Raw genomic sequence first — 55315 nt, 5'->3', positions numbered from 1 at the left:
AACCGACAGACGATCTCAAGACAATCAAGACCGCCTATCGTCGACTCGCCCGTAAATACCATCCTGATGTCAGCAAAGAGACTGACGCTGAGGCCCGGTTTAAAGAGGTTGCTGAAGCCTGGGAAGTCCTGAGTGATGAACAGCGACGTGCCGAGTACGACCAACTGTGGCAGCATCGCAACGACCCTCAGTTCAGCCGTCAATTCCAGCAAGGAGAGGGGCAAAGCTACAGCGCCGAAGATTTCGACGATATCTTCTCATCCATTTTTGGTCAGCGTGCGCACCAGTCGCGCCAGCGCCCTGCCAGCCGCGGGCATGACATCGAAATAGAAGTTGCCGTCTTCCTCGAAGAAACGCTTACTGAGCATAGCCGCACTATCAGTTACAACCTGCCAGTCTACAATGCGTTTGGCATGGTAGAACGAGAAATTCCTAAAACACTGAACGTGAAAATTCCGGCTGGCGTCGGTAACGGTCAGCGTATCCGCCTGAAAGGTCAGGGCACGCCCGGCGAAAACGGTGGGCCGAACGGTGATTTGTGGCTGGTGATTCATATTGCGCCGCATCCGCTGTTCGATATCGTTAATCAGGATCTGGAAGTTGTCGTTCCTCTGGCACCGTGGGAAGCTGCGCTAGGTGCGAAAGTAACCGTTCCGACGCTGAAAGAGAGCATCCTGCTGACCATACCTGCAGGCAGCCAGGCCGGTCAGCGGCTACGCATTAAAGGCAAGGGTCTGGTAAGTAAAAAACATACCGGCGATTTGTATGCGGTGATCAAGATCGTCATGCCACCGAAACCTGACGACACCAGTGCCGCCCTGTGGCAACAACTGGCAGATGCACAAAAGACCTTTGATCCGCGCAAAGAGTGGGGGAAAGCATAATGGCTAACGTTACCGTCACTTTTACCATTACCGAATTTTGTCTGTACACCGGTGTGTCAGAAGAAGAACTGCATGAGGTTGTCGGCTTAGGGGTGATAGAACCCCATGAAGACGAGACGTTTGACGATCATGCGCTGACCGTAATGCGTCGCGCGATGCGCCTGCGTCAGGAGCTGGAACTTGACTGGCCAGGGATTGCCGTTGCATTGACGTTGCTGGAAGAGAACGCTCAGTTACGTCAGGAAAATCGCCTGCTGCGCCAGCGATTGTCCCGTTTTATCAGCCATCCTTAGTGCGTCAGGGCCAGCATGGTGCTGGCCCTTTTATTGTCCGCCCCGCGCTCTTAATGACATTAAGCAGTAGATAGCATACAGTCAGAGATAAGAATTATCTCAAACAATAAGACGTTGAGCCATGCAGCTTAAGCCCCTCACAAAAGGTCGTTTTCACAATATCTGGCAGCAAGATGATGCCTTAATTGAGAAGATATTCCAGGAACTGCTCTCTGAAACGCAGATGATCCACGAAGATGAGTATCTCTATCGCCAGGGACAGGTAGTCGATCGACTTATCATGGTGCAATCAGGCAGAATTTCCCTGCGTTACAGCGCGGAAAATGGTCGCCGTTTTCAGTTGGGCGCAATGGAATGTGATGAGCAACTATTTGGTGAAATGGAGTTTTTTACCGGGTATCGCTGCCAGCTTGATATCGTGGCCGAAGAGCCGTTGACCGTGGCGGTGTGCAGCTGTGATCGTCTGGAAGAAGCGCTAAACCAGCACCCGAGACTGGCGATATTTTTTGCCAGTGCGATGGCGATTGATTATCAGGATATGCTGGAAATCTTCCTGCACCGGATGCTCTACCCTATCGTTCATAACGTGGCGTATGATCTGTATCGCCAGCATCAGAACAAACAGCCGATGGATGGTTTCCATAAAAAATACCAGGAAGCAGAACGGTTCGGCACCACCGATCGGGTCTATCGGCGGGCGGTTAAAGCCCTGACGGATGCCGGACTGGTAACGCGCACGAAGCAAGGACTGGAAATTAAGGATCTGGATGGGCTGCGTAAATTCCTCGGCAATGACATCATTGACTGACACACCATCCCCGTAGAGAAGGTTGGTGTGTCAGTTCAGCGCAATCAGAATTTATAGGTAAGGTTGAAGTAGTGACCGAGTCCGGTGGTGCGCCCTGCTCCGCCGTGATTTTCCATCAATGCCATATTGCGGAAATACTTCAGGCCATAACCCACCGCATAATGCTCTGAATGCCAGTAGATACCGTTATACCATTCAATCGCGTTATTGCTGTATAACGGTTGATTAGCAATCTTGTTAGCGGCGAACTGATAGTCAAAGTAACCCTGATAGTTCAGGTAGCTGCCGTTGGCAAAGGTATAGAACGGCGTCGACCAGTTAGTCGAGAACATGTAGCCATCCCACTTGCCTTCGTTATCCGCACCGTAGTTTTCACGCACATAATGCGCATAGATGTTCATTCCCACCAGACCAAACCACGGAACCTTAACATCTGTGCCCAGACCGACATAATGTTCAAATAATTCCCGGTCGCCAATGTTATTTACCGTTGCGATATAGAATTCGTTAAATGGCCCAACGGATAAATCTTTATTAAAAATAGCATCCAGGGAAAACCGTGGGGATATCTTGGCGAAAAAGTTATCGCCACCATGGCGGTCATCCTGCTTGCGGTCAAAAATATCAAAGAAATCGACATAACCATACAGATCGATAATTCCGGAACGCGCCCCAAACTCCAGTTCCAGATAAGTGTCATTACGAATACCATAAGGCACTTTCGCATCCACACTTTGCATTAAGTTCATCTGCATCCAGTTAAAATCATTTTTACGGACGTTGCCATCGGTATAATCAGCAGCAAGCGCTTGCGTACAGCTCATTGCAACGATTGCGCCCAGAACTGTTTTTTTAATCATTGATTTATTCTTCATCATTTTCAATTCCTTTGAGCAAGGTTGAGTGTCGCCCCACCAAATAAATGGTGTGGCGACTGACTATCTAATTAGAGAGGTAAGTGTTATTACTGTGCTTTGTTACGTTTAAGTTTTAATGTACCCATCAACATGATAAAGATTATTAAATATAATACTGGTATTGCGTACATAATTTTCTGCAAGCCCATTGTTTTTTCCATTAGCGCACTGATCGCTGGACTAAACATAGCCCCGGCGCTACCGCTAATTAAAATATATGAAACATTCTGACTACTTGCGCGCTTCACAAATGAAACTCCGTAGGCAATAAAGGAGTTATACAGCGCCGCACAGACGAATCCGTAACTATAAGCCAGATAATCAAGCCCCGAGATGTTGTCTTTCGTTACAATAATGGTCGTAATAACGCAAGCGAGCAAAATAATACTCAACAGGAAATAATGTATCCTCACTCGAGAAACAATGACAGTTGATACTAGCGCCCCAACCAACGCCGCTCCCCAGTATTGCGTAATAATATTACCGGCTTCTTCAAAAGGAATGCCAAATTTGTTCTTCACAAATAATGGTGCCCAGGTCAGGAAGGTATACAGCGCCAGCATACCTAAGAACAGACCAATACCTCCGCTAATAATCCCTGGGTTCCACTCAGACTTCACCGCGTCTGTCCGCTCCTCCGCAGACGCGTTTTCACAGGCAGTAAAACGAGTGAGCGCCACCACACCTAACGTAAGTAAGGCCACCATGCCAACACTTAGATAGCTGTAACTCCATGACATATTGTGCGTCAGGGCGTAGGTGGTGATCAGCGGGAAAACCACGCCTGCGACGTTAAAGGTGGCGTCTTGTACCACCAACATTGTACTTTGAATGCGATCCTGCCATACCGAAACGACAATCGTTCCTGCCACACACAGACCAATCCCACCGCAAAAGCCCACCAAAGTCATAGCAACCATCACTGGCCATAAGCCGGGGCTTAAGTGCATTGCCAGCGAACAGAGGAACACTATCGAATAGATAATAAACGTCATTCGCTTGACGCCAATTTTTTCTATCAGGAAAAAGGCGGCGATGGTCCCCGCTAATGCCCCACCGTTAAGCAGCGAAAATATCGAGGCAACGGTATTCACATCAGCACTGTAACGTACCGCAATCGGTTCAATCAGCATTCCAAACTGACTGGCAAACCCCGCCATAATAAAATTTGCCAGAAAACTAATCAGTGTAAGTGCTATTTTATTCTTCATATAATGACATCCCTGATTGGTTCAATTAAAAGCCAATGCTAAGCCGTAACGGCTGTATTTAGCGCCAGCTCAATCATATTTTTAAAAGTTAATTGTCGTTCCTCTGCCGTGGTTTCTTCGCCTGTCAGGCAATGATCGGACACCGTTAAAATAGCCAGTGCTTCAATATTAAATTGGTGTGCTAAGGCGTATAAGCCGGCCACCTCCATATCCACACCCAGTACACCAAACTTTTCCAGTGCAGGAACGAGGTTTTCGTCAGGATCGTAATAAAGATCGCCACTGAAAACATTACCGACCTTAATGTCGATTCCGGCCTTCTGTGCCAGCATCCACGCCTGTTGTAGTAATGGGAAGTGAGCGGACGTCGCCATCGTGTAGCCCGCGCTACGTTTTAAATTTGTGACAGAGTCAGTACCGGCAGCGAGAGCCAGAATAATGTCGCGCATTTTGACATGCGGTTGTGTTGCCCCCAGACTACCGACGCGAATAATTCTCTTCACATTAAAATCATGTACCAGCTCATGGGCGTATAGCGTCATAGACGGAATACCCATACCGTGTCCCATCACCGAAACAGGTTGACCAAAATAAAGACCGGTATAGCCCAGCATATTACGCACGTTGGTAACTTCGCGGTAATCCATAAGATAATTTTCGGCAATAAATTTTGCGCGCAGCGGATCGCCCGGCATAATCACAGTTGGCGCAAAATCACCCGCTTTAGCATTAATATGTGCAGTCATAACAATTCCTGAATTATGGGTATTGGAGATATGCAGGGATTGTAACCAGACGTTTGCAGAGGATTGAGGACAAAAGTCCTGCTCAAAGGATCGGCCTCTCATTTCTGAGAGTTAGAGTTGCAGGCTTAGGATGCAGAGGAAAACTATGCCCCGGCAACAGTTAGGAAAAGCAAGACCCAGAACAATAAAAGAACAGATTAGCCCCCAAATCGCTGGTGACTACCGCGTTGGCGCGAGTAGCCATAGCAGCGTCAATATTGTTTTGAAAATGGTCTTATTGTTATTATCGTATTCCACTCTAAGCTTGGATGCCTGCCATGACCCGATTAAGGTTTAGTGAGATGACTCACGCCGATATACCTGCTGTTCAGTCGTTCCTTATTAAGCATCTTAATTTGTTCTTCAATGCCGGGAGAGTCATGCCTGCTGCTGAAGAAGATATCTTCGATCTCAGGCAGCAGTATATTTTGCAAGAAAGAAATCTATTACTTTGCGCATGGAGTGAAAAACAAGAGCTCATCGCTACACTTGCGGTATGTCAATATGATGATCGTATCACTGAGCTACGTGGGCACTATAATTTGCCTGAAACGGCAGAAATTTGTCGTTGCTACGTGGATGCGCGCTACCGCAGACAGGGAATCGGAAGCCGGTTGTTTGCTTTAGCTCAAATGTTCTGCCAGCAGCAAAAATATAAAACCTTATATCTTCATACTCATCATTTCTTGCCTGGAGGGTATCATTTTTGGTTGCGTAAAGATTTTAGCGTCGTTATGGATATGCAGGATGAATGGCAATTGGTACATATGCAGAGATCACATTATTAAATTAACCCAACGCTAATTAACTGCGTTATTGATAACGATCAATATGATTAAATTGAAAAAATAAAACCGTGTTTATAGTTTGATCAATATCAATCAATTCTCATTTAGCTTTTTATTGTTATTTTCATGTATACATCCGAGATAAAGGATTTAAGCATAACCAATTGTAAAACATAACAATTTTACCAAAGGTGTGAGGTTTTCCCTGTTTATTCATACGGTTGACCTCGTTAACAATTGCCGTTAGAGTCGCTTTTGACAGCATTTCATTACATTTTTGTATATGAATAGGAATATGGTGAGAATTATTCAATTCAATTCCATAACTGCCCCCGCAACTGTAGGCGGATGCAGAATATCCTTGTGTGGTTAATAAGCCACAGGTCACTGTAAAGCTCGTCTTTATGGGAAGGCCGATATTCTGATTACCGTGAGTCAGGAGACCTGCTGTCAACGATGTATACCATTAAGTGGACGGGATGGTCCATGGGATGAATTATTTGACGTAAGCAGTAGTGTATTTATGAATAAGATTTTGGCTAAGTAAGGCTTATTTGCATTTGTTGCATATCTTCATTCTTAAAATTCACGATTTAATGTCATCTATCTTCATGTCTCCTCCCGATATATGGAATGAAATGAGCCATGACCAGACTTTAAGATTCTGGCATCAACGGGACGATGATAATGCACGCTAATTCTACATTTTTCTCTTCTAAAAAAACGCTTCTGGCTATTGTTGGAACCACTGTACTGTTGACTTCCGGTTTTTCTAACGCGGCAAAAACCGAATATCCTCTGACGATTAAAAACTGTGGACGCGATATTACCTTTAATCAGGCACCAACGCGCGTGGCAACCGTGGGTCAGAACAGTACCGAGATTCTCTATTCACTGGGGCTGGCCGATCGCGTCGTGGGTACTTCGTTGTGGTTTGGCCCGGTACTGGATGCTTACAAAGCAGCAAATGAAAAAGTTGCCGTCATTGCGCAAAATATTCCCAGCTTTGAAGGAATTGTGGCTAAAAAACCAGATCTGGTCGCCAGCCAGTTTGAGTGGCAAATCGGCCCTGCTGGCACAGTTGCCTCATACGAACAGTTTAGTGAACTGAAGGTGCCCGTTTACACCGCGCCAGCTGACTGTGCTAAGGATAACGAAGATGGGGGTGATGGTGTTCGTAAGGGCATGTTTGATATTGCTATGGTGTATCAGGAAGTCGCCGATCTGGCAAAAATTTTTGATGTTCAGGATAAAGGCGAAGCGCTGATTGCCAGCCTTAAAGCGCGTGAATCAGCAGCAAAAAATAAAATTACCGGCATGGATAAGAATGTTTCTGCCGTGTTCTGGTTCTCAAGCGCCGATTTACAGCTCGATCCTTACGTTGCCGGGAAGTTTGGCCCAGCAGCATGGATAGCCCAAACGCTGGGTGTGAAAAATGTCATTGATTCTGCTGAAGAGTGGCCAACGGTGGGCTGGGAAACCATCGCTAAAGCTAACCCTTCTGTCATTGTGCTCGGTGAGATGAGCCGCCGACGCTTCCCGGCAGATGATTGGAAGATCAAGATGGAATACCTCCAGTCCGATCCTGTCACCAAACTGATTCCTGCCGTCAAAGAAAACCATCTGCCGGCCATTGACGTACAGACAATGAATGCCGGGATCAGAACTATTGATGGGGTGGAAAAACTGGCTGACGCTCTGGTTGAATATGGCTTAGCACATCCGCAGGCTGCTCATTAATCTACATTTTGCGCTATATCACGGCACGGTATAGCGCATCTCCGTTACTCAGGAACGCAGATAATCATGAGTGATTCTCGCAGGATGCGTCGCGCTGTTGGTCAGCTTGCGGTGAGAGTCGGTGGTCATGCCGTTTGGGTCAGTGCGCTGATGTGTTGCGTACTGCTGGCGGGGATTTCCATCGGCGAAACGTTTATCCCCTGGCAGCACGTACTCAGCACGTTGGCAAATCATCTTTTCGATACCCACTATCCTGTCGATGCACTGGATGCGGGGATCGTCTGGAACTACCGCCTGACCCGAGCACTGGTCTCAGCAAGCTGCGGCGCCTGCCTGGCTGTTTCCGGCGTAGTGTTGCAGTCGTTGCTGCGCAATGCGCTCGCCGAACCTTATCTACTGGGGATTTCTGCCGGAGCATCTACCGGTGCGGTGCTGATTGCGCTCACGGGACTGGGGGCTGGCATCATCAGTATGTCTTTAGGGGCGTTCATTGGTGCGCTGACGGCATTTCTGTTCGTTGCGCTATTGGCGATGGCCGCTGGCGGTAAACAAGGCGGCGGGATTACAACCCAAATCATTCTTGCCGGGATCGCCAGTTCGCAACTGTTCAATGCGATTACGTCGCTTATCATCACCCGCTCAGCAAACGCCGAGCAAGCACGCGGAATTATGTTCTGGTTGTTAGGCAATTTGAGCGGTGTACGCTGGCCCGATGTTGTCTTAGCTATTCCTACCGCTCTGGTCGGTATTGCGCTGTGCTTCTGTTATGCCCGCCACCTTGATGCGTTCTCCTTTGGCGCTGAATCCGCGGCATCGTTGGGCATTCCGGTCAAACGTACCCGCGCAGTACTGATTGCTGCCGTCACCGGCATGACGGCGATTATGGTCTCCATTGTTGGTGCGATCGGCTTTGTCGGTCTGGTGATCCCTCATGCCGCTCGTTTGCTGGTCGGCAACCAGCATCATCGACTGCTGCCGGTTAGTGCGCTTACCGGCGCCATTTTCCTCATTGTCGCCGATGTTATTTCTCGCACGTTACTACCCGGCCAGGTACTGCCCATTGGGGTAATCACGGCTTTGGTCGGCGCGCCTGCGTTTTCAATCATTCTGATAAGAGGAAACCAGAACAAATGACGGTAAACCTCGTACAGCCACTTGTTACCTCTGCGCAAGCCGTTATTGAAGCCTGCAATCTGCGTTGGAAGGTAAAGGGTAAGACGATTGTTGATGATATTTCTCTCCGCGTAACTCCCGGCGAGTTTGTCGGTATCATCGGTCCCAACGGCTCGGGCAAAACGTCACTGATTTCACTGCTGGCCGGTTTGCTGAAGCCGACTTCCGGGCACATCACTCTGCGGCAAAAAGCGCTCCAGCACTATTCGCGGCGTCATCTTGCGCAACATGTGGCGCTGGTCGAACAACAGGCTGAAACCAGCGAGCGGATTACCGCTTTACAAGCCGTTTCTCTGGGACGGACCCCCTGGCTTAGCCTGCTCACCCCCTGGTCTGCCAAAGATGACGATATCGTACAAACGATGCTGGAGAAGGTCGATCTCAGTGAATTACAGCACCGCTGCTGGCATACCTTTTCCGGGGGAGAAAAACAGCGCCTGCATATTGCACGGGCGCTGGCGCAGCAGCCGCAATTGTTGCTGATGGACGAACCCACCAACCATCTCGACATTCAACATCAGATTGGCCTGCTGAGTCTGGTTAAACGTGAAAAGCTCACGGTGATTGCTGCTCTGCACGACCTTAATCATGCCGCAATGTTCTGCGATCGCATCATCGTAATGACCTCCGGACAAATGGCGATGCAGGGTAAACCTTGCACCGTTTTTACCCGCGAAAATCTCCATGCCTGGTTTGGTATCGACGCCGTTGTCGAACATGAAGCGGGTAGTGAAAACTGTTTTATTCGTTATCAAAGACCTGATGAATTTTAAGGAAGAATCGATGAAATACCTCAAACAGAGTCTGAAAGTTTTGTGTTTACTCGCCCTCGCCTCTTCAGCCTTCGCGCAAACTCACGAAGTGTTGATGAAGAATCGTGGGTCTGCGGGGCCGATGGTCTACGAGCCGGATTATCTGGAGATCCAACCCGGTGATACGGTGAAGTTTATCCGTAAGCATAAGAGCCACAACGCGGCTTCAATTGCTGAATTGTCTCCGGCTGACTATCCCGGTTTCATGGGAAAAATAGATGAAGAGATCGAGGTGACTTATGACAATCCTGGATTTTACGGCATCAAATGTTCACCGCATTACGCTCAGGGCATGGTGATGATGATTAAGGTTGGCGATACCACGTTACCGGACAGCTATCGGGCATTCAAAGCGCCGGGTATTGCTGATAAGCGCTTTCAGGAAATTTACGCGCGTATCGACAAACAATAATCCGCATTACTCTGGGAGAAATACAAGGTGGCAGATAAAAAACTTGCAGATGGCGAAATCCAGGAACAGCGTCGGGAATGCCTGTGTAAACTGACGAAATTCGTCGGCGCGGCGGGCGTCGCGGCTGCCGTGTGGCCGCTGGTTTCGGCCTTAAGCCCGGATGAGAAAACGCTAGGGGAAAATGAACCGATTGATGTTTCTCTTGCGGGTGTTGCTGCTGGACAAACCATCAGGCGCATATGGCAGGGAAAGCTGATTCTTATTCACCACCGCACGCAGGAAGAGATTGTCGCCGCCAGAAATACCGACTGGCATACGCTTATTGACCCACAGTCTGACAGCGAGAGGGTCTCTGCCGTTCATCCCCAATGGCTAGTGGTTCAAGGGTACTGTCCACATGCCGGATGTGTCCCCAACGCCCAGCCGGGAGGGCTGGGCTGGATTTGTCCGTGCCACGGCTCGGAATTTGATACCTCCGGGCGCGTGACGCGCGGCCCCGCAACGGCCAACCTGGCAATCCCGGATTACGCCTTTCATTCTGATGGTCAGATCGTGCGTATCGGCACTAAGGAAGCCTGACATGATGAGTGAGCGCGTCTATTCGCTTCGCTGGCGAATTCCTTTTCCTCGTTCGATTGCCGGACTCTGGCTGTTCGCTATCGGCGCAATCCTGCTGGTTATGCTCGGCGTGCAGATCCTGACAGGTATCGTACTGGCGATGTTTTACGTGCCGACAGCCGGGCTGGCATTTGACTCCATTATTCATATTATGCGTGCGGTTCGCCACGGAGAACTGATACGTAATATGCATGCTATTGGCGCATCGCTCTTTTTCTTTGCCTGTTATCTGCATATTTTTCGCGGTATGTACTACAACGTGTACCGCAAGCCCTGGACAACAATGTGGTTGATTAGTGTCACGCTGTATATCCTCCTGATGATAACCGCATTTCTTGGTTATAGTCTTATCTGGGGGCAAAAAAGCTACTGGGCGGCAACGGTCATTACTCGCTTTGCCCAGGCCATTCCGCTAGTGGGTGATACGTTATACGCATATTTAGTCGGTAGCCATACGCCGGGAACACCGATGCTTGGCCGCTTTTTTGTTATCCACTTTATTCTTCCTTTTGTGATTGTCGTGGCAACGGTTTTTCATATACGAACCGTACAGTCAGCGTTTGCCCAGGCGATGAAAAAGAAGTTCAGCGAGAAAGAGTCCAGGAGCCTGTTGTTCGATTACAAAATTACCGATCTCGATGCCATCAAAATCACCCTTTTTTTGATGCTCTTCGCCTGGTTTTTATTCTTTGCTCCGCACTATCTGAGCAGCGCCGATAACTTTATTCCCGCAGACCCAACGATTACACCGGCAATTGTTGCGCCAGAATGGTATTTCCTTCCCTTCTTCTCCATCTTGCGCTGCTTCCCGAATGAATTCGTAGGACTAGCCGCGATGTGCGGTTCGATACTGATTTTCTATTTTCTTCCCTGGCTTGATACCTCCCGGGCTCGTTTTCGCCATTACAGCAAGCTGGTCAAATGCGGATTCTGGCTGTGGGTCATCAATGCCTGCTTTTTAGGCTGGTTAGGATCGAAAGCGCTGGTTGGCCCCGACCTTCTTGACGGTTTTCGTAACGAAGAAGGTTGGATACGTGCCGCGTCCCAGCTTTCGACGCTGATTTGGTTTGCCTGGTTTTTAATCGTATTACCTTGCCGTCGTTTTCTGGAAAAACAGGACTGATAATGAAACGACTATTGAAATTCAGTGTTCTGTGTTTTTCTCTATTGGGACTGGGCTCCACCTATGCGCAAGAAGCCACGCCTGAACGACAGGAATGGAGTTTCAGCGGCATCAATGGCCAGTATGATAAAGAGCAGCTTCGGCGTGGTCTGCAGGTTTATGAAGAGAAGTGTCGCGCTTGTCACGGCATGAAGCACCTTACCTTTCGAACCTTGACCAGATCCGGCGGCCCGGAACTCACGGAAGAAGAAGCAAGAAGTATCGCTAACGGCTATCAGTTTCCTGAGATTCAGGATGACGGCCAGATGGGTGAGCGGGACGGGACGCTAAATGACAGCTTTATATCGCCATATTTAAACGAGCGGGAAGCTCGATACCTTAATAATGGCGCAGAACCTGTTGACCTGAGCTATATCGTCCGCGCCCGCTCATACGATCGTGGATTTCCGCAATTCCTGTTAGATGCTTTTCTGCCCTACACGGACCAGGGAGCTGATTACGTCTACGCGTTACTCACCGGCTATCTGCCTGACGATCCCGAACTGAAGGCTAACCGCTATTTTCCGGGCGGCGTGATTAACATGCCGAAACCGCTGAATAGCGGAGAGATCCAATGGAGTCCGGCGTCACAGAAAGCTGAAACTGAGGAGCAATACGCCAGGGATGTTACCGCCTTTCTGGCATGGGCAGCCGATCCGGCGCTCTCTGAACGAAAACAGCAAGGGAATTACGTTATGGGCTATCTGGCTATTATGCTGGGGCTGCTATGGATATTACGACGAATGAAGAGACGTTCGCTCATGTAGCTTTTGCGAGGCGGGGTGATTACTCATTTCACCAGTATTCAACCGGTCAGCAGCACTGTTGCCCTTGCGCGACTAAGACGAGTAAAGGAAGACAAAATATAAACCGAGCAAAACGAAAAAACCCCAAGCTATTTGATAGCTTGGGGTTTATGTTTGGCGGAAGCGTAGAGATTCGAACTCTAGAACCCTTTCGGGTCGCCGGTTTTCAAGACCGAAAAATAACACTTAAAAATCAAACTGATAACACAATAAAAAAGAATAACGTCAATACAAAAAGCACATCAAAAACAATACATTATGCACAACGCAAACAGCGATATTCTTCGAAATTATGCACTATGTCTTGACTGATTATCTGCTATTGATGATAGTAACTGTATAAAAACACAGTAACGAGGCTATCATGAAAAACAGAGAGTCCAATGTCAGCAGCCTACAAGAATTAGCCGATTTTGACGTCGGCTATTCCTTGCTCACAAATGAAGTCTATCTGTCCGCATCATTCATCGATAACATGGCCTGCATCCCACATTGGCCAGTAAAGGAATTCCCAGACCAGTTTATGTGTATCTCACGTACTCGTGCAGAAGAATTGATAAAGGAGTTACAGAAAGCAATAAACTACATGGATGCAGGGATTGATAACCCCCATTGAAGCGGCTCATTAAAAGCACGAAAGTGTTTCACTAAAGTTACGACAGAAAGCGGATTCGTGTTTTTAGTGAGACAAAATATTTTAATAGCTCTTTAACCATGGCTAACAAGACCAGCCACTGTACATTTGGTGTAAAGGCCAGATTGGACCACCCCAAATTGTCATGGCAATTTATGATAAAATTGACCGGTCAAAAAAGGAGACTCCAATGAACATCAGCCCCCCTAAAAAAATCACCACCCTGAAATATTTTGTTGACGCCTATCCTGAAAGCATCACTGATGCAGCATGGAAAGATCTGGTCGATGAAATCGGAAATCTCAAAGAGGTCTATGGATACATTGCATTTTTACACGATGACGGTTTTTTGAAAGGCAAGATCAGCTTTGATGGTTCTGGCACTAATGAAGGCAGTTGGATGATTGATTTAAGTTCTCTCCGAGTGACTTCTCAGGGATATGAGTATTGGAGAAAAAAGAAAACCGAAGCTTCATTGCGATCCAATGAGATATTTTAATTGTATACATTTTTGCAGGTACGATTGTTTCAAGACAAGAATGATGGGGTTTAACCGTTGCCCGGCTATGCCGGGCATTCTCCCAAAGGTTCCTATTCTGGCGACTCAGGTAGCCGTTTAGACCAGTCTGCCGCGCTGATATAAGCTCGCAGTGCTTTTCGATAAGCAGTCCACGCCAGCAAATCTTCACGAATAACACTCTCTGCTGTGCCAGACCAATCCTCATCGGCAATACGCTCATTGAGGCCGGTGATTTTTATTGATGCTGCGGCATATTCGCTGTTGGCCGTTGCCATGTTTTCTCGGGCGATTTCATCTGCTGTTTTTTCAATAGCCGGAGCCGTAAAAACCCCATCAGCATAATGCCAGCCAATTCCCACACCATCTACAGTCTGAACCAGCTGCCCACCATAATCTGAATCGCCACCACCACCAGATACCTCACCTGTATTTGCACCTCGATCACCACCCAGCGTAGAGGGATCAATAATAATCATATTCACGACAACGCCGGCGCGAACCACTGCATATGTCTGGTTCATTATGCGCACTCCCATACAATTACGACACCCGGCGCCCCATTCCCTCCAGAAGCATTCCCACCTGAACCGCCTCCGCTTGTCGCGCCTCCGCCTCCTGCTCCATAACCAGTAGCTGTATTACCATTGCTTGAAACAGCCACGACACCACGACCATCACCGCCTCCACCAAGCAACGATGCCCCGCCATCTCCTGATCCGCCATATAGAGGCGATGTTACTGTTGCAGGGTCACCACGCTGACCTGCCTTATTCACCAGATTCCCACCCGTGGGAGTGACTGAGCTTGAGTTGTTAAATGAGAAAAATGGTGGCGTCTGCGGGGCATAATAAATGCCGCCCGCCCCCCCTGGGGCAGTCATAGAACCGAACGACGTGTTACCGCCAGGATTGCCATTAGCACCAGGGACTCCCATACCGCCCGCACCAATCGTTACAGTGATTCCGGAAGGTGGAGTAGTGAACCGGTGGAGAATATAAGCACCTGCATTACCACCGGTTCCTGCAGATGCCTGTGTCGGTACAGAACCTAACGAACCACCACCCGCACCTCCACCGCCCTGAATCTCTGCCACTACTGACTTTGTGCCAGCGCTTGGGGTGTATGTACCTGACGCTGTAATAACCCTTACGTTAATAAGTCGACCAACACGCCCCTCGGAATCAGCAAGACCGAGGTTTTTTACTCCTTCTTCTGCCGAAGTGGCTCCGAGGCCGCCACGATCCAGCGGAAGAGGGATAACGTTACCATCATTATCCTGTACCCCCCACACTCTGTTATTTGCCAGAACGATGCGTATATTCTCATCTGGAGAAAAAACGCTTGTAAATGCAGAGGAAACCGAGGATGGGGATGATTTAAAGAATTGCAGACCAAGGTATTGGAGAACAGCAGCAATATCAGTCTTGCCGATAATATCACGACCTACCTGAGTGAGGTCTGTTAAAGCTGCAGTATCATCCCCGTTGAAATATGGCAATTTATTCGCGACGCCCACTAACGCGGCTAACGCCGTCAATGTAGGATCCAGCGGCTGGAAGTTCCCAAGGATGTAGGACAGCGTTCCGGCCGTCATCATGTTCGCCACAATGTCATTAGCAGACCATGCTCGAGGGACTGTTCCCTCCTGTCCACGCTGGATAGTAAAGACATCACCATTTCTGGCGGTAACATGAACAATCTCAGTAAGAGTGCCTGTGGCAGCATCGATGATTGTAAGTTTAAAGAAGCTGGTTCCTGTCACCGGAGATGGGAACAGAGTACCTGTCCCGGTATTTACGGTAAGAGATGTTGCAGTTGAACTGATTCCCGCCGCCAGCACTGTCTGAGCATTGTTAGCGGCTAAAAGAGATAGTGCCATTTTTCCTCCGGGATTTTTGGCAATAAAAAACCCCGCCGAAGCGAGGTTTGTTCTGTTTAGTCAAATGTGGTCTAGAGCCATCACCATTGATTTTTTAAATCTTCTTTCGTTAATTTTAGTCTAAATATATTATTATAATTTTTTATGTACTCTTCAGGAGAAGCGCGGCAGTTCATTTGGAAATTTTTGTCAAAATACTCTGGGTTATTTTTTATTTCCATCACACCTCCTGTTTTAATCAATTTCTTTACAATATTTCTGTACTCGTCATGGCTGATAAGAAGCAAGTCGCCGATCCATTTATCACCAACAAATTGACCACTAACAGCGTCATTCGCTGCATTTACAAGCAACATTGAGGAAGCAAAACATATATTATAAATATTTTCATCTGTTGGCTTTAACCCTGTGTTTTTCACTTCTTTAATTTTTTCATTGAATTGCTGTTCATCCGTAACAGAAAGTGAACTAATGCTATTAACACCAGAGAAAGCGAAATTAGAAAAAATCAAAGTCAAAAGTATCAGTAATCCTGAAGGTTTCATCGTCGCATCCAGATTTTAAAATGACTTCATCAGTTTACACCACTCACCCAATAATAGTCACGCTCACTGGTTGATAAAACGGCATGTGGAGCAATCCACTGTCGAAAGCCTGCTTGAACAGCGATGCGTACTCATACTCGTTACTTTTGATGAGAACGCTAGTTTTCTGGTTGTAAGCCCTGCTATTGAACATCTGCGTGTTGTATACCGAAGAATCAGTCAGCTTTCTGAACCCCTTAATAATTGAGACACTAGCTCCTTCACCAGAGAACAACACCGAAATACTCCAGTGTTGGTCGTTCACGACATCAACCCCGTTTACTCCCGTAAGGAACCGCATAATCCGACGTTTCAGCCAGGGTATTGTGAAGTAAAACCCATCCCCTTTATAGAAATTCCACGTCATGATCCGCTTGAACAGATCATCAGAGACAACAACTTGCTCTGACTGGTTTATTACTTTGCGGGTATTGAAGGGTACAGTGTTAAACGTGAATGTATTGAATGCCCCGAGTACCAGCTGCCGACCGCTTGCCAATACAGGAGGTTTCACGCCATATATGCCACGAGCTATCCACCTGAGTTGATCCCCTGAATTATACCCGCCAACAAAAATAGGCAGATTCGCAGTCCGCATCCAGTCATAAATATTTTTTGCCATCGTGTTATACGCAGTCACGAAAGCACGGATATTGTCATCATCATTGTACTGCGTGTACAGGTACGAACGGATAATATCCTCAAGCATTTCACACTCCGTCAACAGTTACGCCATCTGACGCGATGTAGAAGTAACTAAATGGGTCGCCACTTATAATGTTTGTGTTCGGGTCAGGGTTTGTAACAATACCATTAACCGTAATAATAACATTGAGTTTACTAATTAAACTCATATCAATAGTTGCATTGACGGACTGAAGGAAGGTATCTTTCAGGTTATTAATATTTAACGGCTTACCCGCATAAATCCCATTTATATACTGAATTACAGGTGCTGATACCAGCGTTAAAATTGTAGCATCGGTCAGGTAATTCACCCCTTCAGATCCCCACTCAAATTTCACCGTAACATTTTGCTGCAACGGTATAACAAACGGGATTAGATAGTTATCCGGCCAGTCGTTTATGGTCACCACATTATTTCTTACATTTGGCGTGACCTCTCCGCCCCCGGTCCACGAACCGGACGCTGAAGTATCTATACCTATTGAAAACGTATGCGGTGTGAGCACTGTTGCGTTTAGTGGAACGTTGTTAATTCCAGTCATACCATTCACGCCAGAAATGTTGACCACCTGTCCGTTGGTCAATCCATGAGTTATACCTGTGGTGACGACACCAGGATTAGCATTCGTTATACCAGTAACGTCTACTGTCGCTCCTTTTAGCCTGCTGATATCTCCGGCAGATTTAAAAATGGCCCCAGCCATTTCATAAATATCACCTCCCCCGCACATGATGATCCAGCTATTACCGTCCTGTACGACTGATACTAGGCGAGCCTGCACACCATTAACATCAGTAAGCTTCTGCCGGATGAAGCCAGGGTATCCCTGAACTGTTGACATCTGGGATTCCCAGACGCGATCACGAAACTGATAGTTTGATTCACGCTCTAAGCCAGGAACTCCTGCAACCGGATTTGTGCAGGTCAATGTAATTTCGTCAGGAACGCTGGTAATTATCTGGGTAACGGTGCCAGCAGGTACCGCCCATGATCCTGTCGTGGTGGCCGTACAGGTTACCTGCGGCGTAACTCCAGACGAGGGAATAATCGTGGCATCGTTAAGCGTATAGGTATAGATCCCATCGGACACTACAAACCCCTGCGGAATACCAAATCCTGCCGGGCCGTCGAATTGCACAGGAACAGTCGTTGCCCCCTGCGTCTTCTGTGGTGCAATACCAGCCTGTTGAGCCAGCAGGTTAAGCATGTAAATGTTAGCCTTAAGCGGCCCTACCGAATTAATGAGATCAACTCTCGCCTGATCGCAGATTAGCAGTGCGCCAACGTCTGTGCTCACGATATCCTCAATCAGTGAGCCTGGTAACTCTGTGGTAATGCCTGGCGCCATTTGAACGGCCAGTGACACCAGTTGCTCGCGCAGACTTTCTGGGGTTTGCGGAACCGGGCCAGCAGCTGTGTAGCTAACAGATAAATCACTCATACGTTCACCGTTGCAATAATTTTAGAACCAGCGTTGGTTATCGCCGAAATGTTATAGACAGGTGGATCATCACTGACCAAAGCAATTTGTAGCGATGAAAAGTAGGGGCTAAATTGCTGTTGCAGGCGGTTAACGTAGTACGTAGGCAACACCTGTTGAATCACTGATCCGTTGGCCGGAATACCATTGTTCGCAAAGAATGGAGACTCTTGCGGCGCCAGCTTCAGATTTTGCACCAGAGTAGTCAGGTAAACCGCGTCGTTGAATCCATTCTCATCTGTTTCGACCAGAGTCCACTTACCATCTGAATTCCTGCCGTAGGTTCTCATTCAGTGATATTCCCGTTAAATTGCACTGTTGCATTCCCGGTATTGTTGCCGCCGTTTCCGTTGGAGTGAACATGGCTGTTGCACCAGGAAACAAGCGACTTCCAGCCCTCGTACATAATCGCCGGGCTTGTGCTGGCTGTTCCGTCCTTCAACTTCCCTGCCTGACCAGTCAGATTCCACATACCGTCCGTGAGTGTGAAAACTGTTGACCCTACGGTCACTTTGAACTGCGTTGGAGTGGCGATGGTTATGCTGTCAGGAGTAAGTAAAAACGTTGTGTTGCTGCCAGCATCCCGAATGGTGACACCTTCGGGCCCGTAAATGGTCACAACCTGACCGTCGACGCCTTCCCACTCTGTATTACTGATTGGCAAAAATACCAGCGCGCTAAGGTTCGCCGGTGGTGTCAGGTCGGCAATACCACCTCCCTGCCCGCTTACCCCTCCCAGATAAGTATCCGCCGGGATGACTATCCCCTTATCGCCCGGCTGCATTGGGTATCGGATGTACTGAGGACCAAATAGCGGGATGGTAACCTGAGGAAGCACATAAGGGATGTCGCGCAGCTCAAAAGCCACTGTGACCATATTCCCGCTCTGTTTTACTACACTGGCAGGGAGCACCTTTCCTGCTTTTTGCAGCGCAGCTTCCACTTTTCTTTCTGCAAACCGATTCATGTTTGCACCAAAATTTAATTTCTGGCCGATGCTCATTTTTTACCTACCTCAATGAACGGATACGCTTCAATGATTGTTATCCACGACCCTGCTGACGGTTGTCTGCTGTTACCGAGCAAACGAACAGAGGAAACCTCAAATTGCCCAGAGAATGCAGAGTCATCTCGGTACTGAGAATACGACGCAGCCTTAATCATCGGGGTTGCCTGCTGCGGCATAAGAATATGATCTCCCACCTGGATATCGCCACGCATGACGCAAGCAACACTCATAACGTCGAATTTTACCCAGGTAGGCTGACCGATAAGATCATTAAAGTGAATTTGAACTGGTTTTTTACTTCTTTCGGTTGCACTGTCTCTTGATGTCTTGTCTGGATGATTCGTGTAGTCATTGTCCCACACCCTTATTTCATTACCGTTGACTATTGCTATTTCGACCCCGGTATAGCCTTTATTTTTTATTTTAGATAAAGAAAAAGCTTTGAGGTCTTTTGCCAACTCTTCAATTGAATCACAAAATAGATCCCTGTAATAGGTAAGGACAAGCAGATCGCTAATATTGATGTTAAATGTATAACCGCCAATTCTCTGAAAGCACTGAGTTAATGCTACAGATAGCTTCTGACCGACATTCCAGTTAAACGTAAGTGGCAGTGGTGCCAGTTTTCCTCTTGGTGTGCTGGTAACCGGCCCCGCAACAATTATGAAGTCCAGCCTTAACTCAGTACCTTGCCAGTTACCAAACACCTGATTAATCGTACCATCCAGCACCAGACTTGGTGCCGTAACCTTACCAGCCAGAGGTAAACCCGATTTCATGCCTAGGAATATTTTTATTCTCTTACCGAACAGGTCCTGTCGAGCCTGCTGCATTTCTTTTGGGCCAATGCCATAGATTGCTAAATGCGTTTCTCCCTGAGGGGTCGACTCACCAAACCTGAGAATATCGAATTCAATCATCAATGCGCCGGGGTTATAAACACCATTCTTATGGCTTGAATACTGTTGAATTAACTTTTCTTGTTTATCACCTTCAACCTGAGAGAAAATCTGGATATCGTAATAACGCATTAACTGGTTACCTCAATCTGTCCGTTTTTTTCTCTCCAGTACATAGATGTGTAACTAAAAATACCGGAAATTATATTTATACCACCAGCTTCAGGTGATCCAATTAAAGCTGTATTAAGAATGGTGTTACCAGAACTATCTGTGATAAGCAGATACCAACGTTGTGCGGTAATATTCCATTTCAACTGGCAGTTATAAACCGTACCATCAAGAACCGGCGTAAACGCCATGCTTTGACGCTCATCCCCCGTAAAAGGGTAATATTGAGATGTCATATTGCCACTCCCAATTTACCAAGCAGACCAGTAATAGCCTCAGAGACAGAGCCTCCAAGAGATGTGTTACCAAGGGCATTGACAGTACTTGTCCAGGCTGATTCTGTAACTTTGTCTCCGCCACCAATTTTCCCAAGAAAGTTATTTACCGCCTGCTCTGCGCCGGTTTTGGTGATCAGAGGCTGCTCAAAATCCCACATCCATGTCAGCTGAGGTAATGCGTCATTGCCGCTGGTGACATCCTTTACGGTGCGCAAAATACAGCGGTTATAGATGACTGATGGGGTAGCAACGATAAATGTCCCGCCCAGGTTGGCGTGTGCCTGTAGGACAGACTGGAGTGCGCTTATTGTTACCAGCTTTGTCATTGCCCCGGTGTTTTCGTTTACCGGGGCCTTCATTTCCAGAGCAACACGCAACGGCTGTGCCAGTAAGGCATTCGCGGCCACAATCTGGTTAGCAAAAGGATAGCGGGCAATGTCATAATCTACTATCGTCGCGCCCTGCACTGGCTTCCAGTGACAGAAATACTTATCCAGGTCTGTAAGGTTAATCGCGCCCCCCAAAAGACCAGTAACAAAACTGGCACTTTGGGTCAGGGCAACAATCGGCAGCATGCCGCCAGGGATTGCCTGTGCGATGCCTTCACACAGGATAACCGGGGATATTTCAAACCCCAGTTTGTACATCTCGCGAGTGAAACCCATTATCCCATAGCTCCCAACTGTGCACCGGTAACAATCGCATTACCACCTGTGTTGTTGTAAATTTGAATAACCCTATCCTCTGTAACTCGGCTTCCTGCCCCCTCTTTTGATGCCATTGCAGAAATTAACTTCGCCAGCACATAGGGATCATTCAGGTTAAGTTTTTCGTTCTCATTAAATTTGGTCGAGCGAACAACATGACGAATATATTCCTCTGTATCATTTTCATTTGACGGAGCCCATTTACTAACGATATCCCTGACTGTATTCGTTCCACGCTGGGCATATATCTGGAGTTGTTTTGTTGCCGCAAGAACCCCCTCATCCAGCGAAGGGAATACAGCAAACTTCCCGCTTTTAGTGTTACTAGTCTCATAACCCTCCGCCCACCTCAGATTTCCTGGGTTGTTGAAGCGATCGGCAATCGTGCGACCTTTGGCATTTACATTTGCGGGTTGTGAATCGACAGGTGATATTTCCCCACCGGAAAAGAAGCGTTTAACACCTTTTAACCATCCCCAAACATGCGGATCATCCTCGCTGCCAGGCGTATAGGTCTTTCCTGTCTTAGGATCTGTTACGGGGTTTGCATTAAGAATTGTCGACTCTGATTTAACACCATCAATAATTCCCGCGGCGTCTGTTTTACCAAGAATCCAGTCGACAACCTTCCCAATTACTTTTCCAAGCTTCTCGACTTTTACCATGAAGTCTTCGACATCGTTTTTAAAATCGGGAGAGGCTAGGTAATCGCCAAACCGCTGAATACCACCAGCAAGCCCGTCGATCCATTTCCCAAGTTCTGGCGATTGCAGAACAGTATCGATAGCACCGGACAGCGCGTCAGAGAGTTTCGTCAGCCCCGGAGTGAGTGGACCAAGGCCACGGATGAACGTGTTTTTGATGCTCTGACTGCTGTAGTCGAGTTGAACATTGAAGTCCTGCCATTGCCGGGCCTGCTCATCAGTGATCTGCAGCAATTGAGCATCACGCTTCGCGCGTTTCTCCATAGCGTCGATCTCGGCATCGCTCATATTTTTAAAGCGATTGAGGTCGTCAATACTGAAGAAACTGGTCAGACCGTAGGCGTTAGCACCCTGCAACGTGCCACCTGTTTGCGTGAAAATACTCCTGGCGGCGCGGATCATCTCCGGCAGCAACTGGTCCGGAGAGCGGTCAGGGTTATTAATGCCCATCGCTTGGAATTTCCAGCGTTGGGATAAATCGACCTGAGTGTCACGGATTGCGCCCAGTGTCGCTGTTGGGTTGGCAACTGCACGCTGGTAGTTAATGGCCGTTGAATCCAGTGCGCCAATCGAGGTATTGAGCCCCATTGAGGTAAATCTCTGGGCGCTCGCGGTGGATGCCAGGCGGTTCAGACCGAATAACCCACCAGCCCCAAGAACGCCAGTGAACAGCCCTACAATACCGCCCCATGACAGCAGGCTGACAGTGGCGTCTTTGATATGGCCGGCGAACTCTTTTGAGTCCTTTTTAAGTTTGCCAAATATCCCGGAAGAACCGGCAGTTTTCTTATTAAGGTCACTCTGGCGTTTATTGGCATCATCAAGGCTTGTATTGATGCGATCGAGGTTATTCACCATCATATTCAGCGCATCAACACCATCCAAAAACGCCTTTGTCATCCCCTCAGCTTCTGAGGATGCTTTTGACGTTTCGCGGGCGCTGTCGCCAATACCCTGCGCAGATGCCCGCCACGCTTCGGGAAGTTCTTCAAGAGCAGCCTGGTACTCATTGAATTTATCCATAAATGACAGGAATTTCTCATCATTCACGTCAACTTCAATAATGGATTTAGCTGCCATTGAAATAACCTCTTTCTTTTAACGCAGAGATAATAAAGCGCTGCCTGTATTGGGATGGGCTGGCGTATTCCTCGCCAGCTATTTCCCTGACTACGTGCCTGAACCCCTCGTTAGAGGCCCAGTCTAGGAGGGTATAAACGACGTTTCCTGCGGGGCATTCTGGTTCGGGGTATCGGTATCCGTTTTCGACGTCAGTAAAGAACCTCGCCACTCCGTAGCGGTCGATAACGTTAACTGACCACCGAACATACCGATCACGCTCCCCACCGTCGGTTTGATGAGTTCCGGCTTCTGAATGGCAGAGGAAACCATAAAAAAAACGATTTCGCCTTCCACCTCACGAAACTCGTCAGCGGAAATAATGCCCTGTTTCATCGCAGAATCTAACGGCACAGATTTCCACTGGCCGTTGTCATTAAAAATGACCGTTGTCTGGCGCTGGATTTCATCAACAATGTTTGGCGCCTGCTGACCCTGCACGCCCTTCTTCACTTCATCTTCTTCTTTAAGTTCTTGCTCTCTCTTGAGCTTTTTGCGCAGCATCATTGCGGCCACACGGGCCGCACCAAGCCCACCAATCTGAGCAATGAAACTGGTAAACAGACTACCGAGCATCAGGCAATGCTCTTCCACCACCTCGTAGGGAAAAGGTGAGGTGTGAACGTAAATGAGAGAGCCGTCATCGCGGCTGATCGAACAGACCAGATTAAGTTTTTTATCGATTTTCACGGTCAGATCCACATGTTGTCGTTAGTGATGAGGTAGCCGCTGATGGTTACCACGTACCCGGCATCCATGCCGTTAAATGGCATCTCGTTAAAGTTGACCAGATAGCAGTTAAGCAGGGTGAAGTTGCCAAATGTGGTTGCGTCCGGGGTAACGACCACCTCGCCAAGCGCTGTGTCCGTCGTAAAGCGCTGTTGATAGCTCGCGGCAAGTCCCTGAGTGCGCAGCATGTGGACGGTTAAGGTAACCTGCTGATACGGTACCTGACTGCCGACAGTGCCGGTCATGGTCGGCAGAATATCCGTAGCGGGACCGTCCGGGCGCATGCTGATCCCGTCTTTACCAAGATAAGATGCGGTGACATTCAGAGCCGGAACATCAGTGATGGAAACCGCGCCACGGACGCGGTTGAGGAATCCCTGCGGTACTAATGGGTTTGCCATGTTATGCCCCTACAAAATTGGTAACGTTCAGGTTAAACGTGATGGACTCGAAGCCACGGCGCGGCGTGATAACAGCACTTAACCCGTTGTACTTACCCTCCTGGTAATCCGAAGGATTCAGGCCGGAATAGTTAGCAAAAGGCACCGCGTTGATAACAGCATTCCCCGCGTAAGAACCTTTTTCGTATTCAGTGTTGAAATCGCTCTGAATAAGTTTGGTACCGATAACGCGGCCCAGAATCAGCCCATAGCTAATTCCATTGCGCAATGTTTTCAGCGAGCGGTTTTGCAGGCGATCAATGCCGTTCTGGTCGTAATACAGCGGGTTGGTTGTGGTGTTAGACCCGTTGATCACTTCGTTAGCCAGGTCCAGTTCAAGGTTAATAGCGGCCCATGCCACTGCATACCAGTAGTTAAACGGGTTGCCGTCAAGCATGTGGCCGGCTACCAGCATCTTGTTACTCAACCCACCTTCTGCAGATGACCCGATGTAGTTGATGTGGTTGTCCTGGAGCGTTTTCAGCAACGTACCGTTGTTCTCAACCGGGTATTCAGTCACCCCATACATGAAGCGGAACGCCATCGGCGGTACCATGTTCGACGAACCGGGGTCATTCGACAGCGAGGACTGGAACGCTGCCGCCATCGAAAATTCAGTGGCTGGAATATTCGGAGCCTCGACACCAGCAAACACGGTTTTATTCTTTGTGGCTACCCAGGACTGATAGGTGGCAATCGTGGTTGTGACAAAGAAATAAACCAACGATCCCGGTGATGTGTACTGACCTGTTAGCGTTTTGAAAGTTGCTTCAGAATCCCATTCGCGAGGCACCAGATATGAGAAGAATTTCTGGTACGTGTTGCCGAGGGAAATATCTTTATCAATAAAATCACTCAGCGCCGCCACGCCTGCCGTCATGGTGATGTCACCGAGTTCCAGCACATAGATCGCTCGAGCTGCCCCCTGTGCCCAGTACGTAGTGTTCATCTGGGTAATTTCACCAGCAACAACCGTTTTTACAACGCCCATAGTGGTTGCGGCCCCCGGGTCGCTGCTCAGTGAGTAAGTAAACTCAGTCGCGCTGGTAACAGTCGCCTCGGCGGATCGGTTATATGCCGCCGGCGCTACGCCAGAAATCACAACAGGCACGGTACTGCCATTCGTCCAGCCATGAGGAGATGCGAGGGTCACAGTGACCAGGTTTGCAGCCCAGGTAATGGTTGATATCGTTTTCCCCGGGGCGGTGATAGCTTTCAGATCATCTTTTGACGTGAGCAACTGGTATTCACCTGCCGTCAGAGTCGTCCCGCCCATGGAGATCATCGCGCCGGATTTAAGCAGCTGCGAGGGCTTCGGCGGATTGGTCACCGATACGTTAATGTTAACAATTGCCATTTAATTATTTCTCCGGGTAAATGGACGGAATTGCAGACAGGATCAGCCCACGGGCTACGTTGCGCATCCGCTGCTGGTAATAATTGACTTTGAATTTGATGGTCTTGCGCATGGCGATAACGTTCAGTTCGTTCTGCGTAACGCGCTCATCCTGCACAACGGGGATATTCATTACGCCCATTTCTGCATTCTCGCGCAGGGTGTACAGCTGAACGTATCGCAGAAAGTCCTCAACCGCGGCATTCCTGAGGCCAGTAATCGAAATCGTCACATCCTCGGAAACCAGCTGGTACTGGTTGTCGCGCTCATCGATATAAAACGCCCCGGCGATCGGAGAGACATTGCTGCACCGTATTGTCGCGAAGGGAGGCGACAGGTTCTGCGTGGAAAGCATAGCCGGAAACATTGGCATAAACTGGCTCAGCCCAAGCCATACAGGCAACGAACTGGAAACCACAACGTCACTCAGGTCGATATCATCCGCAGAGTTGATAATCTGCGACCGCATATGCGGATAGATCGCCTCCCCTGTATAGTGATAAAGATTGGCCGGTTCGTTCAGCCCGGTTCGACGGGAGAAGGAAAACTGGATGCCAAAGAACTCGCCGATGTACAGGACGTCCGATCCAATATCGTTGAATGGGTCGATGTCTGCCTGCGCGGTAAATGTCACAACGTTGCGGTCGTAGAGCTGCTCATCGTCCTGGATGGTTTCGGTCGTCAGGTGCAGATAGCCCTTAACGTCAACCGTATCCGGCTCGCTGCTGGGGTCGTCCGACAGAACAGAAGCTTTCACCCAGAAGACGAAACCATCGAGGGGCAGCACCTTGCGGATATACTTCGTGAACGTGACCACCTGAAAGCGGCTCAGGTCGTCAAGACCCTGCGTCAGCGTGGCGTTAAGCTCGGTTTTTGCAGTCTGCTGCAACTCACTCAGGGAAGGCATTTAATACCCCGCTTACCCAGGCGCGCATTGCCGCCTGATAGTTTCCTGTATCGATAAAGGATGCCCGCGGATCGCCCTTCTTATTTTTGAAGCGCTTTGATATACCCAGCAACGCGCGTCGGGTTGGCACACCTGACATGCCGTTCATCTCTTCGTTATCCAGAAAGGCCACAAACAGGTCGTGAACGCGTGACATGGATTCCGCTAGCGGATCCCTTAACGGCGGCGCGCCAGCCAGCATATTTTCAAGATTTGCGGCGAGGTCTTTACTCATCAGATCGGCGATGTCGTTCCCGTACCTGTCAAAAAATGTCTGCATAATCTGGTATTTTTCTTCCAGATATTCAGCAACATCCCCTGTCGTGGTGTTCTCATCTTCGTAGGGAAGGTCGATAACACCAAGATGAAAGGTAATCATGACAGCCCCCACAAACTACCGAACTGCTGGGCAATCATCAGGTATCGGCGTCCCCATGGGTCCTGTAACATCTGCAGATCGGCCAGAGACAAATCTTTGAAGAAGTCAGGCACCAGACGCTGCGCGCTGGTTGAGTTATCCCCGGCGCCGGTTATTACGCCAGCCTTGAAATCATTCAGGCCATACGATTTTCTGAACTCAGCAAAAACAGATTCAGTACCGTAGTTGACCAGAAACGATGCGCCAAGATTGTAAACGGCAACCTCATACAGGCTGGGCATAACCAGCTCAATATTCCGGTTTACCCATTCCACGGCCGCGTTATACGCAACAACAAAGGACGGAGAGTCATAAGGAACCTGGCTGGCGGTTACGCCCATATCTGTGCGAACGAATATGATGAATGCAGCCAGATTTACGCTCATTTTTTCTTATTCCCGGCTTTCGGAGTAACAATCGTCTCGTTAACGACCTGAGTTTCGTCGCTTTCATCACGGCCTCTGGCCTGCTCAACGCTGAATTCCATATCACCGTCGTAGCCCGTACCGCTTTCTCGCAGCGTGCTATCGTGAGCAATAATCGATGCCTGGCGGAGGTTGTGAGCGTTACGCGTCAAATGAACATCGTTGTCGCGAATAGTTTTCTCGATTACCGCTGCCGAAACAGGCTTGTTAATGCTGTAGCAAAGACCGACAAAATCTTTGCTCTGATCAATTTTTGTCGAATCAACCAGGCCATAAACACGGTGGTGCTGAATAACCGCGTCAACCTCTTCGGTGGAGCCATCAAGAACCATCATTTGTGCGCCGTGCTCAATAGGGATCTGAACAAGTCTCCCTGTCTCCAGCTTGCGATAGGTGAAGATATGACGCTGTTTAGTGGTGTTGGCGATATACAGTTTCATTAGTTACCCTCGTAAAAAAGCCCCCGCAGAGATATCCCTGTGAGGGCCAGTTCATTTCAAACAATGGATCAGGCGCTGTACGCCATAGACAGGATGGTGATGGCTTCCGGACGAACTGCCCAGCCTGCGGTTGAACGCATTTCTGACAGAACATCAATGGCGCCACCCGCGATCGGTGTCGGAATTTCACGCGGGGCAGCCATATCACAGAACATCAGCGCATTCGCGGCAAGAGACGGGGTCAGTTTGGCGAATTCGTTGGTGTTCACTGTGGAATTGACCATCGGCACTTCAACTTCAGGGATGGTGATTACCACCGCGTCTGTTCCGCCCGCACCTTTTCCGATCAGTGTGTCGTCATAAACCCAGTCCACCTGAACATTGGCCCCTTTCAGGACCTCTTTCACGGTGCCGCCAACGGTATCGGTACCGCCACCAGGACGCTGATATGAGGTCAGCTGGACAATCTGCTGAATCTCCATCGCACCCAGAACGCGCTGAGGACCGAGAATAACGACGCGCAACTGGCGACCTAACTGCATGGTGCGGGTCATTGCCGCCTGGACGTGACCGAGCAGGTAAACGGCCATTTGACCATGATCGTAGGTCAGCACAGTGGTATTTCCGGCGCTGTCTGCCGGCAGTGTTTCGGTTGTTGCGCCAGCTGTATTCAACAGTCCTTCACCACCAGCCGGGTTCATGCCGTACAACAGAGCAGAACGAAGTTGCTGGAAAATACCCTGCCGCATGCCGAGACGCTGAGCTTCCGGCAGAGCAAAATTCCAGTTACCGGCTGCCGCCATGTCGTGGTGATCGTAGATACCACGGCAGCGGAACAGGTAAGTTGGGGTGGAAATCATCCGGGCATCAAGTGCCACGCTCGGCAACTGGTTGGCGTTACCAGACTGGCTGGAGGTTACCTGGGTACGAATATCCAGGCGGCGCATGTAGGCGTACTGGTCGCCAACGCCGAGTCGGACCTGAGGATTACCGCTGGCGATGGTTTCAAACGCACCTGACGCCTGCTGGTAACCGAGGATCATCTCCGGCGCGATATACGACGGATTGACGATAGTGTAGCTGGGGGTAATTGCAGCCATTTAATTCAGCTCCCGATTAAAGTAAGACCAGCGCGCAGCTGTCGGTGTTGTTCCAGGTCAGGAAACCGGTTGAGCTGTCATAGGTGACAGTTTTGGAGTTACCTGTTTCGACGGCGAGCACTTTCACTGGCAGTGTGATGTCGGAAAGCGTTACCGCACCGATGGTGCCCTGCGTGGTCGCTGCACCGCCTGGTGCTGTCGCCGGGGTGTAAGTAAAGGTGGTTGCACTCGGTACAGACAACACAACAACGGTGCCGTTGTACGCCGATGGAGCAACGCCGCTGATTTTTACGTACTGGCCAGCCGTCAGCCCATGCGCTGAAGCAGTGGTGGCTGTAGCCACGCCAGACGCATAGGCCACGGCGGTAGTGGCAATGTCAGCGCCAGCAAAACCCGCTGCGGCGGCAGTGGTGATCTGGTTGTTGACGAAGTCCCACGCCAGCGCCGTTTTCACCGACGCGCCGGAAGTAGCCAGCGCGACCACCTGAGCAGACGCTTTCAGCGGAACACGCATGTTTGATCCCAGACGGTAAAACGACACACTCATACCGGATGCGTATAGCGGAACCGGCGACTGTGGCGTGGTCAGACCGTTGTGCGCCTGATTGAAAACAGTAAAGCCTTCCAGTTCATCCACACTGGCGGCACGACGAATCGTCGATCCACGAGGGCTTGACTGATTGCCTGGTAGAAGCTCTGCCACAGGAACGCCGCCCCAAAGAGGTTTGGTTTCAGTAGCAGCCACCGTACCGGATGCAAGATTGAAACGGTTTGCCGGGTCGTCCAGTGCAACCCCCTGAACATAACCGTCGGACTGCACCCCGAAGGACCCCCGCGCATTTGTGGTCGCCATCGGATTAAGAGATAAATAAGACATGCTTCAGCGCTCCCGTTAAGCCTGGTTGTTAAAACTGGTGACCTGACGTTTACCCGACTGGAACGGTGCCCAGGTGGCAGCAGGATCGCCTTCAAAGGTACTAATCTGGCGACCAGTGGCATCAGCGCGCTTAATTTCACGCAGCATGCCAGGACCAACCGACAGACTTGCTGATTTCTGCGCATCGGCGTAGATCTGTTTTTCCGCCACATTCAACAATGCGGAATCAGCGATAGAGGACAGATCGACAGACTTGAAGTCAGGCGAATGCTCCTGAAGCTGGATCATCAGGCGGCGGCGGTAGGACAGCGGCTTTTCACCGGACAGCGGAACAGGTGCCCGCTTGCCGAAGCATGAGAAAACGCTGTCAGCCTTCACCTGCGCATCGGCAACTTCGTTGCGCTCTTCGTCGCTCAGTTCCGTAGGAATGCGCGAACGAAGCTCTGCAATTTCCTGTCGCAGTTGAGAGTCTGCTTTTTCGAGATCACGTTCTTTACGTTCACGCTCCAGACGGTCATCTTCTCCCTTTGCTTCATGCTCGAGTTTTTTCAACTCACCTTCATCGGCCTTTGCCTTGGCGGCCTTTGCTTCCTCGTCTGCTTTGGCTTTGGCCTCTTCTGCCTCTTTGGCCTCCGCGTCAGCTTTTTCCTTCTTGGCAGCCTCTTCAGCATCGGCTTTGGCTTTCAGATCTGCTGCTTCTGAATCAGCTTTAGCCATACGTGCATCGATCGCTTTATTAATCAGCGCAACGATTTTTTCCTCGTCCATTATTTCAGCCTCATTTGGAATGGAATCAGATTTAACACCAGTAGGGGCAAGGAGCTTGTCCCATACGCCCTGTTCACAAATTGCAACGTGGTCGAGCAGCTCGGGGGATGGCTCCACCAGCAGAGGCTGACCGTCTACAATGATTGATTTAGGTACCTCAACAAACTTCACAGTTGGGGAGGTACTTAATTGCCTGGTCGCCATAATTTCAGCAGCCTCGGCGTCGTATACGCGCGCAATGGCCCACACTTCGCCATTGTCAGCAACCCAACTATTGGTCAGGGTGCCGATAACGCGTTTTGCGAACTCATCACTATCGAGCGTATTTTTCTCGGGGTGCAGCCAGATTAGAGGTAACCCGGCAACCCGCTGGAGAAATTCGGGGGTGAGATAGTCATCCGGGTTACGGAAGGTCATCTGTTGATCTGCAGAGCGCCAGGTAACCCCTGTTCCGGTCACCCGGATGGCGAACATCCACATGTTGATAAAGTATTGCGGGCTGCTTAATGTCCCGTCAGCGATGAGTGCGGCGACTTCCGTTTCATTGAGTGCCTGCTGCGCCAGCATCTCAGCGAATGGCTGATGGAGTGGCGTTGGCAGGTCTTCAATGTGGAACCACCCGGCAGCCAGCGATTCATCGTTAAGTTTCGCCTCGAACTTTTCCAGCACTTCGGCGCGAAACGTCAGATAATCGCCGTATACGCTGTGCGGGGTCAGCGGGCCATCGTACTGATAACCCACCTCTTCCAGCACTTCGCGGCGCGCAGCGTCAATAGCCAGTTCACCCGGTTCGACCGTGCCACCGGGCTGACACCACGTGCCATCATCTGAGCGCTGGATCAGGAAGACGAAATCACCCTGACGAAACATTATCCCGCTGCCAAAAATAGCCACGTTTTAATGCTCCTATGCTGCTTTCATTGACTCCATGAACTTGCGACCCTTCTGGGTAAGCATGTATTCAGGAATACTGCGGAGGTTGTAGATGTAGGTCACATAGCAATCGCAGAAAACCTCCTCACCCGGCTGGGTAATCCCGTCGAGATACCCGGCAGGGCCGACTTTGACGTAGCCATTTTTTTGTGCCCAGTTACCGCGAATGAGGTAATAAAGCTGGTCACGTTCTTTGTGATCTTCACGATAGTTGTAACCCGGTCGGCGCCAGTGGCTGTGCCAAATCGCTGCAATCGCGTTATTACTGGTCGCAATCACATTGTCGATATTGGCTATCAGCTTGCGGTTCTGGTCTATCATCACCCGCCGCGCTTCATAGTCCATTTGTTCAGCAGTTTTCTGGATATGCGCCGCTGTCTCCCTCATTGTTCCCTGAATGCCAGACAGCGCAATTGTGTCTGCCGAAGGAATACTGCTGGCCCAGCCGCTAAACCGCGACAATGTGGTATCGATAGCTTTTTTACGGTTGATCTTTATCAAATCAGCGCTGGCGAAAATCCGCCGATCCAGTTCTGTTCGAAGTTTTGGCTCAAGGTAGTTAATGGTGAATCTGGAAATCCCTGGGTGGCGTTTCAGCACTTCGGCACGACCAATCTGCAGATCGTATGCTTTCGTCAGATTTCGCGTGACCATAGCCATATAGTCATCAGCCGTTTCATTCTCGGCCGCCTGCCGGATAATCGCCTGCCAACGCTCCAGTTCTTCACGGGATGAATAGCCGTTGCGGAGAAAGAACTTCACCGCGTCTCTCACAGTTCGGGTGAAAGTGTTCATAACATCATCCCGCCTCCCGGCTCTTCAGCTTTTGGGGGCTCAGGAGGCGGATTATCACGGAGAGAGTCGTAATCGAGGTTAAGCCGCTGAGGGAAGAGGTTCTCGTTGGCGTTGGCGTTTTCACACGCCCACTCGATAAGCGTCGCCCGGTTCTCATGGTCGGCAGCAAGCTGCGGAAGCACCACTTCCAGCATACTGACAATGGCCTTAAACCGCGTTTCGTCGACCTTAACCTTCTCGCTTTCCGGCTCTTTCAGTGAAGACGGCCAGCGGTATTCGAAGTTATTTATCCACGTCGAGAAATAAAGGCTGTAAGTGTTTTTCAGTTCAGGAAAATCGGCGCGCAACGACTGGAAAAAATCAATACTCCACGCCCGGTACTGGCAGACGCGAACAAAGAACGCATAGAGCGGATCCAGCCATTCGCGAATATTGTCGATGTACACCGCCACCGAACGTGCATCCTCCGTTCCTTCACCAAATCCCTGAGCAAAAGTCTCAGAGTTAAGAATGATGGCGGGCATGTCAGCCGCTGCTGCAATATTTTCAAGAATATGGTTTCTGGCGGAATCCAGAGGCTTTTCAAGGTTGCTCAGATCGATTGATTTGATATCGTCCTGGTCGCCAATTTGCAGAACATCACCAGTTTTTCCACGCTTCAACAGCATTCTTTTGATGCCGCTGAGCTTTTGCATCATATTGTTTACGACAGAGCTTGGCCCCTTGATTTTCGTCACCAGCAGGCCACCTTTCACCGCCACCATATCGTCGGTGCGCATGGTCTGAATGAAGGACTTCAGCGGATACAGGGCGCGCTGATAAACACTGCGACCATTGAAACCAAAAGCAGCAGCGTTATACGCCAGATAAATAGGGTCTTCGTTCTGCACAACGACGCATCGTGACTTGTGATACGGCTTGCCCGCAACACGGATCCCCTCGACTTTCTGGAAGTCTTTAGCATTTGGGTCCTGGTTTAAAACAATGCTGCCAGCGGTGTTGAGCGGGTCAAGAATGTTAAAGCTGACGTTGTGTTTGTACAGCGTGCGGTAGTCCAGCGATTCATTCGGCTCCTGGTTGTCCACCAGCATAGCCACCGCAGACACACCGTAAATTCGTGCAATACGGGCGGCGTTGGCGATATGCTGGTTTGCCCCAAGCGCTTTCCACTCGCGCTCAAATGCGTCACGCAGACGCTGTTCAAGACCAAACGACTGCGCCACGTGAATGGTGCGCGCTTCGTTCATTGCCATCTTGATCGGGCGGTCAACCATTTTCCCGCCCAGAGGGTGGTAAAGGTAGACTGTTTTGCAGGTTTGATAGCCAGCCTGAGAACCTGGCTGAATATCGTCGCTATCCAGCAACGCCATCAGCTCTGAATGGGAGCAGCTACCGATATCGAAATCATCTTCGTTCATTGGTTTTCTCGTCAGAAGCCTTCGCCGTTACCAAGCCCAAGAGCGATGCCGTAGTTAAAACAATCAAACAGGTCATCGTCCTGATTCTCTTCGCCAATGATGAACTGAAGAACCTGCGTCAGAAGATGGTTTTTCTTCGACTGCTTGTATTCGACAATCTTTTCATAGGCGTATTTTGAAATGCGGACTTTCCCGGAGGCGACATATCCGGATATGTTGATTGCGCGGGATTCCTTTGGCAGTGCGGTTAACTCACTGTCTATCGGGTGAACGTTCCAGCCCTCATTGGCTCCCTGTTGAAGTAACGTGATGCCCGTAGCTTTATCTTCAATAAAAAGTCCCGTGGTCCCCATCCTTGCGAGGCATATTTCACTGAGGTGTTTTGCTTTCCCAATCCACTGCGGAACTACATCTTTCAGGAAATACCCGTCAATCTGGATAATGTCCCAATCAAGGATGACCAGACACGGCGTTGGAAAATTGATAAGCGCAAACCAGATGCAGGCTGAACCATCATTTTGTAACTTGCCTTTCTGGGCGCAGTCGACAACGCCATAGACGGTATCGCAACTTGCCGGGTAGTCGACTGGCACGCCGTTATCCAGCAACCAGTCCATCTTAAAAAAGTTCTGCCCGCGCCAGTCCACAAAGTCAGCGTTATATTCCTGCTGAACAACCAGCGGCGGACGACCATCAATAATTCGCGCCAGTGCAGCCGGATTAATGGTCGGGTTGGCAGCGGTCGGTGCGTGATGTTCCTCCCAGCCCATCGATTTATCGTTACAGGCCTGATAGAAAAAATTCTCGTCATCAACGCCTTTTGGCGTACCGGCCATTACGGCATCGCCGTCAAAGTCGAGCAGCGTCGGCTCAATTGCCTGTTCCCAGATATCACGCATGCCTTTCTTAACGAGGCTTCCCTCATCAATAATGACTTTGTGATATTTACGGGAACGGCCCGCATCAGGGTTATCCAGCGTCCAGAACTCGACCTGACCCCCACCAATGGTTTCGATAATCGCATCGGTCTTACTGGAACTAACCGTGATCGGCTTTAACAGGTCGCGTATAGCTTTAAACGACGGCAGCAGAATTTTATATGACGGCGCAAACCAGCCTACACGCATCTGTCGTGCCGCCCAGTTCCCTCCTGCCTGCTCCAGCATCGTTGTCTTACCGTAACGACGCCCAGCACGAATAACTTTTCGCTTTGCCGAAGAGCGGTAAATTTTCTTTTGCCCTGCGTGGAACGGCAGGAACTCAATAACATGTTCAGTCGCCATCAGGGGAATTCACCAGTTTAATGACCACTGTCGGCTCGTCGTCTTTGCCCTTGCCTTTACGCTTAAGCTCAACTTCCTGTTCCAGACGTTCGGCTTCGGCGGTGCGTTTTCGGATTTCCAGATCCAGCAGCCGTTGCGCCAGTTCGGATTCAGTCAGGCCAAGACGCCGCATTATCGCTTCAAACATTTTTTCGCGACTGATGGTCGATATCTCAATTCCCCCTTTCACCAGCTTGGTACCGGAGTATGCCAGGCGGGCTATTGAGGATAGTTTGGTTGTGTCAGCAAAATACGGCCTGCCAACTCCATCACCATTGCAGCGAGGGCAATCAGGATTAGGCTCGCGGTTGTGGTTGTAGCCATATCCGCCAGCATCGTCCGGTTCTGTCCCTTTCTTGGCTTTTGCCTCCGCTTCCCTCTCTTCAAACTCGATAACATCACGCCATTGGTAGTGATGACCAAAACCCCAGCAGTAACGGCAACATCCCCGGCGATATTGCGAGATTTCGTTAGCGTCGAACGTAGCGAGCTGCCACATCTTTTCGAGCACTTCATCTGCACTCGCCAAAGTGCGCACAAGTGAATCTCTTTGCTGCTGCGCAATTGCCTGCGCAACGTGAGGTACTGTTAGGAGTTGCCTACCATAGCTTGCGTCACTGTAACCAGCGCGCTCAGCTGCGGCTGTCGCTTTCTGGTCTATGAGATATTCAGCAACGAAGCGCTTCTGTTGGGGAGTCAGTTCACTATCAAGAAGTTTCTCTGCGCTTTTTCTTGCCTGCGCAGTGCGCATTTTTTTCTGCGCAGATTGTTGCGCATTTTGCGCAGTCGGTTTTTTTATGTAGCGGCGGGCAGATGTGTAATTCAGTCCCTGCGCTTCACACCAGTCTTTGGGGGAAATACCGGATTTAGCATGCTCGGCGAGGAACTGGTGTTGCAGTGCTCCCCAGTCCGGTTTTGCCATATCTGATCACCTGCCTGTTTGTCATTATCGCAGACACTCAGAGAATGCCTGCTGTAATGTCAGTCTTTCAGGAATTTTTCAGTGTTATAAATTCGCTCACCGACGAGTAGCTCAGCGCCCGTGCTTGTCACGACGACCTGGCTATGTGGGTTAGCGTTTTCATTAAGCCACTGAATTAGCGGTTCGGCAGCATCAGCAAACGCATCAACAGGCTGTTCGTAGACCGGAGTACAGTTAATTTCATCAACCCGATACATTCGAACAGATTTTGTCTCTATGGAGTCAGGAGATGGAGCCAGGGAAATAAAATCGCTGCCCTGAAGTTTCTGCGGTTTAATTGGCTCTTTAGAGTAGCCGGTGAAGAATGGCTTTTTGGGTTCATTCATCATAGCTGCAATTACCGATTTATCTTTGGATTGTTCGAATAGCTCAATCTTCCAGTATTTGACCAACTTAATTTCCATTACCGTTCCCCGTTACTTTGTCGTAGGTGCGCTCGCAGGTACTTCCGGCGACATAACGCTCATCAGCCTCTTTTGCGAATTTTCCCGCCAGATCGTCAGCTTCGCCGAGCAGCTGGGCGAGCAATATTCCGGTCTCGGCTTTTGCCTGGCTTGCTGCTGCAATTGCGGAAATTCTGCCGGTTTCACTTGTTGCGAGTTGCCGTTGTATTTCGGCGAGCTGCTGTTGCAACCCACCGCGAGCACGCTTAGCAGCGTCAGCATCAGCCTGTACTTTTGCCAGTTCTTCATCGGCTTTCTCTCGTTCTTCATCTACGGCGCGCTGGCGGCGCTGCTCTTCTGCTCTTTCGGTTACTTCACGCTGCAATGTAGTGGTCGCATCAGTAAGGTCACGTTGGACCCACTGCAATTTCCAGGATGAGTCCGCCTCCTGATACCCGCGTGAATAACACCAGTACGCGACCGCGCATAACAAAAAAGCCACCAGCAGTATTTCTGCAAGTGGCTTCCAGTAAGCCTTCACTGGTCTATCCCCCAGCACGTCAGCGCGCTTTCCTGGTCTCGCCGTTCTACCTGCCCATAGCAGCCGTTTTTCTGGCCTTTGGTCAGACGACAGTCGCGTCCACCGTCTTTAATCCACCAGCGAATAGCTTCACAGGCTCCTTTGCGGTCGCCAGCATTAATTCGCTTATAGAACGTAGACGGGAAACATTTTCCTGGGCCGATGTTGTAAGGACAAAACGACGCAATACCTGCTTTCTGTGGTTCCGTCAGCGGCACCTTTATATTTCGTTCTACCCAAGCCAGCGCCTTATCGCGTTCAATGGCGTTTACCTGATCGCATTTCGCCTGCGTCAGCTTCATACCTTGTATTACGGGTTTACCCTCAACCATCGTGGCGCCGCGGCAAATAGTCCACACTCCGCCGCCGTCACGATACGCCGTCAGACTGTTACCCTCTTTTTCATCAAGAAACTGGTCGAGAATTACTGATGCAGGCGCGCCGGCAAGCACCAGTCCAAGAACGGCAGCGCTTAATTTTGTTTTTGTTGAGGCCATAGTTATTTTGCTACCTCACCAGAGATGCGTTTCATTGCCTCTGTAACGACCTCAGCCGCTGCTGGGCGATCTCGACCTGGTTTAACGGCCACATCAGCAAGGTACTTAGCCAATAACTGCGTTCTTTTTTTCTCTTCATCAAGCCGTTCACGTTCTTCTTTCCGCTTCGCGTAGTAGGTCTTAATGGTGAAATAAGCCGAGATCAGAGCGCCAAGGATAAATACATAATCTTGCAAACTCAGAACAGAAAAAAAACCAAGTAGCCCTGACCACCAGTACGGCATGTTATGTCCATCGGTTGGGTTCATACGTTGCATATCCGCACCTCCGTAATCGGGGCGCTGTGTGTTGTAAGGGATCAGGCTATCGGGCTGTATATGCTACGGGGCAATGTCGAAGATGGAACCCGGAGCCTGATATAGAGGCGGGCTCTGCGCAAGCGCCTGTCGGATTGGGTTATGAGCCGTCCGTCAGCGAGCCCTGAATATGATGAATCCCCGGTAAATACCGAGGCTCGTTAATCGTTGCCGCTGTGAGTGTCGCGGCGCACTGTATCTTTGTCGGGCTACTGATGCGTTAAACCGGGCGCCAGCCGTAACTAAGTGATGCTTTAAGCTTCCTCTCCCTCACTACGTCGCCATGGGAGCCCGACCAGATTAACGCTGTCGTCACGTTGCCAAAATATGGCATCCAATGCGGTCTTTCCGTTTAGCTATTTCATTTTTCCATCCTCCAGAAACGACAAAACCCGCTTGATGGCGGGTTATTAATTTTTATCTATCGCTGCGGGTGTAGCTTCGCGAGCATAGCTGAATTCAAGCAATCCCCGCGCAACTTTGCAACCGGAATCGATCAGCTTTTTTATCGAATACATCACACATTGGTAAGTACAGCATTGCTTCTGCCATCTGCAACCAGACATCAATTCGGCTTTCGCAGGTACGTAGGCACCATTCCGGGTGACGGGTATTCAGTTCTCTTGCCATAGCCTTCTTACTCATACGATCCTTGTACCGATCAACTATCAATTTAAAAAGACGCTGATGACCTGTCCGAACCAATATTTCACCAATCACAGCATCCATTAAGAGGCCTTCTTCATCGGTACAGAATGCAAGGTTGCTTTTTTCTTTTCCGGAAAGCATGTCCAGAAAATATGACATCAGTTCACTGTGATCCAGACCCGATGATTTGAGATGCTTCAATACCTGTTGAATGGCAGTTTTACTGACTTTTTTTGACGCGAGAAGGTTATTAAACATATGTCCGCCAGAGCCGGAGCCAATATATGACCATCGGCCCCACATACGAAGTTTTCCCTGAATCCAGACTGACTCGAGGGTGTTTAATCGCAGCATTTCACCACCCTTTCCTATCGTTGATGGGTTAATCATATAAACGCCTCCTCTCTCCAGATTTGTTGGGTACGGAAAACACCTTCGGCGTGATATAGCCTCAGAGTGTCCTGATCAATATCGGTTTTCACACGACCATCGATTACGTCATGGCAACAGTTGCAGGCAATTGCTGCCTGCATGTCATGTGGTTTGATTCCCATCCCGCAGGTGTCACTCATGCGATAATGGGCAAGAACGCTGGTTTCTGGATCAAAATTGCAGATACCTGGAATACGCACAGTACACATGCGACCGCGCGCCTGTTTGGTGAGATCAATTTTCTTCATGCGGCGTAACTGAATAATTGTGAGGCGGCGTTTTCTGCAGCCTGCTGGGTGGGAAATGTGCGGAACAAAATATAATTCCATAGCACATCAAGTACGGATTTATAGAGTTGGGAAAACTCGAGATCGTCCATTTTGGCAAACGATATGGATTTGGGTTCGTTGCGGGTCGTCCCGTCTGGCATTTCGTATTGAGTATAAAAACCCGCCTCAATAGTTACCCAGGCGCGAAAGGCTTCAAAGGATTTTACAGCGCTGATATTACCGGCGCGTTTTTCTGCCTCTTCACGCAGATACTGATCGGCCAGTTCCTGGAGTGTTTCTTCATGACCAGCATAATGGGCCACCAGCTGCACATATCCACGAACCAGTTTTTTATCTGCCGGGGATATTGCACCGCCCGACGGTTGCCAGTAATCGAAACCAAGATTCAGGAGTGCAAAAAATTTACGGTGAAATGCCGCATTACGTGCCTGTTTAAAGTCAGCATATAAAACGGCACCAAGGCGGAATTTTTTCTCGATAAACTCCCGTGCGTCAGGCGTTGCCGGAATTAATACTCCGCCAGCTGATTTTACAAATGAATACTGCGCCATTGGTTTCCCCTTTAGCGCAGCAATTGCTCAGAAATACAGGTACCGGGTGTTCAGTCCGGTAACAAGATTATATCTTAGTTTTACCTCTTTGAACAACGACACAACCTGCTTGTTCTGCCAGCTCTAACAAAGACTTAAGCGATGCTACATGCTCATCATCGTAGATGTTTCTGAGTGCTGTCACCTTACCATTCTTGCAGGTTATGAGAACGCGACCGTTATCGGGGAGATGTTCCCCTACCTCCGTCTTTTTGAACACGTTCCCTCCCTCACAAGTACACTGTATAAACATACAGTATATATACTCCCAAGTGGCAGTAAGTGCAAACTTTTAAAGGCACAAAACGTTAAAAAACCAAGTCCGGTTATTTTGTACACATCTGTTTAATAAAGAAAAACCGCCATTATCTGGCGGTTCTCTTTCCGGTTTTAAGCTCTCGTGACATGTCACACTGTCAGTTTCACCGCATGCCATCCGTATGTAACCCAGCACTGAGAATCACCTGCACACGGGCATGATTTAACTGGGAGCGCATCCCCACATTTACCGCAGCGGTTCGCGCTGATTGATTTGATATGCCACTTTACACGCGCATCATCCTGGCGAATGAGAAGCGCAATGTATTCACCCATTTCATAGGGTGCGCGTCCCGGTCGACGATCTGCGCAGTTTCGGACAAGCATTTCCAGTTCCTGCGCATCCAGCACCAGTTCAAGTTTCCGCTCACCAGCGGCAGATTGTCGGGCACGCTGCGCTGCTTTACGCTCTGCTGCTGATTTTGCCATTACGCGGCCTCCCTGCTTACACATAATTCAGGCAAATTAGCCCTCACCAGTGCCTCTGCAAACGGTGGCGGCACAGCGTTGCCACAACGAGCTACCTGCTTGTCCTTCGCGTACTTCTTACCCCGATAGTCCTGGTCGATGATGTACCACTCAGGGAAGCCCTGCGCGCGGTAAAGTTCATGCGGTTGCAGCATGCGCATGCCAATATCAACGATGCGGTAAGTTATGCCATCAACTGTCACCAGTCCGTCGCAATCCTCGCCACAGTATTCCTGCAGGAATGCCAGCGTCTGCTGTGCGCGGTGCTCGTCATACCCGTCAGCTGCCAATGTGGTTTTTACCTCCCCTACGTGCTGACCACCAGCGGTGATCGTTGGCATGGGTTCGTCTGTACGCTGCCCGTCCCGGCATGTACCGCGCAACTTCACCAGGTGTGAGGCAACAACTGCATGGTGATCAACGGTGGTGACCGAGTGTGCTGGTTCGTCCAACCCGACTCCCGGCCCGGAGTAATTCCCGCCGTAATGCTTCGCAAGGAATGCGCTCACCGTCGCGAACTTATTGCCGCCGGCAGTAACGGTACCCAGCGGATTATCCAGTTGCAGCACTCGCAGCTCCTGTCCGGGGCGCTCGCCATATCCCATCTGGATCAACGTTGGTGTTACCAGTTGAGATTTACCGCCACCGCCAGCGGTGATGGTTGCGCTCGGTTCGTCTGCCCGGTGGCCGACGCTGGCCCCAAACTGGCGGGCTATCACTGGCGCAACAAGACAGGCGCGGGATTGCTTCAGAATGGTATGAGCAGGTTTATCCAGCGGGCGCGGTTTAGCCTGGTATTCACTACCACCATTACCCGCCAGGAATGGCGTCAGTGCAGCCTCAACAATCCCGAGTGCATGCCCATTTCCACCTGGACGTTTTGATGTGCCAGCGGTTACCGTCGGTATTGGTTCGGTAACGGACTGGCCTGTTGCGCCAGTGCGAAACTTTGTCAGGTGCGGAACGGCTAACGCGTAACCGTGGGTTTTAGTAATGGTCTGCAAAGGCTCGCCCAGCGCCTGACCACGGAAACAGTCGTAACTCGTTTTGGTGCTGGTGTGATTGCACTTCACGATGAACGGTGACGCACTGTCGATCACAAATCGCTGTATGCCGCGCGCGATCCGCTTCAGGGTATTTTCTGCCAGCGGCTTTTTGCGGTCGAATATCGACGGCGCCGGAATTGTCCAGTCGATACACTCCGCAGCTGTGCGCCATGGCGCCAGCCTGCCCGACTGAACCGCAGGAGATTTAGGATCCCCATGCGTTGGTTCCGGCCATACAATAGGCTTCCCATCACGGCGCATAACCATGAAGAAACGCTTTCTGATTGTCGGTGCGCCGTAGTCACAGGCGCGCAGTTCGCGATACTCGACTACATAGCCCAGGCCTTTTACCAGCCGCGCGGCGTCTTCGCTATCAAGCGAAATATTCAAAAACTCGCAGCATTCCTCCAGCGCCGGATGGTTCGCCGGGATGCCGGTTGTCAGCATGCCAATAAACGCTTCAAAAGTTTCGCCTGCGCGGGATGAGTCTGGTCGCATTTCTCCAGCCAGTAGCGGCCCCCACGTTTTAAACTCTTCGACGTTCTCCAGTTTCATTACCCGCGGCTCAACATCCAGCCCCCAGCGCAGCACCACCCAAGCCAGTCCGCGGATCGCTTTCTCGACAGGCTTCGCCCCTTTAGCTTTAGAAAAGTGGCGGCAATCTGGAGAAAACCACGCCAGCGCCACCGGACGTCCTGCGGTAGCTATCTTGGGGCGAACCTCATACACAGATTCGCAATAGTGCAGCGTATCAGGGTGATTCGTTGTGTGCATCGCCACGGCGTTCTCATCGTGGTTGATTGCTATATCAACACTACGACCGATCGCCAGCTCAATTCCCGTACTCGCCCCACCGCCGCCGGCAAAGTTATCAACGATGATTTCTCTCACGCGTATTTCTCCATTGCATTTTTCAGCGAACGAGCCGCGGTCACAATCGTCGGTACTGACATTTTTTCTAACCACATACGATTAATATGGTGTTTTAATCGCTGTTGGTGATGTTCAGGCAGATTCTCAGTATCTTTTATTTGCTCAAAAATCATCTTGACCTCAGCTGGCCAGACTGTTTCTGGCACCTCAAGAAGAAGCAAGCTCTCCAGTTCATGTAATCTACGGTAAGCACTATCAAGGAGCGCACTATTGAGGTTGCAGATATCGTCGCCGGCTTCTTTCGTAAAAATCATCCAGTGGGTTTTATCGTTCTTTCCGGTGCGCTGGCCGATGACTGGCTTAACGTCTGTCAGCATCAGTACCTGGCTAACAGGGATCTGCGTTTCGTTCCATTTGAAGATGAGGACGCCGTGTGGCCGCAAGACCCTGAACGCCTCAGTAAATCCGGCGCGCAAGTCGTCTCGCCAAGTATCTTTGTTTAGCCTGCCGTATTTCTTTCCCATCCAGGCATCATCACCAACGCGCTCAAGGTGAGGCGGATCGAATACCACAACCGGGAAGGTGTTGTCAGTGAAAGGCAGTGCGCGGAAGTCGGCGATTACATCCGGGCTAATGACCAGATGGCGTCCGTCACATAGGGTGTGCTCCTCGGCACGAATGTCGCTGAATACGGCTCGCTCATCCTGTTTATCAAACCAGAACATCCGGGAGCCGCAACACACGTCCAATATTGTTTGCTCTGCCATCACTCCCCCTTCACGCCAATACCAGCGTCGGCATGTTCTGCGTCATACAACCACGCATCAATCGGATTCAGCGAGTTTTCGATGGGCGCACCGCCAGATTGATACATCAGAGCCTTTGCACGTAAAAACACTTCACGCACCGCCTCCAGTTCTGCTATGCGCTCCTCTGCGGATTCCAGTTCATACAGCAGCGCCAGCACATCCCGAGTGGGAACCATGAAGTTCGGAATGAAGTTATCTTTCGCTTTCTCTGCGGTTAGGCGCAGATCCTGTTTGTTGAGTGCTGTCATTGGGCTGACTCCTTTTGCTCTTTGATATATTCAGCAATGCCAGGTAAGAGCATTACATCTGGCGAATCACATTCATTTCCCCATACATCGAAACCATGCGAGGACCGACGCGCAAATAGTTCTATGCGTGGAACATCCCCCAGCAGTTGAACCAACTTTTCACGAACAACGTCCGGTTTCTGCGAATGCGCCAAGCGCGGCGCTGTGAATGACTGGACGATCCCTGCGTCAATACGCTCAGGAAGATTCCCCTTAACTGCAAAAAGGCAATCTTCGCTATTAGCGCGGGTCATATGTCCCATTCCCATAACCAGTTTTTCTGTCTGGCGGCTTCCGCTCTTATTCCAGGTAAAGCCTTTCATTGTCATCAGACGGAACCCCCATGCTTCAACTACCTTCAGAGCTTCAACCGGCTGCGTCGGAACCCACCACATAGCCAGAAGGCAACTTTCTGCTGTGAGATCCCACACAGGAAGACGGCAAATATCTAGAACATTCATCACTGGATATTTGAATCCGGCGCCGCGGTCACCATCAGCTGCTTTGTCCCTGTATGCCCATGGAGGATCCGCGTAAATTAATGTGTATTTTTTATTCACTCTTTCCCCCTTCGCGCTGCTGGCGCCAGTAATTCAATCGTTCTCTGAAAAATTCCCGATAACTCTCCGGTGTCGCGTCAATGTGCTGAATAACCATCTGGCGAGTAACTTTCCGCTCATAGAGCTGGCGCACGAGCGCAGCGGCGCGCATGTCGTAATGCTCTTTGAGTTGGCACTCTTGTGGCCATTTCGCACGATTGAGCGGGAGACCGGGCGGGAGGTAATCCGATTGCCCGGTCATGCCTTAAGCCCTCATGTTTTTCTCTGAGTGAACGTAGAAACGGGGATCAACGCTTTTCAGCGTGAAGTGTGTAACCGGCATATCGTCATGCCGTTCGATGCCAACAAAGTTCGACATGCAAAGCGCAAAGACGCGTTTCTGGAGCTGATCCAGGGTAATTTTGATGTCCGGGTAATATTTTTTAATCGCTGACATAATCCCCTGATATGAGAGCGTTTTACCCTTCATAATCGCCACGAGGTATTCCGCCGACAGTTCTCTGGATTTTTTGGGTAATTGGGATTCAGTAGGATTCTCAATGGGTTTTATGGTATCCAGCAGCAAACGACAGCGGCTGGTAATACCTACCCTATAGCCCGTTTTTTTGTCGTAATTCTCTTTGCTTCCGGAAGTCCATACAGTTGCCGTTTCGCGGAGTTTTACGGTCTTCTCTCCACCTGAATAAATAACGGTTCCGGTATGCGTCTTACTGAAACACCGTGGATTGGTTTCAACAGGTTTTGATTTTTTATTTTTTGGGGCCGCGCGAGCAGTTAATCCCGGAACAGGAACCGGACGCGGGCAAGGTACATAAACCGAACGGCTGCGAGCCCTGGCACCTGCGTTCATCCGCCAGATGATTACGTTCGTCCAGTCACAGGCATCGTCAATTGTCGCTACTTTAGGATAAATTAAATCGGTCATTGGTCTTTCCTCATTGTATTTCACGCTGGTCAGGCGTTTTAAAATGCGTCGGTGTTGTACTTCTCTGCATATTTACGGTGCTGTTTTCTTGGTTTTGCAGCCTCCAGTTGAATCCGTGTTTTTTCTTTGCCAATGTGCTGGTCGATCGGCAGAAAGTGACCATTTTTAAACTCCTGGTAAACTACGGTACCAGCAGCTGCAAAACGGCATTTACCGAGAATGACCTCAGCTACACCTGCAGCCGGGCTTTCGGGGTTATAAACTTCATCTCTGTACAGAAACAGAATGCTGTCAGCATCCTGCTCAATAGAGCCTGAATCACGCAGGTCTGACATTACCGGGCGGCGCTGTGCCCCCTGGCGCGCATCAACAGCGCGGGAGAGCTGACTCAGTGCAAAGGTTGGCGTGTGCAGGCGCATAGCCATCGTTTTAAGATTTCGGGAAATATGCGCTACGGCGAGATCGTTACGTTCCGCTTTTGGTTTTTTAATCAGGCCGAGATAGTCGACCATGATCATCGCCAGATGCGGGTGACGTCGTTTGTGCGTTTCGGCAATTGCGCGAATCTGTTCAACCGTAAGGTCGGTTGCATCCACGATCCAGATATCGCGATCCGTAAGCTCACCTATCGCAGCGGTTAATCGTGCCCAGTCCTCATCGTACATATCCTGTGGGTTACGCAGACGGGAAACTGACAGATTTCCGGCACCAGCCAGTGAGCGTTCAACAATCTGAGCAGCGGCCATTTCCATGCTGAAAATTAGCGCGCCTCCGCCTTTAGCGGTTACGCCTTCCACAACTGTAAGAGCAAATTCGGTTTTACCCATACCTGGTCGACCAGCAACGACAATCAGATCCTGCGGGTTAATACCTCCAGTAGCATTATCGAGATCTACAATCCCGGTCAGAAGGTTACGCGTGGATTCATCGCCTTCCATGCGTTTCTGTACGGTGTCCATGTAGGCGGGCAACAGCTCGTTAATGTGTACCGGTTGGACGTCGCCGCTTTCAGCGGTCATATCCAGCAGCTGCGCCACAGCCTTTTCCACAACCTGATCACGTTGTTCCTGGTTGGCAGCATTGCGGATGCCGTCGGCGCCATCCTGCAAAAGTTTCGCCAGCGCACGGCTACGCCATGCTTTAACCATCTTCCCTGCATACCCTTTAAGATTCGGAATCGTTGCTGGTATGCGGGAAATTTCCGACAAATCAGCCAGGCTTGAACCGCCCAGCGCCTCACTGATGAAAAGCATGTCGATCATGCCGTTAGTCAGTGCCTGTTTTTTTATTTCGCTGAATGCGCGACGATAAAAACCAATGCTGAATGATTCCTCTGGTGTGGATGCGATCACGTCAAATGCGTCAGGTGTAGCACCACCATTCAGCAACCCTGCCAGCACACACGCTTCCAGTTCCTGCGGAGTCATAGCGAACCTTCCCGGGTATTACGTAAAGTTTCTGGTTTCATCAAATAATCAAAGCTGGCGCGCCATCCACCGTTAGAACCGAAATAAAAATCAGGGGCATCAGCACGGAATTTTTCGAAGTAACCCAGGAATGCTCCCGTAGTTTTATTTTTCATATGGGCCGCCAAGCGAATAATCATCCGGCGGCGATCTGCATCCAGTTCAGCAGCAGGCAGTGTGTCAGCGAATATCTCGTTGTAGCCGTTCATGACGGCATCCGGATCGACATCAGCCTCCGTAGTGGCCCATGCTTCGGCATCTGCGAGATAACCATCAAAGCGATTAACACGGCAGATATTGGCTGGTTTAGGTAAGCCAGAACCACGGCGGCGCCATGTCGCCAGAACCCAACGAATAACTAATTGCAGCTCAGCCAGTGTGTATGCTTCCCGCGTTTGTGTCGGCGTAAGCATGAGAACGAACGGCTTAACATCGCGGCAACGGGTACCGGTTTGTTCGTTGTAGAATTCCAGGGCTTTTTTAGCGTCCGCAAGGCTCCATTCGTCGCCCTCCCCCTTCTGGGGGTTAGGGGGATCATTAGGTTCATTGACTGGTTCAAAAGAGTGACTGGTTCTGGTGCCACCACATGGCATAGGGGGTGTGTTTTCTAACGGCATACCTGTGACTTTTGACGGCACAGGGGCTGTGCTTTTTGGTGGCATAGGGGTATCAAGATTCAGGTAATACACATTCGACGTATTGCCCTTGCCATTGTTTATACCCATGCGGTTTTCTTTTGTTAAAACTCCCATGCCAATAAGCGCATCAATGTGCGTACGAACAGCACTCCTGCTACATTCGCAATGATCAGCTATGTGCTGATAAGATGGCCAGCATTCACCATTATCATTGGCGTTATCTGCAAGCTTAATCAGAACCAGTTTACGGATTGGGTTTCCGGTTTTTATTGCCATTGCCCGGGCCATTAGAGTCATACTCATAATCAGATCCCCAGCAACTCAGCCAGATCACGACAGGCAATTTCAAAATCTTTCGGTGACAGGAGTTTTTCGCGCAACTCTGCTTTGCGCAGCTCGTAAAGCTCCCATTTTTTGGCTGTCACACGTTCTTCAAAAATACTTTGAACATCGGACATTAGGGCTGGATTACCATTCAAGCGGAAACCGTTCCGCCAGGTAATGCGGTTCATTGTTGTCTGCATATTGGTCTTTCCTCGATACAAGTTAAACGCTGGTCAGGCGCTGTGTTTCCTGTATGGCTTGTAGTGCCTGTGCTATCCGCTGTGGTCGATCTCTGGCATCAAGCAGCAAGGCAATAATCGCCGCGGCAAAATCACGAATCGCAATGCAAATTAACTGCTGAGTGGTCATTCCCAGCTGTGCATATCGTTCCGCAGGCAATGCAGCCTCCATGGCCATGGCCAGCGCTTTAGTTTTGATTCTTGCCGCTTTCGTCTCACCACGTAGCCAGCGAAAAATCTGCTGCCGGTTGTTGTTGATTGCCCGCCAGTCAGCATTACCTTTTGAATCTTCCATCGGGTGCAGTTTTACGCAGCTGGTATTGCCGCCCATTCGAAACCACATGCGAGTGATCTCAATAGCAACATGTTCCTGCCCACGCTCAGCAGCCCAGTTGAAGATTTCTCTTTTCAGTTCGTCGAGGTTTTCCACTTCGTCGCGTCTCCTGTCGCTGAAAACCTGATTAAGCGTAATCAGATTTCAAATACGCCCTTTGTTAAGCTGCATTCCTATCTGGAACACCGTCGGTTGGGTTCGGGTAAAGATCAGGACGAAAGTCATGAGGCGTTACCTGAAACGCAGTTGCAGCGGCCCATTTAAGTGCCGTAGCTGCGCCAAGTAAGCATTTACCGGAAGCTACACGACTAACGTACCCCTGTGTTTCACCAACCAATACAGCGAAGTCATGCTGGCGAACGCCAGAAGTCTTTAAGTAGTTTTTGAGATCCATTTGTCCTCCTATTGATGTATGTGACGAGTGAATATTAGTTTTAAGAATAACCAACTGTCAATAGTTATGCGATTGGGTGCAAATTAATTTTGCGAATAATATGGTCGTTATGAGAAAGAAAACGCTCGACGCAGCTGAAGCTGAAACAGCTCAACGTCTCCGGGAAGTCTGGAACGAGAAAAAAGTAACTTTACGTCTTACGCAAGAAAAGGCGGCAGACGCGCTTGGCTTCAGCACGCAAGCCACGGTCAGCCATTATCTGAATGGCAATATTCCACTCAATACTGACGCAGCTCTAAAATTCGCAGCACTATTGGGAGTTAAACCTGAAGAACTTAGACCTGATCTAGCGGAACTAATGAATTACGTTCGAAAATCAGGTACTCATATCGATGACTATTCATCGGCGGGATGGCGGCTACTAAAACCAGAAGAAACAGAGTTAATTGAGCTGTACGAAAGACTTCCGCAAAGTGAAAAAGAAAGGCATCTTACTGAATTAAAAGAAAAAGTAAGCGGCTTTGATAAGCTTTTCGAAGAGCTTCTTGCAGCCAGAAAGCAATAAAATCCCTTAATTAAAAGAATCCCGCCAAGCGGGATTTTTTTTTGCCTATTAATCAATGGAATACAGAAAATATTCTTTTTAGTATTATTTTTTACTTGACCATAAATATGTCCAATTCTAATATTCACTCCATCAACGACGCACTAACCACGCGGCAGTTGTTCAGAAAACGTTCTGACAGTCTGGAAAGACAGGCAAAGAATTCTGCGGGGCGCCGCCAGTACGCTGACATGCGGGAAAGACCGCACAGAATTCGAATTGTGGCGAATTGCAGTCCATCGAGACAACCAGAAGATAAGCATCTGGCGCCACATCCCTATTTTGCTGTTGCGATAGCGTTCCCTGAAGGTGAGAGCTGACCAGCAGTATGACGCCGGGAAAGTCCGGGAGGAAAGACCAATGGGGCATGACCAGCCCTGACAGCCCGGAAAGACGGGCAACCTTTAGATGGCAAAAGGCCCGCACAAGGCGGGCCAGTTACCCCGAACGGCGACCAAACCATTCGGATTCCGTAGGGGACCAACCCTACGGAGAGGAAAGACCAACGACACTGACGCTATGGAAGCTGATCAATATTCGCTGATCGGCTCCGAGTATACATCACTAAGGAGTCGCTATGGAAGCGCTTACCATCCCTGTAAAGCTGTACATTCACTACCACACCCAAACGTTTTCTTCGGATAAATACATCGTTGCCACCAGTGACATGTCACGCAACTTTCCGGACACTTACGTTTTGTTGGAAACCCGTGAAATTACCCTTGATATAAACCAGCCTGAGCCATTCGACATCATTGCTCTGCAGGTCGACCAGCTGCGCGGCCAGAAAGAGACGATTGCGGCGGAAGCACAACATCAGATTGACCGTGTCGACGACAAAATACAGCAACTACTGTGTATTGATCATACCCCTGTTCAGGAAAGCGATATCCCATTTTGATCAGCCGGCGCCAGACCAGCGCCAGTAACCAAAGAGGAAAGACCAATGACCATCTACAACGGCTTATTTGAGCCAAAAAAATCAGCGGTTAAAGATTGCGGGGCCGTTCAGCTGGCGATCGCAATTGATGCGCCAAATAAAAAAGTGGCAGAAAGCATCATGACCGGCAAACTCTGGGAAGCCTACCCAGCCAACGGTGACAACTATTTCAAACCCAAGTTATGGGAACATGCTGAAGGTCTGCCGTTGCCGGCTGTTGGTAAGTTCGATGAACAATTTGCCCTGGCACACACATTCGACGGGGAAAAATGGGTCATCAACGAACAGGAGACCAACGTTTCAAACCTGCCAGCCAGTAACGAGATTATCGATCTGGCAAAGCTACCATCCAGGGAACGCTTCGCGGCCGTCCTTATGTTCAGCGATTCTCCCATTGATGGCGTTCTTTACTCTCAGGTGCTGGACTATCTCGATAATTTGGAAAATAACGATGAATCCTTTGATGAGGATGATCGGGTTAATCTCAATATTCTCCACGCGCTGCACAATAACGAACCCGTGCAACATATGCATGTTGAAGGGCTGAATAATCTCATTCAGGCCATTTACGCAAACTTTGAAGATCAAACACCGGGTAAGGCTGCGATTTCACAATTTATTAAACGCTGGCTGGAAAACCCAAGTAAGCGTGACGAGATGGTGCCAAACAAAACATCATCACTTAGTACCTGCGTTAAAAATGACAATGTCGCTGTGGCGCCACAACGTGGTTATAAACATACTTACGCGACACTGGATCAGGAAATTGCCGTTGCCCTCCTTCCGATTGCTCCCGATGCACCAGTGTTATCAGGAAATCTCCGTGATGCGGAAAAAATGATTTCCGATGACCGGGAAGATTTCAAACGTTGGTCAGCCGCATTACGTACTACCGGGAAGATCCTCAAATATGACCGTCCGAGTATCTTTGGGGTTATTCAGAATGTCCCATCTAAAGATACATACCATTTCCCTGAGTCACTGCGACGCCATATTGATTCATGGCTGGCTGAACATGGTCAGCTCGAATGTGTTGAAACTGATGCAGAAAAAACCGGCAAACAGCTTGCAGCAGCGCGCGGCGAATATGTGGAAGGTATCAGCGACCCAAATGATCCTAAATGGGTTAAAACCGATACCCAACCGCAGGATTCAATCCACAATGACGGAACGCTTTCGCGTGATGGAACTATGCCTGAAACTGCCTCAAATGAAGGTGAAAAAACGGAAGTGGCAAAACAGGAAACAGTTACAGAAGACCAGGCGGAGCAGGCTCGTGAAACGCTAAATAATATGGGTTACGGAGTATATGCGACCAGCCAGGACACAACTGACAAACAGAATGAAAATCTGAGCGATAAAGTGAAAAAAATTGTTCAGGATGTGGATCAGCTCGTCGATCGAGTTAAGCGTGAAGAACAGCCTCATCAGGCGTCAGAACTGGTTAAGAGCATTAATGAAATGCAGGTTGGCGAAAGCGACAACCTGGAGTTGTGGAAAGAAGTATTCAAAACAGATGAGCGCTTTACCTCCGCATTCTCTGTGAATGGCGGCGGTACCTCCATCAATGGTACCTACATGACCATGATTGCCACCCGTGAATTTGGTCCGAAAGGTATCGGCTGGGGCGTGGATATTCTGGAAGAACGCTTTGATGATGGTGCGCCAATCACTCGCACGGTAAAGGGAGCTGACGGTAACAATACATGGGAACTTATCCCTGATGGAATCGGCGGCATACTGACTGAGAAAAACCACGTTATCAAAATCAAGCTTTGGTACATCCGTAATGGCAAACGAGGTACAGAGATCGCTTACGGCTGCACACCTTACCTTTACAGCACCAAATTCGGCCCCTTCTGTGACAGTGAAGCGACAAAAAAATCACTGACTGACGCAACCAAAAAAGCGTTGTCTGCTCTTGGTTTCTGCGCGGATATTTTTATGGGCCTGTACGACAACCCGGAATATCGCCAGAAAAATAAAGCTGAATTTGCGCTCAAAAACGCCAGCGAAAACGCAGAGGATGCAGCCCGCGTACGTCAGGAACTGGACGATAAACTGACCAAAGTCGCAAACACCCTTGCATCAGCTGTGTCAGAGAACGAGATCAATAAGGTTTATTCTTCGATTGCCCGTGAAGCAGAAGTGCATCGCAAGGACGCAGAGGCGAAGGGTGACACGCAACATGCGCGCTATTTAAGTGGTCGCCTGCGTCGCCTGACAACTATCAAAGATGAACGTATCGCTGAACTGAACAAAGCCCAGGAGAATGCATAATGACTACTGCAATCGCGTTAGCTGCTGACTACACCAACCTTCTGCAATTGCTGGAAAGCTCTGATGAACTAACTCCGGAAATGATCACCGATACACTGGAAGGAATTGAAGGAGAACTGGCAGATAAGCTGGATGCCATCATGGTCATCGCACGTAATAACCTTGGCCATGCCAAAACATGTGATGAAGAAATAAAGCGCCTGACTGAGCGTAAAAAGTCTTTCGAAAATAAAGATAAAACGCTGCGTAAATATATTCTGTCTTGCCTGCTTGCAGCCAATCTGGACAAGCTCAAGACCCCTAAAAACAGCTTTACTGCCCGAAAAGGTAGCGTCAGCGTTGTTATCGACAATGAAAAGCTATTACCGGATGAGTTGGTTACTGTTCAGACGATTGTCGCTCCGGACAAAAAAGCCATCAAAGAAGCGATCGAGGCTGCGGAAGCTGCCGCAGCACAAATCACTGCCGATGGTGGTGAAGTGCCAGCAGAACTGTTAAATCCGGTACCGGGTGCCCACCTTGAGATCGGCGAACGCTCACTACAGGTACGATAACTATGCTGAAACTATCCCTCAAACGTGGCGATGCGGTTCACGTAGTATTTTCAGATGGCAGTAACGGCATTATTGAAGCTCGTAGCCGTTGCGAGTTGGGAATGCACCTGCCGAAAAGCGTTAAAGTAACTCGTGAGAAAGGAGCATTCCTACCCGAAAACCTGATTAAGCGTAATCAGAAATAAAACCACACTATCGCTAGCATTGTGGACTCACCCAACACAGGAGGCTGCAATGCTGCGATGGCAACCCGGAGCTACTCTGCTCACAGATTTCGATATAAAGATTGGCCGGTTATCGGCAAGCGTACGAAAGAAGACTCTGACCCAGTCAGACATCGAACGCGCATGCAGTGATGCTGATGATGCCGTGTACCGGATGATGAGGAAAGACCAACATGGCCAGAGAAAACGACCTGCTAACAGACGCAGAACTGATTGAGTTTACCGGTTATCAGAAAGCATCAAAACAAAGGGAAATTCTCGACCGCGGCGGCGTCTCGTACATACCGGACCGGGAAGGTCGCCCAATGGTTACCTGGACGCACATTAACGCTGTATTGAACGGGCAGATCACCGTACAGACCAGCACAGAAGAAAAACCCGATTTCGGAGCTATTTAAATGGGGCGCAGAAGAAAGGATCCTGGAGATAACAAACTGCCGCCGCGCGTATCCAAAACAAAAACGCGTTACTACTACAAACCCACGTCACGGGAGACCGTGACACTGGGTCCAATCACTCTCACTATGTCAGCATTATGGAAACGGTATGAGGAAGAACGACGGAATTACTCAGATGTAATGACGTTCGAAAAGCTCTGGGGAATGTTTCTCAAAAGCGCCTACTACACAGAGCTGGCAATACGAACCCAACGTGACTATCTGCAACATCAGAAAAAACTACTCGCTGTATTCGGCAAGGTTAAAGCTGACATAATCAAACCTGAAGACGTGCGGCAGTTTATGGATCGTCGTGGTCTGCAAAGTAAGAATCAGGCCAACCAGGAGATGAGCAGCATGTCTCGCGTTTACCGCTGGGGATATGAGCGTGGATATGTGAAGGGAAACCCCTGTGCCGGCGTCAGCAAATTTTCTCTCAAGGCTCGTGAGCAATACATCACTGACGAAGATTACCTGGCAATTTATAAACATGCAGATCACGTCGTCAGAGCCGCAATGGAAATATCTTACTTATGCGCCGCGCGACAAGCTGACGTACTCGAACTACGTTGGATGCAGATATCTGATAAAGGGATTTTTATCCAGCAGGGCAAAACCGGGAAAAAACAGATAAAGGTCTGGACACCTCGCCTGCAGGAAGCGCTGGAAACGGCACAGGTAGCATGTCCGAAGCTTTCACCTGACGCATTGGTTCTCTATAACAGCGATCGCGGCCAGTTCATCCGCAAGACATTCAATAATCGCTGGCTAAAGGCCGTGCGGGCCGCACAGAGTGAACTTAACCGGCAACTGGATTACACATTCCACGACATTAAGGCAAAAGCTATCTCAGATTTTGAAGGGAGCAGCAGGGATAAGCAGATATTTAGCGGACACAAGACTGAAAGCCAGGTGCTTATTTATGACAGGAAGGTACAAATTAGCCCGACGCTTGATCGCCCGGTAATCGGTAAGAAGTGATTTTTTATGCAATTGGGGGAAGACGATATTCTTTTCTAATATTCTTTCTTAATTCTTTTGCTCAAAAAACAAAGGGGTCAGCATTTAGCTAACCCCTTGTTAAATTTGGCGGAAGCGTAGAGATTCGAACTCTAGAACCCTTTCGGGTCGCCGGTTTTCAAGACCGGTGCCTTCAACCGCTCGGCCACGCTTCCAATGAGGCGCACTATAAACATCCCGAACGGACCTGTAAAGCACCAATGTGTTCGTTTGCCTGAAAAACAGCCAAAATGTTGTTAATCGACTGAAATAACAACAGATTGACCATTTAATCAGCACAAATACCGGCTACAACGCTTAATGTTTTTTGATGTACATATCTTTGGTGTAGTAATTTCCCCGGTTATCCGGCGCAAATCCCCCCACCCACGGCTTCACCAGATGCGTGCGGACATAGTGGTAAACCGGAATCGCAGGGACATCATCACCTAAAAGATCTTCAGCCTGCTGATAGTATTTGCCTCGTTCTTCCAGTGAATTTGCTTTCGCCGCATTACGCATCGCTTCATCAAAGGCGGGGTTGCTGTACTTGGTAGTATTCTCGCTATCACCGGTACGGAAAATATTGAGGAAACTTGAAGCATCATCATAATCGGCTATCCACGCATAGCGCACGACGTCAAAATTACCGGTGTGCATAGTGTCCAGCATGGTTTTCCATTCCTGGTTTTGCAGCTTCGCCTCGACGCCAAGGTTTTTCTTCCACATCGACGATGCGGCAATCGCAAT

Annotated in this window: 68 protein-coding genes, 1 tRNA gene, 1 pseudogene and 1 riboswitch (2 of these 71 running past the window's edge); of the genes and pseudogenes, 20 read left to right on the top strand and 50 right to left on the bottom strand. The window is 49.5% G+C overall.

What is annotated here, in order from left to right; translation table 11 throughout:
- From cbpA to OGV57_RS03375, 3 genes are all read left to right on the top strand, one after another.
- A protein-coding gene (cbpA, locus tag OGV57_RS03385) for a curved DNA-binding protein (protein WP_003035957.1) crosses the window boundary here: on the top strand, positions 1-884 show its 3' portion. Its footprint begins 37 nt before the window's first position; 884 of the gene's 921 nt are visible here — the last part of the coding sequence; the start codon falls outside the window, past its left edge; it ends in the stop codon at positions 882-884.
- Complete coding sequence (cbpM, locus tag OGV57_RS03380) at positions 884-1177, top strand: chaperone modulator CbpM (RefSeq protein WP_003836827.1); 294 nt, start codon at positions 884-886, stop codon at positions 1175-1177. Before cbpA ends, cbpM begins: the two co-directional genes overlap by 1 nt.
- Before the next feature lie 121 nt (positions 1178-1298).
- Entirely contained in the window at positions 1299-1985 is a 687-nt protein-coding gene (locus OGV57_RS03375; protein ID WP_003846869.1) for a Crp/Fnr family transcriptional regulator, read from the top strand.
- Positions 1986-2029: 44 nt separating this feature from the next.
- Here OGV57_RS03375 and OGV57_RS03370 read toward each other — a convergent pair whose 3' ends face one another.
- The 3 genes from OGV57_RS03370 to deoD all read right to left on the bottom strand — a co-directional run bounded on the left by OGV57_RS03370 (position 2030) and on the right by deoD (position 4859).
- Positions 2030-2863: an outer membrane protein OmpK gene (locus OGV57_RS03370; protein WP_003035947.1), complete on the bottom strand. Its 834-nt coding sequence runs from the start codon at positions 2861-2863 to the stop codon at positions 2030-2032.
- Between the two features lie 86 nt (positions 2864-2949).
- Positions 2950-4113: an MFS transporter TsgA gene (gene tsgA / locus OGV57_RS03365; RefSeq protein ID WP_054528250.1), complete on the bottom strand. Its 1164-nt coding sequence runs from the start codon at positions 4111-4113 to the stop codon at positions 2950-2952.
- Between the two features lie 38 nt (positions 4114-4151).
- Positions 4152-4859 (bottom strand): purine-nucleoside phosphorylase, encoded by a 708-nt coding sequence (gene deoD, locus OGV57_RS03360; RefSeq protein ID WP_054528249.1) that lies wholly within the window; start codon positions 4857-4859, stop codon positions 4152-4154.
- 317 nt (positions 4860-5176) lie between these two features.
- Here deoD and OGV57_RS03355 point away from each other — a divergent pair, with 317 nt between their 5' ends.
- The 10 genes from OGV57_RS03355 to OGV57_RS03310 all read left to right on the top strand — a co-directional run bounded on the left by OGV57_RS03355 (position 5177) and on the right by OGV57_RS03310 (position 13542).
- Positions 5177-5686, top strand: a complete 510-nt coding sequence (locus tag OGV57_RS03355) for a GNAT family N-acetyltransferase (protein ID WP_008320248.1) — start codon at positions 5177-5179, stop codon at positions 5684-5686.
- Between the two features lie 242 nt (positions 5687-5928).
- Positions 5929-6152, top strand: a riboswitch (cobalamin riboswitch).
- A 221-nt stretch (positions 6153-6373) separates the two neighbouring features.
- Positions 6374-7426 (top strand): ABC transporter substrate-binding protein, encoded by a 1053-nt coding sequence (locus OGV57_RS03350; RefSeq protein WP_003035934.1) that lies wholly within the window; start codon positions 6374-6376, stop codon positions 7424-7426.
- Positions 7427-7492: 66 nt separating this feature from the next.
- Positions 7493-8560, top strand: a complete 1068-nt coding sequence (locus OGV57_RS03345) for a FecCD family ABC transporter permease (protein WP_054528248.1) — start codon at positions 7493-7495, stop codon at positions 8558-8560.
- Positions 8557-9372: an ABC transporter ATP-binding protein gene (locus OGV57_RS03340; protein ID WP_286530762.1), complete on the top strand. Its 816-nt coding sequence runs from the start codon at positions 8557-8559 to the stop codon at positions 9370-9372. Before OGV57_RS03345 ends, OGV57_RS03340 begins: the two co-directional genes overlap by 4 nt.
- Before the next feature lie 10 nt (positions 9373-9382).
- Positions 9383-9823, top strand: coding sequence for a pseudoazurin (locus OGV57_RS03335; RefSeq protein WP_003035925.1), 441 nt, complete (start codon positions 9383-9385; stop codon positions 9821-9823).
- A 27-nt stretch (positions 9824-9850) separates the two neighbouring features.
- Positions 9851-10402, top strand: coding sequence for a ubiquinol-cytochrome c reductase iron-sulfur subunit (petA, locus tag OGV57_RS03330; protein ID WP_003846882.1), 552 nt, complete (start codon positions 9851-9853; stop codon positions 10400-10402).
- A 1-nt stretch (position 10403) separates the two neighbouring features.
- Positions 10404-11564 (top strand): cytochrome b, encoded by a 1161-nt coding sequence (locus OGV57_RS03325; protein ID WP_032936278.1) that lies wholly within the window; start codon positions 10404-10406, stop codon positions 11562-11564.
- 2 nt (positions 11565-11566) lie between these two features.
- Complete coding sequence (locus OGV57_RS03320; protein WP_016149885.1) at positions 11567-12370, top strand: cytochrome c1; 804 nt, start codon at positions 11567-11569, stop codon at positions 12368-12370.
- A gap of 403 nt (positions 12371-12773) precedes the next feature.
- Entirely contained in the window at positions 12774-13025 is a 252-nt protein-coding gene (locus OGV57_RS03315) for a hypothetical protein (protein WP_200014950.1), read from the top strand.
- 208 nt (positions 13026-13233) lie between these two features.
- Positions 13234-13542 carry a hypothetical protein gene (locus OGV57_RS03310; protein ID WP_200014951.1) on the top strand — a complete coding sequence of 103 codons (309 nt, stop codon included), beginning with the start codon at positions 13234-13236 and terminating at the stop codon, positions 13540-13542.
- Positions 13543-13634: 92 nt separating this feature from the next.
- Here the strand turns inward: OGV57_RS03310 and OGV57_RS03305 are convergent, their stop codons facing one another.
- The 45 genes and pseudogenes from OGV57_RS03305 to OGV57_RS03090 all read right to left on the bottom strand — a co-directional run bounded on the left by OGV57_RS03305 (position 13635) and on the right by OGV57_RS03090 (position 48527).
- Positions 13635-14084: a hypothetical protein gene (locus tag OGV57_RS03305; protein WP_213190893.1), complete on the bottom strand. Its 450-nt coding sequence runs from the start codon at positions 14082-14084 to the stop codon at positions 13635-13637.
- Positions 14084-15442, bottom strand: a complete 1359-nt coding sequence (locus tag OGV57_RS03300) for a glycine-rich domain-containing protein (protein WP_286530759.1) — start codon at positions 15440-15442, stop codon at positions 14084-14086. Before OGV57_RS03300 ends, OGV57_RS03305 begins: the two co-directional genes overlap by 1 nt.
- An 80-nt stretch (positions 15443-15522) precedes the next feature.
- Positions 15523-15987, bottom strand: a complete 465-nt coding sequence (locus OGV57_RS03295) for a hypothetical protein (protein ID WP_003833575.1) — start codon at positions 15985-15987, stop codon at positions 15523-15525.
- Positions 15988-16030: 43 nt separating this feature from the next.
- The gene (locus OGV57_RS03290; protein WP_003833576.1) at positions 16031-16735 is read right to left on the bottom strand and encodes a hypothetical protein; all 705 of its coding nucleotides are present in this window, start codon (positions 16733-16735) and stop codon (positions 16031-16033) included.
- Between the two features lies 1 nt (position 16736).
- Complete coding sequence (locus OGV57_RS03285; protein WP_003833578.1) at positions 16737-18155, bottom strand: ubiquitin-activating E1 FCCH domain-containing protein; 1419 nt, start codon at positions 18153-18155, stop codon at positions 16737-16739.
- Positions 18152-18484 carry a hypothetical protein gene (locus OGV57_RS03280; protein WP_003833581.1) on the bottom strand — a complete coding sequence of 111 codons (333 nt, stop codon included), beginning with the start codon at positions 18482-18484 and terminating at the stop codon, positions 18152-18154. Before OGV57_RS03280 ends, OGV57_RS03285 begins: the two co-directional genes overlap by 4 nt.
- Complete coding sequence (locus OGV57_RS03275) at positions 18481-19197, bottom strand: LolA-like protein (protein ID WP_003833583.1); 717 nt, start codon at positions 19195-19197, stop codon at positions 18481-18483. The genes OGV57_RS03280 and OGV57_RS03275 overlap by 4 nt, the downstream gene beginning before the upstream one ends.
- Entirely contained in the window at positions 19194-20234 is a 1041-nt protein-coding gene (locus OGV57_RS03270) for a hypothetical protein (protein WP_071684426.1), read from the bottom strand. The genes OGV57_RS03275 and OGV57_RS03270 overlap by 4 nt, the downstream gene beginning before the upstream one ends.
- Positions 20234-20509, bottom strand: a complete 276-nt coding sequence (locus OGV57_RS03265) for a phage baseplate plug family protein (protein ID WP_003833587.1) — start codon at positions 20507-20509, stop codon at positions 20234-20236. The genes OGV57_RS03270 and OGV57_RS03265 overlap by 1 nt, the downstream gene beginning before the upstream one ends.
- Positions 20506-21216, bottom strand: coding sequence for a hypothetical protein (locus tag OGV57_RS03260; RefSeq protein WP_071684425.1), 711 nt, complete (start codon positions 21214-21216; stop codon positions 20506-20508). The genes OGV57_RS03265 and OGV57_RS03260 overlap by 4 nt, the downstream gene beginning before the upstream one ends.
- A complete protein-coding gene (locus tag OGV57_RS03255) occupies positions 21216-23042 on the bottom strand; it encodes a hypothetical protein (protein ID WP_071684424.1) in 1827 nt (608 codons plus the stop codon). Before OGV57_RS03255 ends, OGV57_RS03260 begins: the two co-directional genes overlap by 1 nt.
- Before the next feature lie 123 nt (positions 23043-23165).
- Positions 23166-23771, bottom strand: a complete 606-nt coding sequence (locus OGV57_RS03250; protein ID WP_003833596.1) for a hypothetical protein — start codon at positions 23769-23771, stop codon at positions 23166-23168.
- Positions 23772-23773: 2 nt separating this feature from the next.
- Positions 23774-24211: a hypothetical protein gene (locus tag OGV57_RS03245; protein WP_000013027.1), complete on the bottom strand. Its 438-nt coding sequence runs from the start codon at positions 24209-24211 to the stop codon at positions 23774-23776.
- 1 nt (position 24212) lies between these two features.
- Positions 24213-25607 carry a hypothetical protein gene (locus OGV57_RS03240; protein ID WP_071684423.1) on the bottom strand — a complete coding sequence of 465 codons (1395 nt, stop codon included), beginning with the start codon at positions 25605-25607 and terminating at the stop codon, positions 24213-24215.
- Positions 25608-25611: 4 nt separating this feature from the next.
- Positions 25612-26553, bottom strand: coding sequence for a hypothetical protein (locus tag OGV57_RS03235; RefSeq protein WP_003833601.1), 942 nt, complete (start codon positions 26551-26553; stop codon positions 25612-25614).
- Positions 26537-26971 carry a hypothetical protein gene (locus tag OGV57_RS03230; protein WP_003833603.1) on the bottom strand — a complete coding sequence of 145 codons (435 nt, stop codon included), beginning with the start codon at positions 26969-26971 and terminating at the stop codon, positions 26537-26539. Before OGV57_RS03230 ends, OGV57_RS03235 begins: the two co-directional genes overlap by 17 nt.
- Positions 26968-27396 carry a hypothetical protein gene (locus OGV57_RS03225; RefSeq protein ID WP_071684422.1) on the bottom strand — a complete coding sequence of 143 codons (429 nt, stop codon included), beginning with the start codon at positions 27394-27396 and terminating at the stop codon, positions 26968-26970. The genes OGV57_RS03230 and OGV57_RS03225 overlap by 4 nt, the downstream gene beginning before the upstream one ends.
- Complete coding sequence (locus OGV57_RS03220) at positions 27393-27875, bottom strand: hypothetical protein (RefSeq protein WP_057064603.1); 483 nt, start codon at positions 27873-27875, stop codon at positions 27393-27395. Before OGV57_RS03220 ends, OGV57_RS03225 begins: the two co-directional genes overlap by 4 nt.
- 68 nt (positions 27876-27943) lie before the next feature.
- Positions 27944-28975, bottom strand: coding sequence for a DUF2184 domain-containing protein (locus tag OGV57_RS03215; RefSeq protein WP_016152537.1), 1032 nt, complete (start codon positions 28973-28975; stop codon positions 27944-27946).
- Between the two features lie 16 nt (positions 28976-28991).
- The gene (locus OGV57_RS03210) at positions 28992-29852 is read right to left on the bottom strand and encodes a hypothetical protein (RefSeq protein WP_071684421.1); all 861 of its coding nucleotides are present in this window, start codon (positions 29850-29852) and stop codon (positions 28992-28994) included.
- Between the two features lie 15 nt (positions 29853-29867).
- On the bottom strand, positions 29868-31514 hold the full coding sequence (locus OGV57_RS03205) for an NUDIX domain-containing protein (protein WP_200014952.1): 1647 nt from the start codon (positions 31512-31514) through the stop codon (positions 29868-29870).
- 12 nt (positions 31515-31526) lie between these two features.
- Complete coding sequence (locus OGV57_RS03200) at positions 31527-32348, bottom strand: hypothetical protein (RefSeq protein ID WP_200014953.1); 822 nt, start codon at positions 32346-32348, stop codon at positions 31527-31529.
- Positions 32345-33766 carry an anti-CBASS protein Acb1 family protein gene (locus tag OGV57_RS03195; RefSeq protein ID WP_200014954.1) on the bottom strand — a complete coding sequence of 474 codons (1422 nt, stop codon included), beginning with the start codon at positions 33764-33766 and terminating at the stop codon, positions 32345-32347. Before OGV57_RS03195 ends, OGV57_RS03200 begins: the two co-directional genes overlap by 4 nt.
- An 11-nt stretch (positions 33767-33777) precedes the next feature.
- The gene (locus OGV57_RS03190; RefSeq protein ID WP_200014955.1) at positions 33778-35049 is read right to left on the bottom strand and encodes a MalT transcriptional regulator family protein; all 1272 of its coding nucleotides are present in this window, start codon (positions 35047-35049) and stop codon (positions 33778-33780) included.
- Entirely contained in the window at positions 35039-36010 is a 972-nt protein-coding gene (locus OGV57_RS03185) for a terminase small subunit (protein WP_200014956.1), read from the bottom strand. Before OGV57_RS03185 ends, OGV57_RS03190 begins: the two co-directional genes overlap by 11 nt.
- A 59-nt stretch (positions 36011-36069) precedes the next feature.
- A complete protein-coding gene (locus tag OGV57_RS03180) occupies positions 36070-36474 on the bottom strand; it encodes a hypothetical protein (protein ID WP_213190890.1) in 405 nt (134 codons plus the stop codon).
- A complete protein-coding gene (locus OGV57_RS03175) occupies positions 36464-36994 on the bottom strand; it encodes a DUF2514 family protein (RefSeq protein WP_376706754.1) in 531 nt (176 codons plus the stop codon). The genes OGV57_RS03180 and OGV57_RS03175 overlap by 11 nt, the downstream gene beginning before the upstream one ends.
- On the bottom strand, positions 36991-37530 hold the full coding sequence (locus OGV57_RS03170; RefSeq protein WP_197385187.1) for a lysozyme: 540 nt from the start codon (positions 37528-37530) through the stop codon (positions 36991-36993). The genes OGV57_RS03175 and OGV57_RS03170 overlap by 4 nt, the downstream gene beginning before the upstream one ends.
- Before the next feature lie 2 nt (positions 37531-37532).
- A complete protein-coding gene (locus tag OGV57_RS03165) occupies positions 37533-37847 on the bottom strand; it encodes a hypothetical protein (RefSeq protein WP_001189445.1) in 315 nt (104 codons plus the stop codon).
- A gap of 498 nt (positions 37848-38345) precedes the next feature.
- Complete coding sequence (locus OGV57_RS03160; protein ID WP_200014957.1) at positions 38346-38924, bottom strand: DUF1133 family protein; 579 nt, start codon at positions 38922-38924, stop codon at positions 38346-38348.
- The gene (locus tag OGV57_RS03155; protein ID WP_200014958.1) at positions 38921-39214 is read right to left on the bottom strand and encodes a DUF1364 domain-containing protein; all 294 of its coding nucleotides are present in this window, start codon (positions 39212-39214) and stop codon (positions 38921-38923) included. The genes OGV57_RS03160 and OGV57_RS03155 overlap by 4 nt, the downstream gene beginning before the upstream one ends.
- Complete coding sequence (locus OGV57_RS03150; RefSeq protein ID WP_045441382.1) at positions 39211-39807, bottom strand: DUF1367 family protein; 597 nt, start codon at positions 39805-39807, stop codon at positions 39211-39213. The genes OGV57_RS03155 and OGV57_RS03150 overlap by 4 nt, the downstream gene beginning before the upstream one ends.
- A 67-nt stretch (positions 39808-39874) precedes the next feature.
- On the bottom strand, positions 39875-40099 hold the full coding sequence (locus OGV57_RS23760) for a hypothetical protein (protein ID WP_233626050.1): 225 nt from the start codon (positions 40097-40099) through the stop codon (positions 39875-39877).
- Between the two features lie 155 nt (positions 40100-40254).
- Complete coding sequence (locus tag OGV57_RS03145; RefSeq protein WP_200014959.1) at positions 40255-40593, bottom strand: hypothetical protein; 339 nt, start codon at positions 40591-40593, stop codon at positions 40255-40257.
- Positions 40593-42569, bottom strand: a complete 1977-nt coding sequence (locus OGV57_RS03140) for a DNA cytosine methyltransferase (RefSeq protein ID WP_200014960.1) — start codon at positions 42567-42569, stop codon at positions 40593-40595. The genes OGV57_RS03145 and OGV57_RS03140 overlap by 1 nt, the downstream gene beginning before the upstream one ends.
- 278 nt (positions 42570-42847) lie before the next feature.
- Positions 42848-43318 (bottom strand): annotated as a pseudogene (locus OGV57_RS03135) (class I SAM-dependent methyltransferase); the annotation flags it as partial.
- A complete protein-coding gene (locus tag OGV57_RS03130) occupies positions 43318-43608 on the bottom strand; it encodes a hypothetical protein (protein ID WP_200014962.1) in 291 nt (96 codons plus the stop codon). The gene OGV57_RS03130 and the pseudogene OGV57_RS03135, both read right to left, overlap by 1 nt.
- Entirely contained in the window at positions 43605-44207 is a 603-nt protein-coding gene (locus OGV57_RS03125) for an MT-A70 family methyltransferase (RefSeq protein ID WP_200014963.1), read from the bottom strand. The genes OGV57_RS03130 and OGV57_RS03125 overlap by 4 nt, the downstream gene beginning before the upstream one ends.
- Complete coding sequence (locus tag OGV57_RS03120; protein ID WP_200014964.1) at positions 44200-44448, bottom strand: hypothetical protein; 249 nt, start codon at positions 44446-44448, stop codon at positions 44200-44202. The genes OGV57_RS03125 and OGV57_RS03120 overlap by 8 nt, the downstream gene beginning before the upstream one ends.
- A gap of 3 nt (positions 44449-44451) precedes the next feature.
- Positions 44452-45132 carry a hypothetical protein gene (locus OGV57_RS03115; protein ID WP_200014965.1) on the bottom strand — a complete coding sequence of 227 codons (681 nt, stop codon included), beginning with the start codon at positions 45130-45132 and terminating at the stop codon, positions 44452-44454.
- Positions 45133-45170: 38 nt separating this feature from the next.
- Positions 45171-46559 (bottom strand): replicative DNA helicase, encoded by a 1389-nt coding sequence (locus OGV57_RS03110; protein ID WP_213190886.1) that lies wholly within the window; start codon positions 46557-46559, stop codon positions 45171-45173.
- Positions 46556-47539, bottom strand: coding sequence for a helix-turn-helix domain-containing protein (locus tag OGV57_RS03105; protein ID WP_200014967.1), 984 nt, complete (start codon positions 47537-47539; stop codon positions 46556-46558). Before OGV57_RS03105 ends, OGV57_RS03110 begins: the two co-directional genes overlap by 4 nt.
- 2 nt (positions 47540-47541) lie before the next feature.
- Positions 47542-47760, bottom strand: coding sequence for a hypothetical protein (locus OGV57_RS03100; protein WP_131445588.1), 219 nt, complete (start codon positions 47758-47760; stop codon positions 47542-47544).
- 22 nt (positions 47761-47782) lie between these two features.
- Positions 47783-48229 carry a toxin YdaT family protein gene (locus OGV57_RS03095; RefSeq protein ID WP_016152513.1) on the bottom strand — a complete coding sequence of 149 codons (447 nt, stop codon included), beginning with the start codon at positions 48227-48229 and terminating at the stop codon, positions 47783-47785.
- A 64-nt stretch (positions 48230-48293) separates the two neighbouring features.
- Positions 48294-48527 (bottom strand): helix-turn-helix domain-containing protein, encoded by a 234-nt coding sequence (locus tag OGV57_RS03090; RefSeq protein ID WP_174331021.1) that lies wholly within the window; start codon positions 48525-48527, stop codon positions 48294-48296.
- A 109-nt stretch (positions 48528-48636) separates the two neighbouring features.
- Between OGV57_RS03090 and OGV57_RS03085 the strand changes: the two genes are divergently transcribed.
- The 7 genes from OGV57_RS03085 to OGV57_RS03050 all read left to right on the top strand — a co-directional run bounded on the left by OGV57_RS03085 (position 48637) and on the right by OGV57_RS03050 (position 54547).
- The gene (locus OGV57_RS03085; RefSeq protein WP_174331022.1) at positions 48637-49092 is read left to right on the top strand and encodes a helix-turn-helix domain-containing protein; all 456 of its coding nucleotides are present in this window, start codon (positions 48637-48639) and stop codon (positions 49090-49092) included.
- 616 nt (positions 49093-49708) lie between these two features.
- Entirely contained in the window at positions 49709-50032 is a 324-nt protein-coding gene (locus tag OGV57_RS03080) for a hypothetical protein (RefSeq protein WP_200014968.1), read from the top strand.
- A gap of 45 nt (positions 50033-50077) precedes the next feature.
- A complete protein-coding gene (locus OGV57_RS03075; protein WP_200014969.1) occupies positions 50078-52351 on the top strand; it encodes a phage-associated endonuclease in 2274 nt (757 codons plus the stop codon).
- Positions 52351-52905: a siphovirus Gp157 family protein gene (locus OGV57_RS03070; protein WP_139754422.1), complete on the top strand. Its 555-nt coding sequence runs from the start codon at positions 52351-52353 to the stop codon at positions 52903-52905. Before OGV57_RS03075 ends, OGV57_RS03070 begins: the two co-directional genes overlap by 1 nt.
- A gap of 2 nt (positions 52906-52907) precedes the next feature.
- The gene (locus tag OGV57_RS03065; RefSeq protein WP_016152506.1) at positions 52908-53090 is read left to right on the top strand and encodes a hypothetical protein; all 183 of its coding nucleotides are present in this window, start codon (positions 52908-52910) and stop codon (positions 53088-53090) included.
- A gap of 212 nt (positions 53091-53302) precedes the next feature.
- Complete coding sequence (locus OGV57_RS03055; protein ID WP_016152504.1) at positions 53303-53527, top strand: DUF4224 domain-containing protein; 225 nt, start codon at positions 53303-53305, stop codon at positions 53525-53527.
- Positions 53528-54547, top strand: coding sequence for a tyrosine-type recombinase/integrase (locus tag OGV57_RS03050; protein ID WP_200014970.1), 1020 nt, complete (start codon positions 53528-53530; stop codon positions 54545-54547).
- 106 nt (positions 54548-54653) lie between these two features.
- Here the strand turns inward: OGV57_RS03050 and OGV57_RS03045 are convergent.
- Both OGV57_RS03045 and OGV57_RS03040 read right to left on the bottom strand, forming a co-directional pair.
- Positions 54654-54741, bottom strand: a tRNA-Ser gene (locus OGV57_RS03045).
- A 142-nt stretch (positions 54742-54883) separates the two neighbouring features.
- Positions 54884-55315: the 3' portion of an ABC transporter substrate-binding protein gene (locus OGV57_RS03040; protein ID WP_054528247.1), read on the bottom strand. The gene runs 1197 nt beyond the window's last position; the window shows 432 of its 1629 coding nt (coding positions 1198-1629); the start codon falls outside the window, past its right edge; it ends in the stop codon at positions 54884-54886.

It is taken from the genome of Citrobacter sp. Cf087, assembly GCF_030334285.1.
Taxonomy (GTDB): Bacteria; Pseudomonadota; Gammaproteobacteria; order Enterobacterales; family Enterobacteriaceae; genus Citrobacter; species Citrobacter freundii.
Note: the sequence above shows the minus strand (reverse complement) of the source record. Positions and strands in the feature narration are given on the sequence as shown.

Coding starts and splice junctions, on each gene's coding strand:
- cbpM (WP_003836827.1), top strand. CDS start 884: ATGGCTAACGTTACCGTCACTTTTACCATTACCGAATTTTGTCTGTAC.
- OGV57_RS03375 (WP_003846869.1), top strand. CDS start 1,299: ATGCAGCTTAAGCCCCTCACAAAAGGTCGTTTTCACAATATCTGGCAG.
- OGV57_RS03370 (WP_003035947.1), bottom strand. CDS start 2,863: ATGATGAAGAATAAATCAATGATTAAAAAAACAGTTCTGGGCGCAATC.
- tsgA (WP_054528250.1), bottom strand. CDS start 4,113: ATGAAGAATAAAATAGCACTTACACTGATTAGTTTTCTGGCAAATTTT.
- deoD (WP_054528249.1), bottom strand. CDS start 4,859: ATGACTGCACATATTAATGCTAAAGCGGGTGATTTTGCGCCAACTGTG.
- OGV57_RS03355 (WP_008320248.1), top strand. CDS start 5,177: ATGACCCGATTAAGGTTTAGTGAGATGACTCACGCCGATATACCTGCT.
- OGV57_RS03350 (WP_003035934.1), top strand. CDS start 6,374: ATGCACGCTAATTCTACATTTTTCTCTTCTAAAAAAACGCTTCTGGCT.
- OGV57_RS03345 (WP_054528248.1), top strand. CDS start 7,493: ATGAGTGATTCTCGCAGGATGCGTCGCGCTGTTGGTCAGCTTGCGGTG.
- OGV57_RS03340 (WP_286530762.1), top strand. CDS start 8,557: ATGACGGTAAACCTCGTACAGCCACTTGTTACCTCTGCGCAAGCCGTT.
- OGV57_RS03335 (WP_003035925.1), top strand. CDS start 9,383: ATGAAATACCTCAAACAGAGTCTGAAAGTTTTGTGTTTACTCGCCCTC.
- OGV57_RS03325 (WP_032936278.1), top strand. CDS start 10,404: ATGATGAGTGAGCGCGTCTATTCGCTTCGCTGGCGAATTCCTTTTCCT.
- OGV57_RS03320 (WP_016149885.1), top strand. CDS start 11,567: ATGAAACGACTATTGAAATTCAGTGTTCTGTGTTTTTCTCTATTGGGA.
- OGV57_RS03315 (WP_200014950.1), top strand. CDS start 12,774: ATGAAAAACAGAGAGTCCAATGTCAGCAGCCTACAAGAATTAGCCGAT.
- OGV57_RS03310 (WP_200014951.1), top strand. CDS start 13,234: ATGAACATCAGCCCCCCTAAAAAAATCACCACCCTGAAATATTTTGTT.
- OGV57_RS03305 (WP_213190893.1), bottom strand. CDS start 14,084: ATGAACCAGACATATGCAGTGGTTCGCGCCGGCGTTGTCGTGAATATG.
- OGV57_RS03300 (WP_286530759.1), bottom strand. CDS start 15,442: ATGGCACTATCTCTTTTAGCCGCTAACAATGCTCAGACAGTGCTGGCG.
- OGV57_RS03295 (WP_003833575.1), bottom strand. CDS start 15,987: ATGAAACCTTCAGGATTACTGATACTTTTGACTTTGATTTTTTCTAAT.
- OGV57_RS03290 (WP_003833576.1), bottom strand. CDS start 16,735: ATGCTTGAGGATATTATCCGTTCGTACCTGTACACGCAGTACAATGAT.
- OGV57_RS03285 (WP_003833578.1), bottom strand. CDS start 18,155: ATGAGTGATTTATCTGTTAGCTACACAGCTGCTGGCCCGGTTCCGCAA.
- OGV57_RS03280 (WP_003833581.1), bottom strand. CDS start 18,484: ATGAGAACCTACGGCAGGAATTCAGATGGTAAGTGGACTCTGGTCGAA.
- OGV57_RS03275 (WP_003833583.1), bottom strand. CDS start 19,197: ATGAGCATCGGCCAGAAATTAAATTTTGGTGCAAACATGAATCGGTTT.
- OGV57_RS03270 (WP_071684426.1), bottom strand. CDS start 20,234: ATGCGTTATTACGATATCCAGATTTTCTCTCAGGTTGAAGGTGATAAA.
- OGV57_RS03265 (WP_003833587.1), bottom strand. CDS start 20,509: ATGACATCTCAATATTACCCTTTTACGGGGGATGAGCGTCAAAGCATG.
- OGV57_RS03260 (WP_071684425.1), bottom strand. CDS start 21,216: ATGGGTTTCACTCGCGAGATGTACAAACTGGGGTTTGAAATATCCCCG.
- OGV57_RS03255 (WP_071684424.1), bottom strand. CDS start 23,042: ATGGCAGCTAAATCCATTATTGAAGTTGACGTGAATGATGAGAAATTC.
- OGV57_RS03245 (WP_000013027.1), bottom strand. CDS start 24,211: ATGGCAAACCCATTAGTACCGCAGGGATTCCTCAACCGCGTCCGTGGC.
- OGV57_RS03240 (WP_071684423.1), bottom strand. CDS start 25,607: ATGGCAATTGTTAACATTAACGTATCGGTGACCAATCCGCCGAAGCCC.
- OGV57_RS03235 (WP_003833601.1), bottom strand. CDS start 26,553: ATGCCTTCCCTGAGTGAGTTGCAGCAGACTGCAAAAACCGAGCTTAAC.
- OGV57_RS03230 (WP_003833603.1), bottom strand. CDS start 26,971: ATGATTACCTTTCATCTTGGTGTTATCGACCTTCCCTACGAAGATGAG.
- OGV57_RS03225 (WP_071684422.1), bottom strand. CDS start 27,396: ATGAGCGTAAATCTGGCTGCATTCATCATATTCGTTCGCACAGATATG.
- OGV57_RS03220 (WP_057064603.1), bottom strand. CDS start 27,875: ATGAAACTGTATATCGCCAACACCACTAAACAGCGTCATATCTTCACC.
- OGV57_RS03215 (WP_016152537.1), bottom strand. CDS start 28,975: ATGGCTGCAATTACCCCCAGCTACACTATCGTCAATCCGTCGTATATC.
- OGV57_RS03210 (WP_071684421.1), bottom strand. CDS start 29,852: ATGTCTTATTTATCTCTTAATCCGATGGCGACCACAAATGCGCGGGGG.
- OGV57_RS03200 (WP_200014953.1), bottom strand. CDS start 32,348: ATGAACACTTTCACCCGAACTGTGAGAGACGCGGTGAAGTTCTTTCTC.
- OGV57_RS03195 (WP_200014954.1), bottom strand. CDS start 33,766: ATGAACGAAGATGATTTCGATATCGGTAGCTGCTCCCATTCAGAGCTG.
- OGV57_RS03190 (WP_200014955.1), bottom strand. CDS start 35,049: ATGGCGACTGAACATGTTATTGAGTTCCTGCCGTTCCACGCAGGGCAA.
- OGV57_RS03185 (WP_200014956.1), bottom strand. CDS start 36,010: ATGGCAAAACCGGACTGGGGAGCACTGCAACACCAGTTCCTCGCCGAG.
- OGV57_RS03180 (WP_213190890.1), bottom strand. CDS start 36,474: ATGGAAATTAAGTTGGTCAAATACTGGAAGATTGAGCTATTCGAACAA.
- OGV57_RS03170 (WP_197385187.1), bottom strand. CDS start 37,530: ATGGCCTCAACAAAAACAAAATTAAGCGCTGCCGTTCTTGGACTGGTG.
- OGV57_RS03165 (WP_001189445.1), bottom strand. CDS start 37,847: ATGCAACGTATGAACCCAACCGATGGACATAACATGCCGTACTGGTGG.
- OGV57_RS03160 (WP_200014957.1), bottom strand. CDS start 38,924: ATGATTAACCCATCAACGATAGGAAAGGGTGGTGAAATGCTGCGATTA.
- OGV57_RS03155 (WP_200014958.1), bottom strand. CDS start 39,214: ATGAAGAAAATTGATCTCACCAAACAGGCGCGCGGTCGCATGTGTACT.
- OGV57_RS03150 (WP_045441382.1), bottom strand. CDS start 39,807: ATGGCGCAGTATTCATTTGTAAAATCAGCTGGCGGAGTATTAATTCCG.
- OGV57_RS23760 (WP_233626050.1), bottom strand. CDS start 40,099: ATGTTTATACAGTGTACTTGTGAGGGAGGGAACGTGTTCAAAAAGACG.
- OGV57_RS03145 (WP_200014959.1), bottom strand. CDS start 40,593: ATGGCAAAATCAGCAGCAGAGCGTAAAGCAGCGCAGCGTGCCCGACAA.
- OGV57_RS03130 (WP_200014962.1), bottom strand. CDS start 43,608: ATGACAGCACTCAACAAACAGGATCTGCGCCTAACCGCAGAGAAAGCG.
- OGV57_RS03120 (WP_200014964.1), bottom strand. CDS start 44,448: ATGACCGGGCAATCGGATTACCTCCCGCCCGGTCTCCCGCTCAATCGT.
- OGV57_RS03115 (WP_200014965.1), bottom strand. CDS start 45,132: ATGACCGATTTAATTTATCCTAAAGTAGCGACAATTGACGATGCCTGT.
- OGV57_RS03110 (WP_213190886.1), bottom strand. CDS start 46,559: ATGACTCCGCAGGAACTGGAAGCGTGTGTGCTGGCAGGGTTGCTGAAT.
- OGV57_RS03105 (WP_200014967.1), bottom strand. CDS start 47,539: ATGAGTATGACTCTAATGGCCCGGGCAATGGCAATAAAAACCGGAAAC.
- OGV57_RS03100 (WP_131445588.1), bottom strand. CDS start 47,760: ATGCAGACAACAATGAACCGCATTACCTGGCGGAACGGTTTCCGCTTG.
- OGV57_RS03090 (WP_174331021.1), bottom strand. CDS start 48,527: ATGGATCTCAAAAACTACTTAAAGACTTCTGGCGTTCGCCAGCATGAC.
- OGV57_RS03085 (WP_174331022.1), top strand. CDS start 48,637: ATGAGAAAGAAAACGCTCGACGCAGCTGAAGCTGAAACAGCTCAACGT.
- OGV57_RS03080 (WP_200014968.1), top strand. CDS start 49,709: ATGGAAGCGCTTACCATCCCTGTAAAGCTGTACATTCACTACCACACC.
- OGV57_RS03075 (WP_200014969.1), top strand. CDS start 50,078: ATGACCATCTACAACGGCTTATTTGAGCCAAAAAAATCAGCGGTTAAA.
- OGV57_RS03070 (WP_139754422.1), top strand. CDS start 52,351: ATGACTACTGCAATCGCGTTAGCTGCTGACTACACCAACCTTCTGCAA.
- OGV57_RS03065 (WP_016152506.1), top strand. CDS start 52,908: ATGCTGAAACTATCCCTCAAACGTGGCGATGCGGTTCACGTAGTATTT.
- OGV57_RS03055 (WP_016152504.1), top strand. CDS start 53,303: ATGGCCAGAGAAAACGACCTGCTAACAGACGCAGAACTGATTGAGTTT.
- OGV57_RS03050 (WP_200014970.1), top strand. CDS start 53,528: ATGGGGCGCAGAAGAAAGGATCCTGGAGATAACAAACTGCCGCCGCGC.